The following is a 57671-nucleotide window of genomic DNA, read 5'->3' as shown; positions in this document are numbered from 1 at the left end:
GGGAAATCTGGATATCCTGGTTAATAATGCAGGAATTCATACCTCCAAAAGCAGCCTTGAAAAAATCTCTGATGAGCAGATTCAGGAAACTTTTAATACCAATATCATCTCCATGATTTCCTTTACGAGAAACTTTTTACCTTTAATTGGTGAAGGAGGCCGTATTATCTGTACCACATCGGTTACAGCATACAGGGGAAGTGACCACCTGATTGATTATGCGGCTACTAAAGGAGCTATTTTATCCTTTATCCGCTCCTTATCAGCCAATCTTGCCGAAAATAAAATTTTAGTCAACGGAATTGCTCCCGGGCCGATATGGACACCTTTAGTGAAAGAAGCCTTTAATGATCTGTCAACATTTGGAAAGGATACACCGCTGAAACGGGCGGGACAGCCATCAGAAGTTGCACCGGCTTATGTTTTCCTTGCTTCTAAAGATGCAGATTATATTACAGGAGAAGTGATTCATATCAATGGGGGAGATTTTGTAGGAGGCTAATTGAAGTAAAAACCAGAAATTAGAAGATAGATAATGAGACTAAATTTAATAATCTGGAAACTAACCTCTAATTTCTAACCATCTAATATCTAAATAAAAAAGCAATGCATAAATTATTTTTTAAGATTCAAATTGATGCACCCCCTGAAAAAGTATGGGATGTTCTCTGGAGCGATATGACATACAGACAGTGGACAACAGCATTTACAGAAGGTTCCTTTTATATGGGAACTTTTGAAGAAGGAAGTATTATGAAATTTTTTGATCCGGATAACAACGGCATGTACAGCAGCGTTGAGAAAAATATAGCCAATAAAGAAATGAAATTTTTGCATCTCGGGGAAATCTATGATGGTGTAGAAACTGTCCAGGATTGGGGAGAAGCCACAGAGGATTATATTTTAGAAGAAACCCCGACAGGGACAATACTGAAGGTTGAAATTCAGACACCCGAAGAATTTAAAAGCTTTTTTGAAGAAAAATTTCCAACCGCTTTGGGAATAGTGAAAAATCTTTCAGAAAATCAATTGTAAAAACTAACCACAAAATATAAAAATATGGAAACCTTATCTTACGAAATTATAATCAATGCCCCATTACAGAAAGTCTGGGACGTTCTTTGGAATCCTGATACCTATACCGAATGGACACAATTTTTCGGTTCAGGATCTAAAATGAAATCCGACTGGAAAGTGGGTGGAAAAACATATTTCGTGAATGCGGAAGGTGAAGGAATGGTATCAACCATTGATAGCCTGGATGAGCCTAACCAGATTATTTTTAAACACTTGGGAATGGTAGATAAAGAAGGAAATGAAGATACCCAAAGTAAAGAAATAATGGAGTGGAGCGGATGTTTCGAAAAATATATCCTTATTGATCTCGAGGGGAAAACAAAGCTTCATGTTGAAGTGCAGGTCGAAAAAGAATGGGAAGAGCACATGGATACAGGATTTAAACAAGGACTGGAAGTGGTCAAAAATCTGGCCGAAAAAGCGTAACAAAGTAAATTCCTTTAAAAAAACAAGACCCTTACAGTTTCCAAACCTGTAAGGGTTATTTGTACAAAATTTATACTATCTTTCTATTAACGATAAATACTACAAAACATGAAATTACTAACGATCCTTTTCGGTACATTTATTTTGGCTCTGTTGGGAACCTGGGCTTTTCAGGGAAAGCCGGATTTTTTATTTTCAGGGAATTTGGGAATGGCTGTGTTCATTATCTTTACAGGATTTTCCCATTTTAAACTCCAGAAAGGGATGACTATGATGATCCCTGATTTTGTTCCCGGTAAAATGTTCTGGGTCCATTTTACAGGAATCCTGGAAATTGCTGCGGGAATTGGGCTGCTGATTCCTTCAATAAGAGAAATAACAGCTATACTGCTGATTATTTTTTTTATTTTGGTTTTTATCGCTAACATTAATTCTTCCAGAAAAAATATCAATATTTTCAAAGCAGACTATAGCGGACCGGGTATGAAATATCTTTACACCCAAAGAATCCCAATGCAGCTTATCCTGATTGGGTGGACGTGGTATTTCGGAATTTATTTAAATTATTCGATATAAGCTTCAACGAAGGGATAAATAAGACTTTCATAAAATTTCATAATGTATGTAACATTTTGAGGGTTAGATAGTCATATTGTATAAAGATTTTTAAGTACTTTTAAAATAAGTGATAGACAATTTAACCATCCAAAATATGAATTATGAATATTAATACTAAAATTTTTGGTGCGGCTCAAGTCGTACTGTCAGCAATTATGATTAATGCACAGACATCAACGGCAAAACTGCCGGGCGATCCTACGCTTCCATCCACTAAAGCAAATCTTGAGAAACTGATTTCTTATGATAAAGGAAACTTCAAATACAAAGTAGAAGATTACTTTGCAAGACCCAATGCTTCACAGTTTAAAATATCTCCGGATGGGCAGTATCTCTCTTACAAAGAAAAAGACAAGGACAAGAAGAATCATGTCTATGTAAAAGAATTGAAAACAGGCAAAATCACCAAAGCCATTGTTGAAAAAGATGATCTTATTAAGAGCTATGGCTGGCTTGACAAAAAACGCCTTTTCTTTACCCAGGACAAAGGAGGGAATGAAAATATCCATCTTTACGCAGCGGATATTGACGGGAAAAACCTTAAAGACCTGACTCCTTTCGAAGGGATTACACTGGGATCCGTAAGACTGATAAAAGATACGGAATTTGTTGTGGTGACCATGAACAAAAACAACAAGCAGATCTTTGAGCCTTATAAGATCAATTTCAACACGGGACAAATGACCCAGCTGTATGAAAATAAAGATGTCAACAGCCCTATTGATGATTATATTTTTGATAAAGACGGGAATCTTAGAGGATATACCGTCCTCGAAAATGGGCTGACGACCAAGACTTATTATAAAGACCTGCAGACAGGAAAATTTAATCTGCTTAAATCCACAGACTGGAAAGACACTTTCAGCATCATAGGACTTAATGATAATTCCAAAAATAAGGATGAAGCTTATGTTGTGACCAATCTGGATAGTGACAAGTCCAGGATCGTACTGTATGATCTTAAAAAGAATGCAGTGATCAGAGAAGTATATTCCAATCCTGTTTTTGATGTAAGCTCTATCAGTGTTGCCGGTAAAAACAGGAATTATGAGCTTGATTACGTAAGCTATGACGGGATAAAAAGTGAAACCGTTCCGGTAAGTCAGTTTTATAAAGAAATTGATGCTCAACTGAAATCTGAATTTAAAGACAAGCAGTTTTCTATTGTTTCTTCCGATGATAATAATGATAAACTTTTGGTGTATGTGGGAAGCGACAAATTTTATGGAGCTTATTACGAATATGATACAAAAAGTAAAAAAATAAATCTTCTTTACAACCTGATGCCTCAGCTGAAAGAAGAAGATATGGCAGAAATGAGACCTATCGAATTCAAAAGCAGGGATGGGTTAACGATCCGGGGATACATTACTCTTCCAAAAGCTGCTCTTGAAGGTAAAAAAGTACCGTTAATTGTGAATCCTCACGGCGGTCCGCAGGGAATCCGTGATGAATGGGGATTCAACCCGGAAACACAGCTTTTTGCCAGCAGAGGATATGCAACGCTTCAGGTAAACTTTAGAATTTCCGGAGGCTATGGAAAAGAATTCCAGAAATCAGGATACAAGCAGATCGGAAGAAAAGCAATGGATGATGTGGAAGATGGTGTAAAATATGCCATAGAGCAGGGTTGGATAGATAAGGATAAAATTGCAATTTATGGTGGAAGCCATGGTGGTTATGCTACTCTGATGGGTCTTATTAAGACTCCTGATCTGTATGCCTGCGGTGTAGATTATGTAGGAGTATCCAATATTTTCACCTTCTTCGATTCCTTCCCGGAATACTGGAAGCCTTACAAAGAAATGGTAAAAGAGATCTGGTATGATCTTGATAACCCTGAGGAAGCAAAAATTGCCAAAGAAGTTTCCCCGGTTTTCCAGATAGATAAAATCAAGAAACCTTTATTTGTAGTACAGGGAGCTAATGATCCGAGAGTCAACATCAATGAATCTGACCAGATTGTAAAAGCAATGCGTGCAAAAGGTTTTGAAGTTCCATACCTGGTAAAATATGATGAAGGACACGGATTCGGAAAAGAACCAAACAGACTGGAGCTGTATAAATATATGCTGGGCTTCTTTGCAGAGAATTTCAACAAAAAATAAAATTTCATTTTTATAATGATAGAGACGGAGAGTGTAATGCTTTCCGTTTTTTATTTTAAACTCAAATGGTACTAATGATTTTCACAAATGATACAATGAAATATTTGTGACACTAGTATTAACATTCGTCTTTAAACTCAATGATTACAAAATAAAAATAATTAAAACCACGGCTAACAAAAGAAAATCCGAATTTCCGGAAAAATATTTTAAATTTATTAAAGTAAAACAAAAATATCAATCGTCATAGCAATATGGAGGTTGTCGAAGAAATAACAATGCCACAGGAGGAGAAAGCAAGCATCATCTCACAAACCGTTTCAAAGTACGGAGGAAAACTGATGTCTTATATTCGTCCGAAAGTGAAAAACACAGAAGATGCGGAAGATATTCTGCAGGAAGTGTGGTTTCAGTTCAGCAGTCTGACCAATCTTTCCGAGATTGTGAATGTAGGCGGCTGGCTGTATAGGGTGACTGCTAATAAAATCACCGACCGTTACCGCAAAAAGAAAACCGAAAATCTTGAAGACTTCGTCTATGAAGATGAAGACGGAAGTTTTTCTATCAAAGATATCTTATTGCTGGACGAGAGTGCAGGCCCTGAAGTTAAGATGTTCCAGGACGAAATCTGGAAAAAGCTTTTCGAAGCATTGGACGAACTTCCCGAGAAACAAAGACTAGTCTATGTTGAAAATGAACTGAATGACAAAACTCTACAGCAGATCGCTGATGAACAGGGCGAAAACATCAAGACCATTATCAGCAGAAAAAACTATGCTGTGAAGCATTTAAGAAACAGACTGAGAAAATTATACGAAGATTTAAATAGTTAGTAAAGAAGAAAAATTATGAATCATAAACACAAAAAAGGCTGGATTTTTTTACTCTTATGTCCGCCATTGATCTTAATTACCATTACATTTATTGTGATGTGGCTTTGGAACTGTCTGCTTCCTGAGATTCTGGGTGTAAAATCCATTACATTCTGGCAGGCAATGGGGATTCTTATCTTAAGTAAGATTCTTTTTGGAGGATTTCATTTCGGAAAAGGAGTGAGAGACTTTAAAGAAAGGAAAATGAGAGAGAAAATGGCCGGACTATCTCCTGAAGAACGGGAAAAATTTAAAGAAGTATGGAAAAACAGATGTTCAGGAGGATTCTTCAACAGAAATAACGGATAATTTAAAAATTTTAAGAAGTAGTAAAGTAAAATTGAAATTCATCCGTCTCTATAAAAAACAAGAAGTAGTAAAATTTAAAATTTTGAAAAAATGAAAAATTCAGCATTAAAAGGAGCTCTGGGAGTATTAGCCGTTGTAGGAGTGGCATTAGTTGCCAAAAAAGCAATACAAAGAAAAAGATTTATAAAAGGTATTTTCAGCGAATACGGAATCAAAGAAAAATCGCCTTTCGGTTTGGCTGATAAGATCAGAGAAATGAACGAAGAGCAGTATCAGGAACTGAAAGGGAAATTCAAAAAAGAATTTGCTTCCAGATGCTGCAGAACGGTAAATAAGAGTCATACAACAGAAGCATAATCAGTAAACTGAAATTGTTAATTCCGGCGCGGGAAGCAGAGCTTCCCGCGCCGGAATTTTTTTACAATCAAGGGGCATTGCGAGCGAAGCGAAGCAATCTCCGAATGGTTTCGAGAGCTTCAGCCACCCAGCGTAATAAGGTCGGTTTTGATTTTTTGCTGAGTGAAACACCCTTGCTAACCTTATAAGTAGTTTAGTAGTTAAAAACCTTTGCGATCCTTGCGTTAAAAAAGAGATTGCCACGCTACGCTCGCAATGACAGAGTTGTGTTGATTATTAAAACATTTGTGTTATTGATGTTCAAGAAATGATATACGAGGTAAGCTATATCATTTGCATACAAACCTTTGAATTTTTAGCATAGCAGAACATTATATTTTATCCTCCGGAAGCCATACGAAAAAAAATAAATTCCTATTTTTGTATAGCTCAATGAAAGACTACTACTATTTTCTCGGTATTTCTCCGGATGCTTCAGAAGAAGACATCAAAAAGGCTTATAGAAAATTATCTCTAAAATACCATCCCGACAAGAATGATAACGACGATTTCTTTGCCGGGCGTTTCCGTGAAATTCAGGAAGCGTATGAAATATTGAGTGATTCAGGAAAGAGGCGTACCTATGATCAGAATTTAGAGAGTCATCAGAAGAGTTTCAGATACAATACTCCGCCTTCTATCAAAACTTTTACGTCCAATAAAATTCATGCAAAAAAAGGGGAGGAGATTATCATTAACTGGCAGACGAATAATGCAGATGTGGTAAAAATACTGCCTTTCGGCCTGGAAAAACCTTTTGGAGAACGGATTTTTAAGATTACAGAATTTAAAGACGGGAAATTCCAGCTTTTGCTTCATGCTACAAATTCTCTGCTTCACAAAACTGCGGTACAGGGAATTACGATTACTGAAGTCTTTGAAAATGATGCTGCTCAGTTTAAAAACAGCGTTGAAGAAATGTTTAAGCCTCAGCCCAGAACACCAATCAACAGGACAGGCCAGCCAAAGATCATGATGCTGATCTGGGGAATTCTTATTTTGGCGGCAGCAATATATTTCCTGTTTAGAAATTTTGGCTAGTTTATGCCATCTTCTTTCTTCCCGGGCACTTTTTGCATCTTTTTCCTTTTTTGAATTTCTTACAACATGATTTCTTTTCACAAAACATGTCTTCATTATTGAATGCGTATACTGGTGATAAAGGCGGTACTTTAAATGGGACAATCATATTCATGCTGCAAATATATTAATTTAGAATAAATATAATTAATAAAATTTCATAAATCTTATAACACTTGTATATCAGTATGTTTAAAGCGAATTCACTGCCAGTTTTTTGAACTGAGAATGCAGATTTTATGATAACTTGACATCCCTGAAATGTATATATCCTGAACAGGAAGTTGAAAATTTAGACCGAATAAATTTAAAACAAGCAAGGGTTTCCCTCTATCATTTTGGCAATTTAGGACCCTTGTACAATCGCTTAAAAAATTGTAATTTTACGAATCTTTTTTACGAACAAAATCTAATAAATAAAAATGAATACAGAACAGTTTGTGAGCCGTCACATTTCCCTTAATGAAGCCGATAAACAGGCAATGTTGGAAAGATTGGGCGTTTCAAGTATTGAAGAACTAATTTCTCAGACCATTCCTTCTTCTATCCGTTTAGAGAAAGATCTTGAGATCTCTGAACCGCTTTCTGAATACGAAATGCTGAACCATTCCAAAGAGCTGGCATCGAAAAATACTGATTATACAAGTTATATCGGTTTTGGATACCACAATACACTATTGCCTTCAGCTATTCAGAGAAATATCTTCGAAAATCCCAGCTGGTATACTGCGTATACTCCTTATCAGGCTGAAATTGCACAGGGAAGACTGGAAGCTCTTCTGAATTTCCAGACGGTAGTGTGCGATCTTACAGGCTTTGAACTGGCGAATGCTTCTCTTTTAGATGAATCTACAGCTGCGGCCGAGGCAATGCACATGTTCTTTAACAACAGAACGAAGGATCAGAAGAAAGCGAATGCCAATAAGTTCTTCGTTTCCGATCTTGTTTTACCTCAGACAGTTTCTGTTTTAAAAACAAAAGCAGAAGGTTTAGCCATCGAAATCGTAGAAGGTGACCACAAAACTCACCAGCTTGACGAAACGTATTACGGTGTTTTATTACAATATCCGGGTAAGAACGGGATCGTTTTAGATTACACAGAAGATATTGTAAACTATAAAAAAATAGATTTGCAGGTGGTTGTAGCTTGTGATCCAATGGCTTTGGTTAAATTAAAATCACCGGCTTCTATGGGAGCTGACTGTGCTGTTGGAACTTCACAGAGATTTGGTATTCCATTGGGCTACGGAGGACCTCACGCAGCATTTTTCTCTTGCAGAGAAGATTATAAAAGAGACATTCCGGGAAGAATTATCGGGGTTTCTCAGGATATGTACGGGAGACGTGCATTGAGAATGGCGCTTCAGACCAGAGAGCAGCACATCAAAAGAGAAAGAGCAACTTCCAATATCTGTACAGCACAGGTACTTCTTGCGGTAATGGCAGGGATGTATGCGGTTTATCACGGTCCTAAAGGATTAAACTATATCGCTGATCAGATCCACTTTAAAGCAAATGCCTTGAAGAATGGTCTTAAAGCATTAGGATACCAGACTGTTGAAGAGCCAATCTTCGATACTGTGAAAATCACAATGAGCGAGGATGAAAAAGGAAGATTAATGAGAATGATGCTTGATCACAGACTTAATCTGAACTATTTCACAGAAGGAGTGGTAAGTATTGCGATTAACGAAAGTACAACATTGGAAAAATTAAATTATCTGATGGCTTCTTTCGCTCAGTTTAAAGACAAGCAGACTTTCAAATTAGAAATTAAAGAAGGATACAGCATTCCTGAAGAATTACTGAGAAAAGACGAAATTCTTACAGAGCAGGTATTCAACAAATACCATACGGAAACAGAATTGATGCGTTACATCAAACGTCTTGAAAGAAAAGACCTTTCATTAACACACTCAATGATTTCTCTTGGATCTTGTACCATGAAGCTGAATGCAGCAACTCAGATGCTCCCGCTTTCCTGGGCGGATTGGGGAAGCGTTCACCCGTTTGTACCGGTAGATCAGGCCGGAGGGTACCAGGAAATGATCAAAGAACTTGAAAAAGATCTTGCTGAAATTACTGGTTTCGCAGGAACTTCATTACAGCCGAACTCCGGAGCTCAGGGAGAGTATGCAGGATTAATGGTAATCAGAGAATACCATATTTCAAGAGGTGAAGGCCACAGAAATGTAGTATTGATCCCTCAGTCTGCACACGGAACCAACCCGGCTTCTGCAGCAATGGCAGGAATGAAAATTGTTGTGGTTAAAAATCTTGAAAGCGGAGAAATCGATTTTGAAGATTTAAAAGCTAAAACAGAGCAGAATTCTGAAAATTTATCTTGTGTAATGATCACTTATCCGTCCACTTACGGATTCTTTGATGACAATATTAAAGAAATTACAAGCCTGATCCACGAACATGGCGGGCAGGTATATATGGACGGTGCCAATATGAATGCTCAGGTAGGATTCACAAGTCCCGGAAACATCGGAGCAGATGTATGCCACCTGAACTTACACAAAACTTTCGCGATTCCTCACGGAGGTGGAGGTCCCGGAGTAGGCCCGATCTGTGTGGCTAAGCACCTGGTTCCTTTCCTTCCTTCTAATGCGAATATCAGAATCGGTTCTAAGGAAGCGATCGAAGGGATTTCTGCAGCACCTTACGGTTCAGGTCTGATTCTTAATATTTCTTATTCTTACATTAAGATGTTAGGAACGGATGGACTGAAAAAAGCAACCGGACATGCGATCCTGAATGCTAATTACCTTAAAGAAATATTGGCAGAGCATTTCCCGATCCTGTACTCAAACAGAAGTGGAAGAGTGGCTCACGAGTGTATTGTAGACTTCCGTCAGTTTAAATCTTTAGGAATTGAAGTAGCTGATGTAGCGAAGAGACTGATGGACTATGGATTCCATGCACCTACCGTTTCTTTCCCTGTGGCAGGAACACTGATGATAGAGCCTACAGAATCTGAAAGCAAATCTGAAATCGACCGTTTTGCAGAGGCGTTAATTTCGATCAAAAAAGAGATTGATGAAATTGCCAACGGAGAAGCAGATCAGGCCAACAATGTGCTTAAAAACGCTCCTCACACCGAGCAGCTGGTGATCTCAGATTCATGGGATAAACCATACAGTAGAGAAAAGGCAGCTTATCCGCTGGAGTGGGTAAGAGATCATAAATTCTTTGCTTCCGTATCCAGAGTGGATGAAGCATATGGAGACAGAAACCTGGTTTGTACTTGTGAGCCGATTGAAGCTTATATGTAATTAATCATTATAGTAAAGATAAAAACACCCGTTTGGATTTCCAAACGGGTGTTTTTTTATTATTTTTATCCTGTTACCTTCTTCGGGAGCTGTATGCTACAAGAAGTGCTATAGCCATGGTACCAAAAGTTACCATTGAAACTGTTTTAATTGATACTTCACTATTCTTTGTTTGTGAGGTATTATGATCCTTATCACACGAAGACAAGAATACTGCTGTTATGAATAGACAGCTCAAGAGTAATTTTTTAATCATATAGATGTATTTGTTTGGTTTTAAATATTTTACAATCAAAAAAAATACCAACTAACCTATATGAATAATAATTCTGTATGTGATAAATAGGAATATTAAATTTAAACTGGGTTCGGGATAATGATTAAACTAACGCAAGGATAGACAAAGCCTTAAAAAACATTCATTTGATTTTTAATATAAACATAGCCGTTTCACTTATTGGTAAGTAATAGAGGGATATATATTGTTTTCAGGTATTTCTTATCCCGAACCCAGGTTAAATTAATTTGTATGAATATAACATGGAAGAAATTAAGGCGGTTGTGTTATCGATCTTTTAACCTGTAATTTTCAATGACTCGATAAGTCCTTCGCTTAGTTCGAAATCATATTTCAAAATAAGTGGACTTCCTGGAAATGTGCCTGAAATTTCGGCTGATAAAATATGGTCTTTTTCGCTGTAGTCTAAAGGTTTCATGACGATCTTATACTCTTTGTTGGCAGTGTTAATCCAGTTTTGTATTTCTGTTTTTCCGGTGTGGGTTTTACCTTCGTCCAATACAACAGCAGTGTCGGTAAAACAATCGGCATAGGCATGGCTGTCGAATTCGGTTTGTGCTTTCAGCAATTTTGAAATGATGTTGGGTAAATTCATTTTATTTTGTTTTAAATTATCAATTATCAATTATCAATTATCAATTATCAAATGGTTGGTATTGTTCCTCCGTCGATCACAAATTCGGTTCCGGTGAGGTAACGGGCCCTTGGCGATACCAGGAAACCTACCAGTTCAGCTATTTCAACGGGTTGTGCGGGCCTTCCGTAAGGAATTCCTCCCAGTGCATCCATTACGCTTTTTGTGGCCTGTTCTACCGTGCTGTTACTGCTTTCGGCAATTCGTTCCATCATTCTTGCAGATGATCCGGTCATAATCCAGCCGGGCGAAACGGTTAACACCCTGATTCCTTTTGAGGCGACTTCATTGGATAAGCTTTTGCTGTAATTCAGTAAGCCTGCCTTTGCAGCGGCATAGGGTAGCGTACTGTCATATAATGGTAATCTGGCCTGAATGGAAGCAATATGAATAATGACACCAGTTTTCCTTTCAATCATTTGTGGTAAAAAACCTCTGTCCAGGCGTACCGGTGATAGAAGGTTGGTCTGCAGCGATTGTACCCAGTCTTCGTCGGTCAAAACGGCAAAACCGCCTCCTTTGGTCTCTGAGCCTCCAAGATTGTTGACTAAAATATCCAGTTTCCCGAATTTCTGTAGAACTTCTTCCACCACTTTATGGGTTCCCTCAGAGGTGCTGAGATCTGCTGAAATAAAATACAGGTCCGGATTTTCCTCTTCGGGTGGGTTTCTTGCAACTATAATTACGGTAGCTCCTGCATTTAATAATCTTTCTGCAATGGCTTTTCCGGCTCCTTTAGTACCACCTGTGACCAGGGCTGTTTTGCCTTCCAGTTCGTTATTGAAATTAGATTGTTCTTTCATATGCTGAATTCTTTGGTACAAATTTCCGAAGTATCTTCATTTCCGGCAATAAGGGAAAATCGAATTGCATAGGGATTAATTTTTCCCCTATTGTACATTTTAGAACATTGGGCTAATTTTACAGTATGTATGAAAGAAAAATTCCTTTGAACTTAAATTGCGGTCTTGACCTGATCGGTGAAGTGCTGTACGGAAAATGGAAGATCCGTCTGCTGTGGTTTATTAATGAAGGCCATCAACGCCCAAGTGAACTGCAGCGCAAAATTCCCGATGCTTCAAGGCGGGTGCTGAATATTCAGCTGAAAGAACTGGAAGAACACGAACTGGTTTCAAAAATCATTTACGCCCAGCTTCCACCCAAAGTAGAGTATTATCTTACGGATTTTGGTAAAACACTGATTCCTGTTATTTCCGCATTGGGGAATTGGGGAGATCAGCATGAAGAGCGGCTGCGGAAGGTTATTTTGAAGAGATAGGAACAGGTATGGTTTTGGATAGTAAGGATTTGAATTTCTATTACGACTTAGGAAGTTTGAACTAAGGTTGATTTTATATTGGTTAAAACTTATTTCCTATTTCCCCTCATCCCAATAAAAACTATCCGGATACACCCTCGCTCCAAACACAGCCGTTCCCACTCTCACAATCGTAGCGCCTTCTTCAATTGCCGTTTCCAGGTCACCGCTCATGCCCATGGAAAGTTCCTTCATTTGTACGTTGGGAATATTCTGGCTGATGATTTCCTGCTGTAGTTTCTTCAGAATTTTAAAACAGCTTCTTACTTTCTCTGTTTCGGCGCTGAAAAGACCAATGGTCATTAGTCCCTTAATTTTTAATGTACTGAATTCAGCAACTTTTCGGGTCAGCTCGACAGCTTTATCGGGATGAACACCAAATTTACTTTCCTCTTCAGAAGTATTCACCTGGATGAGTATCTCTATTGTTTTTCCTTCCGATACAAGCCTTTGATGAAGCTTTCCTGCTAGATCCAGACGATCCATAGATTGTATACAAACTACATTATACTTTAAAATATCCTTGATTTTATTGGTCTGAAGATGCCCGATAAAATGACTTTCATGCGGAGTATCTTTCAGATCATCATACTTATCTTTCAGCTCCTGAACCTTATTCTCTGCAATTAAGGTCTGCCCGTTTTGTAAAGCTGTTTTAATACGCTCAGCAGAGACTGTTTTTGTTGCCAGCAGTAATTTGACTTCATCAGGATTTCTGCCCGCTTTTTCACAGGCTTTTTTTATTCTCTCATTGATGATCCCAAGATTGTGGAGGATGTCCTCTTTCATGGCTGTGTGATTTCTCTGGCTTCCAGTTTTTTAATTAAAGCTGATTTTACCGATGTCAAAGCATGATCTTTAGCTTCAGCAAAAGAAATATTGTAATTACGGTCTATGTTTTTCAGGTCTTCCGGGAATTTTAACAGGAGATCATCATAAAAAGTATCCAGAAATTCATCAGAAGGCATTTCATAGCTAATCTTCAACTGGAAACGTCTCAGTAGGGCAGTATCAATGATCTCTGCGTGATTTGTGGCACAGATTAAAAGAGCATTTTCAGGATAATAATCAATCAGCTGGATCAAAGTATTCACCAGTCTTCTCATTTCACCGACATCTTTATCGTCGCTTCCTCTCGCTTTCCCGATCTGGTCCAGTTCATCCAGAAAAAGAACAGATCTTTCCCTCGCTGCTTTGTCAAAGATCATTTTAATATTTTGAGAAGTTTCCCCGATTCGGGAAGAAACGATATTGCTCAGATTTAAGATCAGGATATTTTTACCCAAAGCATTGGCAACAGCCTTGGCAGTCATCGTTTTTCCACATCCGGAATTTCCCTGCAGAAGGATCTTATTATTCACCGGAAGGCCATATTCCTGCAGTTCCTTTACGTAAGTATGTTCTTTAATGAGCTGCACCAGCTGATCTCTGTTACCGTTACTGAGAAATACATCGTTGAGGGTTACCTCCTCTTTATCCTGAATGATGAGATTATACAGATTCATGCTATAATTTAAAAATAATTCTTATCTGTACAAAGATAAAGCTTTATCGAATGATGAGTGAAGCCTGAATCAGAATTAGCAGGTAGTCCAGATTATGATTGAGTATTCAATAGAAATAGGCTTTAGCCGTTTGCCAGATATTTAACAAGAAAAGCCGAACTTTTTGTTCGGCTTGACTATTGGGATATATAAAATTTGCTATGAAATTCAGTTAAAGGGGTATGTTTTTTAGGCCCTTTTACTCCGCTGAGTAAAAGAGCAGAATCTGAATATTCAGATTAAAAAACATAAACAATACAATTAATATAGATGTTCTATAGGCTTACCTTAGATAGAACTTAGTTTCTTTGTTCTCTTTTTACTGTCATAAAGTAAGAAGCGAATACTACTACACATGTTGCGATACCGATGTAAGTTACCATTTTTTTTATTTTATTTAATTATTTGACTTTATTTTATCAATTTTCTAATTGCAATATTACAGTTTTCAAATCACGTGCCAAAGCAAATAATTATGATGTATATCAGTGTGTTATATATTTATATTGTTAATTTTAACTAAGTTTTTGTTTACAAAAAATTAATATGTTTTTATGAAATTATTACTATATTTATTGTCTTATCTGTAAAAAATTAATAAGTTGATAACTGTTTCAATGCTTCTATGTTGGACTTGATAAAACAAAAAAATAAAAATGCATTGCATAATATTTACTTTTAGTTTTGTTTTGAACGTCAGATTTTGGGTAATGAAAGAATTCTTATGTTAAGAAAATTTATTTTTCGGACTTGAATTTTATCCCTGAATTTTTAAAGCCTGACTAATTTTATGACAGAAGTTTGTAAATTTTGTCACATGTATTGGAAATAGTGACCGATTGAAACAATTACTGTCAGACATGTTTAAAGAGGATAAGTTTTCTTTTTTTTAATTGTTAATAATAAATACTCTGATAGATATTCACCTGCAAGGGATATTAAGAGAAGAATTTTCTTAGAATATTTTTCCTCCGTATTCATTAACCAGGGATTATAATAAAAATGAAATATAAGAAGTTAGACAGCATTAGTAATACGGAACAATAATGTCGATTTTATTGGTTAGTTTTCAACGTAAAGAAATAGCTTTTCCTTATTTTTGTAAAAATAAGCCTGTATGGGACGCAGTTATATATTTCTAGCCTTAGCAATCATATTTGAGATCATAGCGACAACTTTTCTTAAAAAATCTGAAGAGTTTTCAAAGCTTTGGCCTTCTGTAATTACCGTTATAGGATACGCTGCCGCATTTTATTTTCTGAGCCTTACTCTACGGCAGATCCCTGTTGGGATAACTTATGCAATATGGTCCGGAGTGGGGATTGTCTTTATCACACTCATTGGTATTATTGCTTTTAAGCAGGTGCCGGATCTGCCTGCTATCATAGGAATTATACTGATCGTGATGGGTGTGATTGTTATTAATGTATTTTCAAAAATGGGAACGCATTAATTTTTTAATTAAGATTTAAGCATTTAAAAAGTACTTTTATCCCTCCCAACTTATTTACCACTTTTGTTGAAAATGCTGTAAAGCACAGTGTAGATATCAGCAGTAAAGCATCGTATGTGACAATACATATAAGCATTGAAAATAAAATCCTTCATTTTACCTGCACTAATTCAATGTACAGCCATGAACCTGAAAACCATCCACCAGAAAATTTCGTGGGAAACCTTTCTTCGCGTAAGCAAATCTTATGTAGTCAATTTTGATTTTATTGATTCATTTGATAATCATAATATCTAATTGATGAATCTGAGATTCCCTTGGGTGAAGTCTACAGATCCGATTTTTTCACAAAATATGCCGGTGGATTTCTGAATTCTGAGGGATAGATTACCGCTTTCGTCCTGTAAAACGGATTACAGAGCCTGTTCCGTTGTGAAATAAGCCTTCACTGAGTTCTATTTCTTTTTCTTCCAGCTCTATAATATCATAATTGGGAAAATCAGCTTTGATCTCGTCTATTGAAAATAATGACCCAATATCTTTGGGACCGCCAACTTTCTCATTTTTGGTTACATAATCAAGATGACTTTTGCTGAAGGCTTCAAAAATAATAATTCCGCCTTTACGCAGATACCGGCCCAGCATCTGATGGACAGAAGATTTGATTTCAGCCGGAAAGTGTGCATAAATAAGAGCAATGGTATCAAACTGGTCCGTCTGAAAGTTCAGGGCCTCAAGCTCACCAATCTGATAGTCAATCACTACGTTTTGACTTTCAGCAAGCCGTACCGCTTTACTCTTACCTTTGTTGCTGATATCGAAAGCGGAAACCTTCCATCCTTTTGTTGCTGCAAAAACAGCATTCCGGCCTTCGCCTTCTGCAGGAAACAGGATAGAACCTGGTTCCAGTTTCTCTAACTGCTCTTTTAAATAGTTATTGGGCTCTGTTCCGTAAGCGAATTCTTCACTGCTGTACCTGTCATTCCATCTGTCAAGCCATGTATTATCTGTCATTTGTAAGAATATAAGTGTTATTTGGTTATTTGTTGCTCATCAGTCACTGATGAATCATAGTTTTCATTGAAGACCCAAATATAAGATGTTTCCAGCCGTTTCCTTGAATGGAAAAAGCTCTGGTGAAAATAGATTTTGTAAATAGGTTTTTTGAAATGAAGGCTACAGTAAATTTTTTAATAGAGCTTCTGATCCTTTTCGCAGTAGAAGCTTCGCCTTTTTCCCAGTCCCGTCTGTTTCTTCACGAGTTTATGCCCGCATTTCGGACATGTTGTTTTGGTATGGACGAGCCAGTGTTTCTTTAAAACGAATTCCCGCTTCCATTCCAGGAATTCAAAACTGTAATTTCGGGCTTCAGCAATAAGGTCCTTGAGTTTTTTTGCAGGCAGATTCTCTATTCTACTTTCCGGCTGAACGCCAATTCTGAACAGAACCTCGTTTTTGATAATATTTCCCACACCTGAAAAAATATCCTGATCCATCAGAGCATCACAGACCATCATTTCCGGTTTGGATTTCAGTTTCTTTGCTGCTTTTTCAGGGTTCCAGATATCACTCATGACGTCGGCTTCCCAGTCTATCCAGGATAAGAATTCTAACTCTACAGACTTGACGGAGCAGGTGTAGAAATACATGCTTCCGGTTTTTAAATGAATTGAAAGGCGCAGGCTTTTATCCGGTTTGGTCTGTTCATCAATACTGTATGATCCGAACATCAGCAAATGAATTCGAATGGCTGTATTGTCTAAGACAAGATATGTCTGTTTTCCGAATGTGCGGATTTCGCGAAGTGTTTGGCCAATCAGTGGTTCTTTCTCGAATTTGGCATTGCCTGAAGCTTCCGTTACCTGATGTCCGGTAAGCGGCTGCAGGCTTTCTTTCATTAAAATAATGGATGGTCCCTCAGGCATGGCTTTACTTTTCAACAAAAGTTCAAATACTATTCCGTAAAAATAAAATTTGGAGTAATTTTGAAAAATGATGAATTTAAACCAGATTTTCACGAATCAGCGTACAGGGAACAATCCGCATACTAAAGCTTCAAGAACTGATTTTCAGAGAGATTTTGATAGAATTATCTTTTCTTCTGCTTTCAGAAGGCTTCAGAATAAGACCCAGGTATTTCCTCTTCCCGGAAGTGTTTTTGTGCACAACAGGCTGACACATTCGCTGGAAGTTTCGTCGGTAGGCAGAAGTTTGGGAAGTATTATCGGGGAATTTATCTTTGAAACCTATAAAAATGACCTTACGGAAGATTCTAAAAATTTTTATCTTCATAACTTAGGAAACGTAATTGCAGCGGCATGTTTGTGCCATGATGTAGGAAATCCCGCTTTTGGACATTCGGGGGAAGATGCGATTGCGAGTTATTTTGAGAGAAACGAAAGAGACCTGAAGCTTAAATTTAATGAAAAAGAATGGGCAGATCTTGTTAATTTTGAAGGAAATGCAAATGCTATAAGAGTGCTGGCCCAACGTCAGCAGGGAAAAGATGATGGAGGAATCCAACTTACTTTTTCTACTTTAGCGAGCATTGCAAAATATCCATGTGAAGCTGTTGCCAGAAAAAAAGGGATCATTCACAGAAAGAAATTCGGATTTTTCCAGAATGAGAAAGATATTTTCCTGGAAATAGCAAAAGCAACAAATCTAATCTTAGAAAATGAAGAACCTTATATATTCAAAAGACATCCTTTCGTATGGCTTGTAGAGTCGGCAGATGATATTTGTTACAATATTATAGATATGGAGGATGCTCATCGATTGGGCATTGTATCCACTACAGATTGTGAAAACCTGTTTTTTGAACTCATAAAATCTGAAAGCAATGATACGGAAAGAGTAAAAAATAAGCTGGCTTCCATTTCCAATGAAAATGAAAAGATCTCTTACCTTAGAGCAAAAGCGATTAATGCTTTGATCAATAAATCCCTTGAAATTTATAAACATAATTTCGGAAATATCCTTCAGGGAAATCTGGATAATGGGCTTCTTGATATTTATAAATCTGAAAACAGAGCTCTGCAGGACATTGAGGCGTTTTCTATTGAAAAGATCTACAATCATAAAGCTGTGGTAGAAATTGAAAATGCCGGTTACAATGTAATGTATGAGCTTCTTGACCATTTTATTCCCTCTATTCTGAAACCTGAGGATGAAAGAAAATCTTACGATAAAAAAGCATTGAAACTGCTTCCGAGACAATTCGTTTACGAAGAAGGAACAGATTATCAGAAAGTGCTTGGAGTAATAGATTTTGTTTCAGGAATGACCGATAATTTTGCAACCGATCTCTACAGAAAAATCAAAGGTATTGATATAGGAATGACAATGTAGTTGTATCAATGAACACTTTAATATCAAACATCACTTCTCATATACACAAAAACTTCATCCTAAAATTTTAATACGGTGCTAAATTCACGGTAAAGAAGAATCTATGTATAAGATTATTGCTTATTGCTGGCAATTAGGGCAGATTCCTGATACTGTAAGGTTAATTTTGTGTACCTTATAGGTTATCGGTAATTTAATCTTTGGTTCAATATCCTCAACACAAGTCACTGTTTTACATTGTTCACAGCTGAAATGAAGGTGGTCATGATGATGAATTTCTGTTGTACAGGTGTGGCATTCTGCATACTTTATGGTACCGTCAATATCTACTACTTTATGGATGATCCCTTCATCCATTAATCTGTCAAGCACTCTGTAAGTCGTTACACGGTCGCAGAGTCCATTCAGCAGCACTTGCAGTTCCGCATGTGACAAAGCTATTCCCGATTCGTGGATCAGCTTTGTGATTTCCTTTCTCGCTATTGTATTTCTCGACTGTTTCATCTTTTCTGTAAAATTTCAATATAATTACTGCTATATTGTTGCAGTAACAAATATAATCTTTATTTTTGAAATAATGTTGCATTAATGCAGTGCATTAAGTGTTTAAATAAAAATAGAACAAAGATTATGATCAAGATTGAAAACGCAAGAAAAGCATATAATGGAAAAGAAGCAGTAAAAGGACTTTCTCTATCAGTGAAAAGCGGTGAGATCTATGGCCTGCTTGGTCCGAATGGGGCCGGAAAATCAACAACATTAAATATGCTGCTTGGTTTCTTACAACCAGATGCCGGAATAACGCTTCTCAACAGTTATGATACCAGTACAGATGCAAAAGAAGCAAGAAAAATGATAGGCTATATTTCCGAAAACGTTAACCTGTATCCCTATTTGACGGGGATAGAAAATCTTTATTATTTCTGCAAACTGGCTGGGAAAAATTACAGTAAAGAAGAGCTCTCCGGTATCCTTAGTGTTTGCGGGCTACAAAGAGATTCGCATCATAAAAAAACCGGAGCTTATTCTAAGGGGATGAGACAAAAGGTAGGTATTGCCATAGCATATGCAAAAAAAGCCAAAGTATATTTACTGGATGAACCTGCAAGTGGTCTGGATCCTTTGGCCAGTAACGAGCTTTCATCTTTGCTGAAAAAACTTGCTGGGGAAGGGGCAGCGATACTTATGGCTTCTCATGATATTTTCAGAGTAAGAGAAACATGCAGTCGTATCGGAATTCTTAAAAGCGGAGTTTTGGTCAGAGAAATGTATACATCAGGGGTAACTGCTAATGAGCTGGAGAAAATATATCTGGATTATATACAAAGCTGATTCAAATTACAAAAGAAATACATTTCTACCGCACACTGAATAAATTCAGGCTAAAAAATTGCATAATAATTTATTGCAACAATGTTGCAAAATTGAAATTAATTGTTATTTTTGCTACGTTGTTGCAATAGTGGTTTTTGAAATGCTTCAATCTGATTTCATCATGCAAAAGAATTTTTGCAAAGTTTCATCAGGAAGGATTATCCAAAGTTGAAAGATCAAAAGTAAATTAATGGCTGATTTAAAAATAACATTTTTAGTAGCAAAGCATGAGTTTAGAGTATTTCAGGAAAATGGTCTGAAAATATTTGTCCTGTTTTATATTTCTGAGCATTCGCAAGCAGGCTGAAAGTTCTCTGATCCAGATGTCTTCTTTTCTCTTCAAAGAGATTGGTCCAAAGTACGCTGATCATGCTGGCAACAAGGAATAAAATGAAAAGCTTCCAGTTGTAATAGCATAATAATCCGCCATTAACAAGTAGAATGATTATGGAGAGTCCTGCACTCACACAGTTTTTGGTAAGAAATTCTTCTACACGCTGGTTATCATAGATTCTCTGCAAATTATCACCGCTACTTCTGTATTCAAAGAAAGAAAGCTTCAGTTGCATGAGTTTATCAACAAATTCATAAATAAGTTTTATGCTGATGTTCATTCCTAGTTTAAAAAGAATCCGGCTGCGAAAGAAATCGGTTAAAATTCTGCCGGTAAATAAAATAAGCTGTCCTGCACAAATCAGAGATAATATTCCAATATCCTTTCTGGAAACAGCCCTATCAACCACGGCCTGGGTTAATAATGGAATGGCTAATGTCAAAAGTGAAGCTGCTAAGAGAGCTGAAATAACAAAAAAAACATTTTTGCGGTCATTTATCCTTTCTAATAATGAAAATAAACTGACTGGCGGATCTGGCTGATCTTTTATTTGATTAAAAGTTTCTGTCTGTTCAGTAAAAATAGCGATACCTTTATTTCCACTGTCGGGAGTAGTCCAGTGTTCAATAAAATCATTGATTGTATAGCGCATATTACTTCCTAATGCAGGATTTCCTACATAGGCATGTTTTTCGGTAAGATGCCACAGTACAACAAAATGATTATGATCCCAGTGGAGTATACAGGGTAACGGTGCTTTTTCGAGCAATATCTCAAGGCTCAGTTCTGCAGCCAGTGTTTTGAGTCCTGTTTTTTCTGCTGCATATATTATTCCTGATACTGAAGTTCCCTGACTGTGTACATCACAGAGATCACGTAAATGATTTAATGAAAGTTCTTTTCCATAATACGCAGTAATCATTTTAAGACAGGTAGGTCCGCAGTCCATTGTGTCCAGCTGTCTGAAAAAAGGATAGTATTTTCTTTTAAAGTAGTAGGTGATTTTTTTTATAATTTTATGCTCATGATGGCTCATCCTGCGGTGATTTCTATTTTTATATTAAGTTCAAAATCGCAATATTGTTGCTAATGCAATGTTGTTGCAATTTATAAAAAAAATAATACGCAGTTTGTATTTCTTACATTAATTCTGAAGATCGTGGGGCATTGTGTTTTTAATTAAACAAAAGAACCTGCAAATGATAGGAAGAAGAATATTATAGGAGTAAAGGAAGAAAAGTCCTTGAGAATGTATAAGAATGCAGTACAGTTTTAGTCTAAAAAGTCAAATAAAAACTCCCGGATTTTCCGGGAATTTTTTGTACTATTTTTTGGTTTTGGAAACCTCTTTAATCAGGGTGTATTTTATTGAAGATCCGTCGGCTGGAGGATTAGCGATTTTTTCGGTCTTTACTCTCAAAACGTATTCGTATCCCGGCTCATAAGTAAATCCTTCAATGTTTGTATAGAAATTCGTCCAGCTTTCTGACGTTTTTTCTTTTACCTGCAGGCATTTCATTGGTGCTACTCCTGTACAGTCTGCAGTTTCAGGTCCTACGATGAAGGTTTTTTCATCGGCCCCGGCAGTGTTGGCCGTTGTGGTACATTGTGTCATTGCGAATAGTACTACTGCAGGAACAGCGCCTTTTAGAATGGTTGCGATAATTTTCATAAAACTTTATTTTACATCTTGGTTTCAATTACTGTGCCGAAGTTTTGACGCAGTTCTTCTATTGTTTTTTATTTTTTAATTATTTAATTTGAGCGCTTCTAAAAATTAAACCAAAGAACACAATTACCAGAATATACTATGAATAATCCGATTCAAATTGAAAATTACAAAATTCAGAAACCCGAAGCATGGGCTGGAAAAATAGAAGATTATGAACTGATTGATAAAATAAAAGACTCTGAATTTTCCAGAAAACAGATTGATGAAGGAAGAGATTACTGTTATTTTCTTGATAAAAAATATTATACAAGCAATACTGAAAACAGTGAATATGTCTGCATGGCTTATACCCTTAATGAACCGGTAAATCTGGAGCGGGCTTCTGTTTCGGAGGTTATTGTGGAGGAAAATGAAGTCTACAGTATTCACCGGATCAGTGTTTTGAGAGACGGTGTGCTGATCGATAAGATTCCGGATACCAAAATAAAAGTATTGGATAGCGAAAACCAGAGCAGCGGCGGAATTCTAAGCAGTAATAAAAAGATTAATATTACGATTAAGGATCTTAGGCTTTATGATGTACTGATCCTGGAAGATTCGCGGTTTAAAGCATTTACGGAACGTGATTTTCTGAGAAAAGAATTTTCAAAATATGTATGGGTAAGCCCGGATAATTACTGGGCATACGGAAGCTTTAAGTTTACTTTTATCAATGACCGGGAACAGGATATTGCTTATAGAAAAACTTTTTTCAGAGATGAACAGGGGAATGTTTTGGAACCAGAGACCCATCATTTAAAAAAAGGGGAAAGGTTCGTTATAGAAGAGGATAATTACATTAATTTGGCAGATGCAAGCCGTGAAATTTTCCCATTTATAGATTTTGCAACCGAAAACAGCTGGAAAGATCTTTCCAATTATATTGCTCCGATTTACGAAGAAATGTTCAGTACCTATTCCTTAAAGGATTTTGCTCCCCATCTTGCTGAGAAGCTGGATGCGATTGCTAGTCTGGATGAAAAGCTGCAGTTTGCCATAGAATACGTCCAGAATCATATTTATTATATTTTCAATGCCGATGAAATGAATGGGCATAAGCCTCAGGAACCTTCTGTCACGTATGAGAATAAGCAGGGAGACTGTAAGGCAAAATGTGTTTTACTGAAAGTTATTTTAGATTATATCGGAGTTGATTCTTCGGTGGTTCTCGTGAACTTTCATACAGATTACTATATCAAATATTATCTGCCTTCATTGCTTAGCTTTAATCATGTGGTGGTAAAGATTGACTATAAAGGTCAGGAATATTTTGTAGATGCTACGGTACGTGATGAATTCGGACTGATAGAAAACCGTGGCTTTATCTACTTCATGCATTATCTTGAAGTGAAACCGGATCAGGTACTTCAGGAAAGAAAATCATATCAATTTCCGTATTACTGTATTGATGAAAAAGTTGAGTTTAATGCTCAGAATACAACTGGCCGTCTGAAACTGACCACAACGTATAAAGGAAACCGAGCCAATGCGATGAGAAGGTATTTCAAGACTACCAACAAAAGGGAAATCGTAGACAGCTGGAACAGTTTTTTGTTTTATGGGCTTAATTATTCTAATGACAGGAACGGAACGGATATTAGAAATATTTTTAAAGATGCCACCATTGATATTGTAAGCGATGATAAGAAGCTGAATGAATTCAAGATTCAATACTCCTCTACAGTTGATGACCCTTATTATGTAGATCCTCAAAAAAACCGGTTCTTAATGTATTTTGACCGGAATGTTATTAAAGCAAGCGCAAGAGATTTTATACATAAAGATCTTCCTTTCTGGCATAACTTTGACAGTGAAAAGTATGAGATAAGTCTGAATACAGATCAGAAGATTGATACACAGGAAAAATATACTGTTCAGGAAAGTACGATAAGCAATCCTTATTTTGAGTACAAAAGCCGCAAGAAAATTACTAAAAATGGGGCTACGGTTTTTATAGAATACAATCCTCTGGTGAATCTTGAAATTCCCCAGGATCAGTTTGAAAAATTCCGTGAAGATCATCATACAATAGCAGACAGTAATTTTGGATTGGGCATTGATATTATTGAACCTGGTATAATGAATATGATCAAGTTTAACTTTAAGAAAAAGTTTAAATAAATTGATATTTAGTATTTTATATTTTTATACTTAAAGTTTATATTTAAGATTGTTTTTTTATTTTCGGCGGCCGGAGGCCGCCGAAAATAAAAAAATTCTCTCTCAAAATGTTTTAAATAAAAGAATTACAATTATATTTAATAATGAACAGAATATACACAGGAATATTGTTTCTTACAGCCAGTTTCTTTCTCAGTGCCCAGCAATTAAAGAAAGAGGATATCACAGGATTCTGGAAACTGAAAGAATCCGGCTTTTATGAAAATAAGAAAAAAGTAGTTAAAGATTTTGACAATTGTCGTTTGATGAGAAACTATTCCATAAGAGATGACGGTTTTGCTATCTATAATTATATGGAAGGAAGTTCGGGAAACTGTATGCCTTCTGAACCCAGGCTTTCGTTCTGGAAGATAGTGGATGACAGGCTTCAATTTTATGTCGAAGGTCAGATTCTTGAAGAAGTAACTGTTACATTTAATAAAGATAAAACCGTTGTGTTTTCAACGTACAGACCGGAATATACCAAAGTGGACGGAGATGCTTTAGCAGAGAAAATAATGAATACCGTTCATTATGATATTCTGGAAAAACAATATTAATTCACCGCTAAAAACAGGAGATTTTTAAAACTTAAAGGTAATCTAACTCTAAGTATTACACTTAAAGATTCAGGAGGTGACTTTTATTATTAAAAATAAAGAGCCCTACAAATTCCCGGAATCCTCTGTTTCCTTTGGCACCGGAGCTATCCCTCTGAATTTCTGTTTGCCTATTAATAGTTCAAAAAACAATCTGAAATCAGAGATCAATGACCAGAGCGGATATTTGAAAGTAGCCGGCTTATTTTTCTCAATAACTGCGTGGCTGAACCAGGCAAAACCGTAGCCAAAGATTGGAATATACCACAGAAACCTTTCTTTGCCTGAGCTGATGACGTACCAGACGACAACAAATACCAGAAAAGTTCCGATAAAGTGAAAGATCCTTGTTCCCATTTTACTGTGCTCAGTAAGATAGAACTGATAAAATTCTCCGTAGGTTTTTATTCTTTCTGACATGGCAATATTAGTTATAGTTTCTGTTGAGATCTATGCAATAATTCTGCCGATTTCATGAAAAAAAATAAAAGGCAAATTTGCTGATCTGCAAATTTGCCTTTTATTATATGCATTTTATATTGTTTTTTTACGCTGCTTCTTTTCTGAGCTTACTGTTTTTATAACCGTAGCAGAAATAGATCACCAGACCTAAAGCGAACCAGAGTCCAAACCAGAACCAATTCTCATGGCTCATTCCGGTAAGGAGGTATAAACAGGAGCTTAAACCGGTTAACGGAATTAAAGAGAAGTTCTTGATAAAGGTAAAGATACACAGCACCAGGTTGATCAGAATGAAAACGAAGATAGAAGCTTTGAATTCACCTTCTTTAGGATTGCTCCAGTCCATCAGGTTGCTAAAGAATTCCGGTTGCCAGATATAGAAACCTATTAACCCACCGATAAAAATAACAGGGAATATAAATTTACCGTTAATATAAGGAAGGTGGAATCTGCCTTTGATCTTCTGTTTTGCAGGAAGCATTAAAACCCCGGCACACACCAGTACGAAAGCGAAAATCGTTCCGATACTTGTGAAATCGAGGATGAATGTTTTATCTGTAAATAAGATAGGAACTCCTACGGCAATACCTGTAATAATAGTTGCAAATGAAGGCGTTTTGTATTTCGGATGTACAGTCTTGAATTTTTCAGGCATCAGCCCGTCACGGCTCATTGCATACCAGATTCTCGGCTGTCCCATCTGGAACACCAATAATACAGTAGTAATGGCAACAATAGCTACGAAGGAAACCACAAGTTCCATCCAGGCCACATTGGCATTCGATTTTTCGAATATGAATGAAAGCGGATCTCCTATACCATCAAACTTCCTGTAATCAACCATTCCGGTCAATACAAGTGTTAAAGCAATATATATTACCGTACAAAGCACAAGAGAAACAATCATCCCCTTAGGAAGGGTCTTCTGAGGGTCTTTAGTCTCTTCGGAAAGAACACTTAATGCATCAAAACCGATGTAAGCAAAGAAAACCCCTGAAACTGCACTCATTACTCCCGCAAAACCGTTTGGCATGAAGGAAGCTACTTGTGTTTCCGGATTTACCGGCGTCCAGTTATCCGTATTGATATAAGCAAAGCCTACCAGGATCACTAAAACAATAACCGCCAGTTTTAAAATAACTAAAGAATTATTGAAATTTCTACTTTCTTTCACCCCTACGTAGCAAAGCCACGTAATGAGACCGTTGATCACTAATGCAGGAACATCAACGATGAATTTTAAACTGCCGATCAATGGGGCAGATTTCCATGCGTTTAAAAGTTCCTTATTCTCAGAACCATTCTGAAAAGCTTTTCTTGCTTCCGTATAGCTGCAGGTAAGATAATCAGGAATATGCATTCCCAGACGTTCCAGGAAGCTGGTGAAATAGTCGGACCATGAAAAGGCTACATAAATATTTCCGAAAGAATACTCCATGATCAGGGCCCATCCGATCACCCATGCAATAAGTTCCCCGAAACTTGCATAGGCATACGTATAGGCAGAACCTGCTGTAGGAATTCTGCTGGCAAATTCAGCGTAGCATAGTGCGGTAAACCCGCAGGCAAACCCGCAAATCAAATACAGTAGAATCACTCCGGGGCCGCCTCTGAAAACAGCTTCACCTAAACTGCTGAAACTTCCTGCTCCAATAATAGCCGCAATACCAAAAAAAACAATATCCCAAACACCTAAAACCCTTAAAAGGCTGGTAGAAGTATCTGTTTCTGAATAGTTTTTCCTTCTAAAAAGTTGATTCATTCAATATGTATTTGAGTTTGAAAAAAAGCAAATGTAATGATTTTTTATTTTGGTACTCGCTGTAATCATAATATTTCGTTAAAAAGGCTGAGACTATAAGCGTTAAAGGCTTTTATTCTTGATAAATAGGTATTTCGACATAGCTGTCGCTGTACCATTTTATTTCCAACGGTTCACCGGAATCCTTGATTGTTTCATCGCTTACATTTTTTCCTGTTCCGTAATTGATCTGCCAGCTTGGACTCTTATTGACACCCACCAACAGAACAAGCCTGCTTCCTTTTTCTATTTTTTTACTGATGAATATTGAGTTTTTTATAGGGATCTGTTCTATTTTACCGGGTTCAAGAAGCTGACGGACAGCATTGTCTTTTGCATAGCTCGCTCTTACAATATGGGTTGATAACAGGAAAGCTTTGCCATCCGGTTGTATCTGGTATAGATATGTATCCGTATCAAAGTCTTTTTTGTTAATGGCAACATTGAAGAACCCGGCCGGGTTTCCACTGATAATAAGGTCTTTGTCTAACACTTCACTTTCAAAATATATCGAATTTGTGATTTTTATACTGTCTGTCTTACTTACAGCATGATAAGTATCCTTTTGATCACGGTTTTTAAGATCAACGGTCTGTTTAATAAAGCTTTTCTCTGCAGGCGGATTAAAAACGGATGAATTGCCTTTACGATTCTGAAGGTAAAACTTAAGCGTTGAAGTGTGCATTTTTTCAAGAGTAGAAGCATGTTTCCATGTATTGGTATTCATTACCTGAAAGTTGATTCTGTCTTTTAAAAGAGCCGGTTTTTTACCGTTTTTCAGAATATAATCAAACCAGGAAAAAGCTAAATCATCAATGCTTATTCTGGCCACGGGATCTATGGGCCTGCCGTTCACAAAGGTAAAGCCAAAGCTTTGCGCACCGCCATGATCATATGGGCCCATTACCAGGTAATGATTGGCATTTTTATTATATTGATGATGAGCCTTAAAGTAGGAAAGTGCGCCAATTTGATCATCATCATAATACCCGGTAGTCGTCAAAATAGGAATATTGATATTCGCAAAATCTTCCTTATAAGGAACCATTTTCTGCCAATATTGATCGTAACCCGGATGATCCAGCCATCTTTGAAATATCCTGTTAGGCTTACCGCTGATGGTATCCAAGGCTCTGAATGATCTTCCGCTTTTGTACCATGCCGTATTAATAGAATCCCATTTTGTGAAATTATTAAAATCCGCTTCGTCAGTAAGCTTATTGTTGGTCACATAATTAATCCACTGCAGCATATAGCTCATGAATATATTGTTTTGGGCAGGGTAGTCTATTCCAATTCCTACAGCGACCTGTGGGACAATTGTTTTTAAGGCAGGGTGCAATTTCTTCACCGCTGCCCACTGGCTGAACCCTAAATAACTTCCGCCGATCATTCCGACTTTACCATTGCTCCAGAGCTGTTTGCTTACCCAATCTATAACTTCATAAATGTCCTGTGATTCATGCTCGAAGGGATTGTTTTCATCATTGCTGTTTCTTTTGCCACGGGTATTCACAACAGCTCCTACATAATTGTAAACGGCAGCTCTTTTTCCAAAATATGAATCAAAAGGTCCGGCATAGATATTATTGGTAAGAATAACAGGAAGTGGAGCCGGGTTTTCCTTTTTTCTGACAATAGTGATCGTCAGGGTATTTCCGTTTTTGGTTCTCAGATCCTTTGTTTCGGTAATGAATTTTTCCTGGTCTTTTAACTTCACTAACTGTACAATCTGAGGCTTAGTACTGGAAAAAGTTTTATAGTTTAAATAGCTTTTGCATAACGCCAGAGCCGAGGCATAATCTATGCTATCCTTATCTTTCTGTTTGTTCAACGCTTCTTTTAATAATTTTCTGGAAACAGGAACATCTCCATCAACAGCAATACCCACTTTAGTGATCAGTTGATCAGAAAGGCTTTCATACTTTTTATTGAATGCTTTTTGAAGTGCATTAGGAAAACTTATTTTTTCCTTTTCCTCAATAATTTTTGCCAGGCTATACAATTCATAGGCAATAAATTTATTTCCTGCCATATTATGATCTGCAAATTCCTTGCGGTAATCTGCTAAAGCGGCGTTGGATCTTTTATAGTCTTTAGCAACGAGCTCTAAACGCATTAGGTTATCCAAATAGGCAAGTTTATTGGTTTTTTTAAGCTTAAGCAATGGGGCTTGAGTGATCAGTTTTGATGCCAGCTGGGGCATTTGTTTTTCCAGAACTGTGGAGTCTGTTACTGCTGTTTTTGGGAAGTAAAACTTCTGAGCATGCATCAGGTTTAGAAATATTAATGCTAAAAGTATCTTAATTTTCATAATATGGTATGTTTTTAGCTGCTGTAGAATGAAGATTAAATCAAAATATTTTATGATAATTCTATATTGATATTTATTTAACTTTTATGATACTAAAGTAATCATTTTTTATCATCAAATAGTGAAATGTGTTCAATGGATATTTTGAATTATTAAACCTTTTAAAACTTGCTTAAACAATAAGTTTTTAATATTTTCGTTAACTCATATAGACTAATCTTTTTATTCAGAAAAAGAATGAATTCAAAAAAAATCCTTCTCTCAGCTGCCGTGCTTTATTTCGGAACTTCCGAAGCGCAACAGTCACAGTACTTTACACAGAAAGACAATTACAGATTCAACCTCGCAGAAAATCTTTATCAGACCAAAATATACAATGCTTCCCAGTTCGAATATGCCAGACAATACTTCTATAATCAGAATTTGTCCAAATCGAGAAAGGAAGCAGCGCAGTTTTTTGATAACGTGATCGGGGTGATTTTGCAGAAAAACCATGCGGAGGAAGGGTTAACGGCCTTCATGAAAGAATATCCTAATTCTGCATATTTTGCTCAGGCTAATCTACCGCTGGCCGATTATTATCTGGTTAAAAAAGATTTTGAAAAGGCCTTAGAGACCCTGAAAAAAGTGAATCAGTACCAGCTTTCAAAAGAAGAGAATACACAGTATATTCTGAAGCTGGGCTATGCCAAGTTCATGATGGGCGATACCAAAGGGGCTACAGATGCTCTGGAGGAAGCCTATAAAACAGCTGATGAATCCCAAAAAGGAGATATTGCTTATATGCTGGGGCACTTGTACTATTCAAACAGAGAGAGCGATAAAGCATTCCAATATTTTGATTCAGTAAAGGACCAGCCTAAGTTTTCTAAGCTGGTACGTCCTTATTATGTACAGATGTATTATAATGACAAGAATTATGACCAGGCAATTACTGAGGGAACTGCTCTTCTGAACGAGGATATTTCTGACTCTTACAAAGCAGAAGTTCATAAGATTATCGGAGAAAGTTATTTCATGAAAAATGATTATACTTCAGCGTATCCGCACCTTAAAGATTATTTGAGTGTGCAGCAGAATCCTTCTGAAAATGACCTGTATGAAATGGGTTTTGTAGCCGCTCAGCTTAAAAAATATGATGAAGCGGTTTCTTATTATAACCAGCTTATCAACAGCAATTCTGCGTTGGCACAGAATGCTTACTATCAGTTAGGAAATGCTTATCTGGCCGTTGATAAAAAGCAGGAAGCTCTTTCGGCATTCCGTTCTTCTTACCAGATGGATTACGATGCCAAGGTGAAGAAATTAGCACACGAACAGTATGCAAAATTAAGCTATGATATCGGAAACCCGTTTGAAAGCCCTTCTGCGGTGATTCAAAGCTATATCAATAACAATCAGAATGATGCGAATGCTTCGGAAATGAGATCGCTCCTTGTGAAATCCTATTTATATTCCGGAAACTATAAAGAAACGCTGAATGCAATCGACAGGCTTCAGGATTCTACTCCCGAGATCAATAAAGTGGATCAGGAGGTTTCTTATTTATTAGGAACGGAAGAATTCAATAAAGGAAATTATGATGAAGCTGAAAAGTATTTCCTGAGAAGCTTAGGATTCAATATCAATAAAGAATTTTATAACAGAGCATTATATTGGTTAGGTCAGGTATATTATCAAAAAGGAAATTATCCGTCTGCCATTGTTCGTTATGAGAAGCTTATTAACGAAAATTTCCCTGAAAAACAGCAGCTTCCATATGATTTAGGCTATGCTTATTTCAAAGCTAAAAAATTCGATCAGGCTCAGGCTTACTTCAAGCAGTATCTGAGCAATCCGAAGCCTGAATTTAAAAATGATGCGGAACTCCGCCTGGCAGATATTCATTACGCGAATAATGACCTGAACGAAGCGATTGCCATTTACGATAAAAATGAAGATGCCACCGACTATACCTTATACCAGAAAGCGATGGCTTTAGGGTTTAAAGGGGACACACAGGCAAAAATTACCAATCTAAAGAATCTTTTATCCAAATATCCGTCTTCTGAATATTATGATGATGCTCAGTATGAAATGGGAACGGCTTACGCTGCCCAGGATGATTTTGCCAACTCCAATGATGCTTTTGCTAAAGTGATCAAAACATCTTCGGATAAAGACCTTATTGCGAACGCCTCTATTTACAGAGCGCAGAACTATATTGACCAGAACCAAAACGATAAAGCGCTTTCTGAGCTTAAATCTTTAGGAGAGCAGTATAAAAATACAGCGTATGCTGAGAAGATCGTTCAGGCAGCAAAGCCTGTTTTCACGAAAAATGGAGACGTTTCAGGATATGAAAGCTTTGCAAAAAGTATCGGGGTGAATGTAGATGCTTCTGAGATCGATGAAATTAATTTGTCTACCGGAAAGCAGTATTTCACTAAGAAGGACTACAAAAACGCTATTTCTTACTACGAAAAATATTTAACGCAGAATCCTACCGGAGAAGGTCTTTACCAGGCTAAATACGAGCTGGGAGAAAGCTACTATCAAACCAATAATGCTACGAAAGCGCTTCTTGTTCTTCAGGAAGTGGCCTCCGTTCAGAATGATTACCAGGATGATGCACAGACTCGTCTGGCACAGATCTCCATTGCTCAGGGGAATATGGCAGAGGCCAAAAAATACCTTGAAAATCTCAAAAACTCTTCAGATATCAGCATTAAAAACTATGCAAATGTGGAGCTGATGAAAATGTACGCGGATGAGAAAAACTTCTCTCAGGCTGAAAAACTGGCAGATGCAGTGATTGCCAATACGAAAAACTCTGCCGCAGTCATTGAAACTGCGAAAGTGATCAAAGCGAGAAGCTTAATGAATTCAGGAAAAGATAAAGATGCGCAGGCAGCTTATACTACTCTTGAAAAATCATCCAATACATCGGTGGCAGCTGAAGCATTGTATGCAAAAGCTTACTATCAGAATAAAGGAAAAGCATTCAAATCTTCAAACGAGACCATCTTTAAGCTGGCCAATAATTATGCATCCGAAGACTATTGGGGGGCAAAAGCTTTGGTACTGATGGCTAAGAACTACGTTGGGCTGAAAGATAATTATCAGGCGAGCTATACATGCGATCAGATCATCGGGAACTATAAAGACTTTCCGGAGATCGTGGCAGAAGCAAAAGAGGTTAAAAAGCAGATTAAAAAGTAAAGTGTATAAAGTATAATGTAAAAATGTACAAAGTCCAGTAAATACATTATACATCCGACATTATACATTAATACAAATATTGAACAATGAACAGAAAAATTCAATTATTATCCATATTATTTTTAGGGTTTTCGCAGTTTGCGTTTTCCCAGATCAAGGAGGAAAAACTGATTCTTAATAAGAAGAGGGAGCCGGAGGTGAAGAAAATCGAGAAGAAGAAAACTTCTGTGGAAACGATCAAGAATTATCCGCCGGAAGAGAAATCCCAGAATCCTGTAAAATATACCATTACGGATGTACCTGCGGTTTCAGATTTCAAAACTTCTACCATTCAGGGACAGGATGTGACTCCAAAATTCGAAGGAACGGCTCAGAATAATTATGTACAGTTCGGAATGGGTAATTTCGGGAAAATCCTGGCAGATGCCAATATGTCAAAGACGCTTGATAATAAGCTGGAAGTAGGTGCGGATTTTCATTTCCTTTCTACCTTGGGTCTGAAAAAAGAATATGCCTGGGATTCCAAGCAAAGTTCTACGGCAATTGGAGCTTACCTGAATTCATATGGCGAAAAAGGAAAATTCAACCTGAATGCTCAATATGGATTGGATAATAACAGATATTATGGAATCTATGCGCTGGAACCTGCTGCTGATGTTGATTTGAAGCAGAGAGTAAGCCAGTTCAAAGTGAACGGTTATTACGATTTTTACTCCAACGAGATTTTAAATGATGTAAGGGTAAAATCCTCTTTCCTAAAGGATCATTTTGATGCACAGGAAAATCAGGTGTCTATTTTGGCGAATCTTTCCAAGCATGCTGTTGAGATCGGAAAATCAGGAATCAATTTAAATGCGGACTTAGGAGTAGGATTGGAGGCTGTGAAGACGGAATTTGCAATGGTAGACAAAAACTCATCCAACTTTTTTAATACGACTTTAGACCCTAAAGTGACTTTCAGAAAAGGAGATTCTTACTTAATGCTGGGATCTACGTTTTCTTTCCTGAATGCTAAGAATTCAAATGATGTGCTTGGCGGTGAGGTCAAAAATAATAAAACGTACTGGTTTCCACAGGCTGAGTTTCAGTTTGCTGCTGCTAAAGAATTTAAATTCTACGGTGGGGTAGACGGTGGTTTAAAGCTTAATACTTTTGGAGATCTGCTACAGGCAAATCCATTTGTTGTTTCTGACCAGTTTTTAAAGCCAACAGAGACGAAATACCATTTTTATATAGGACTGAGAGGGGATATTGATGAAACATTCAAATACGACTTCTCTGCAGGTTACGGAAAGATGAAAGACATTATGTTCTTCCAGGGAAACAGCCTTTTCGACAATGTTTATACTTTGAACCGTTCTGCCTATAATTTTGCCAATACATTTTCTGCGGTTTATGATGACGGAAATGTAAGTGATATTAAAGGAAGTGCACAGTATTTTCCTCTTGAAAACCTGATTTTAGACGGAGAAATAAGATTTACTAAGTACGACCTGAAGAATTACGAAGATATTTACAACGTTCCTTTAGTTAATGCCAGCATCGGGGCGAAATATACTATGTTGGATAAAAAGTTACTGTTAGGATTCAAAGGAATCTTTGCCAGTGACAGAACAACCAATTCTTTTGCTCTTGAGGGAGTGGCCAATCCGGATATGGTTTACCAGTCTACGGAAAACAGAGATGATAAAGTAGGAGGCTATGCAGATTTGAATCTTTCCGCGGAGTACAAATTCCATAAAAACTTCAGCGTTTTTGCCATCGGAAACAATCTTTTAAACTCCAATTACCAGACCTACAAAGGCTATAAAGTCTTAGGTGCACAGATTCTGGGAGGAGTGAAGATTACCTTTTAAGCCTAAAGAAATATTCCAGACAATAAAACCCCTTACATTCCTACAAATGTAAGGGGTTATTTTTATAGCTGTAATGCCTTATTTCTTCTCTGTGGCTGTTGAAAGTTCAAAACAAAAAAAGAGAAAATGTAATTATTTAATTTTCAATAATATACAAATTCTCTTTTATTAAGAAGTGACCGCAGAAGGATTCGAACCCTCACTGTCGGAGCCGAAATCCGAAGTTCTATCCATTAAACTATGCAGCCCTGTTCATCATCAGTGAATAACTTCAAAAGACTTATCACTTATGATTTCCGACTGCGAAAATACTGATTTTTTTACAATTTATAAAGCCTGAAAAAGGTAAATTCCAAAATCGTTGTAAGATAACATTATCTTTTGACAGCAGGTAACAATTAATGTAGAGACAAATGATTAAAAATCAGTTGTTTAAAATAGGGCTCAATTTAAAATCACAAAATAAAAACCGCTGAAGCAATATTTCACTTCAACGGATAGCCCGGTTAAATCAGTATGTATTGTCCAAACTAATACGTAAATGGACAGTAAGGAGACCTGCGATAAAAAAGTTATCTAATTTATCTGCCAGGACGTGCACTGTCTGATACTGCTGCATTAATGGTTCCGGTAGTGTTACCCGTATTGTTGTTGCTTGTTTTTCTACCGCCTATATGAGTCTTTGTATTTATACTGTCCCGGCTTGCTGTACTGTCTTCAGGATTCTGTGGCGATGAGGCTGCCGTATCAGGATAAATGCTTTGTGTGTTGACTGTGTCAGCAGAAGTTGTATTTTTTTCTTCGTTATTTTTTTTACAAGCTAAAACAGTGAAGCTTATAGCCATGATTGATAAGAATAAATTTTTCATAAGTGATATAATGATGGTTAGTATTCTATTGAATGCTTTAATTATCAAAATTAGATATTTACTCATCAATACGTCTATGAGTGAGATCATATTACATTAACGGAGAGAATTGCGTGAAGGTATAAATGGAACAAAGTAATAAGGATTTTACAATGATCAGCTTAAAATGAAAATAGGAAATTTTGAAATATAAACTGAAATTTTGTCAGTTTTTCTGCAAAAAAAAAGACATTTTTCATCATGGTATTTTTTTTGATGTTTTTCATATACAGCTGGCCAGCTGATTTGTGTATAAAATGATTGTTTAACTTAATTTAAAAGGATTATTATGAGTCTTATTAAAAGAAACCCGAATGGCTATTTAGCTCTTCCAGGTCTTTTCGATGATTTTTTTAATCGTGAACTTTTTAACTGGGGAAACAACAATTATTCATCGACCAGTACAACAGTTCCTTCGGTTAATATCAGGGAAAATGAAGATGCTTATGAAGTGCAGATTGCTGCGCCGGGCATGGATAAAAAAGATTTCGAGGTGAAACTCGATGGAAACCTGTTGACTATTTCATCCTCTAAACAGGATACCAGCGAAAAACAGCAGGATAACTTTACCCGCAGGGAGTTCAGTTATCAGTCTTTCCAAAGAAGTTTGGAGCTTCCAAAAGATGTTGTCGATCAGGATAATATCAATGCAAAATATGAGAATGGACTGCTTTTACTGACCATTCCAAAGAAAGAGGATGCCAAACAGAAACCACCGAGATTGATCGAAATATCTTAAGGTAATTTCAATTGTCATGAAACTAAAGAAGACCTGTTTTAGGTCTTCTTTTTTATTGATATGCCTTGGTCATAACAGTAATATGTCATCTGTAATTAAAATAAGCATTTAGGAATTTTGTTTTTTTTAACATTATCATATTTTAACATTTTAGTTTGAAATTTGAAAAATACTGTGTTGCAGTAAGATATGATTACTGTAAATATTACTTTATTAAAATAGGATATAATTTCATTATATAATATGTTAAATTAATATATATGGCTAAATAATATATCAATAATTAATTATATTTGTTTAAAATTAAAAACCACTTAATGTTGAATTAAATAAAAAAATATAAATATTTTTAGGTTTATCTGTAGTATGGGGAATGTTTTTAAAATCAAAGAGTTAAGGTATGTACCTAGGTGGTTAGTTTTTTTTATTGATATTTCAATAGTTTCCTTTTCTGTCCTAACGATCTATCTGTTATTAAAAAAACTGTACGTAAAAATTTATTTTATTGAATATCTCAATGAAAAAATTTTAACAATTATTGGAGTAAACATTCTATTTATGCTCCTTTTCAAAACGTATGCAGGAATAATAAGGTACTCCACTTTTTTTGATTTTTTTAAAATTCTGTGGTCTTCGGGCAGTACCTTTATAGTATTGTTAGGGCTAAATTTTGTATCAGATATGGCATTGGGCAGGCCGCTCTATTTGTATCCGGCTCTTTTTTTATTTTTTTTCATTTCCACTCTCCTGATGTTTTTTTTCAGGATGCTTACCAAACAGATTTTTAGTATGGTTATGGATCTCAATTATAAGAACGTTCCATCCAAAATAAGAGTTGCTGTTGTAGGAGTAGGGGGCGAATCTGTCTCATTGGCCAATGCAATTATTCATAATCCGGGGCACGCTTACCAGCTGGAAGGTTTCTTTAGCGCCAGATCAGATTCTAAAAAGGCTATGTTACTAGGATATAAAATTTATAATAAAAAAGAACTTCTTAAAAGTCATAGTCTGGCCAATCAATTTGATGCGGTTCTAATCCGGGGAATGATGGAGAAAGAAGAAATGGAAGAGTGGATGACGCTTGCACTGGATAGAGGGTTGAAAGTATTGAAAGCGCCGTGCCTCAGCAAAATAAATGAAGATCGTATTGTAGGAGGTATCAGTCCCTTTCAAATTGAAGATTTACTGGACCGCAGTCCAATAAAAATTGAAAGCGAAGAGGTGAGAAGCCGTCATTATAATAAAAGTATTTTGGTAACCGGAGGTGCCGGGTCTATTGGAAGTGAAATTGTGAGGCAGGTTGCTCAGTTGGGTTCATCCCTTATTGTAGTGGTGGATCAGGCTGAATCGCCTTTACATGAACTCAAGCTTGAATTGTTGGAAAGGTTTCCGGACCAAAATTTCAAATTTGTATTGGCGGATATTTCGAATCACTACAGACTAGAAAAATTATTTGAAGATTACCATTTTTCAATAGTATATCATGCGGCAGCCTATAAGCATGTTCCTCTGATAGAGGATAATCCGCATGAAGCTGTTTTTGTAAATATCGGAGGCACCAGAAACTTAGCTTTGCTATCCAGGCAATATAATGTTAGCCGTTTTGTAATGGTATCTACTGATAAGGCCGTGAACCCTACCAATGTAATGGGAGCCTCTAAAAGAGCTGCCGAACTTTTTGTGCAGTCTTTACAGAATTCTCCTGATAATACAACAAAATTTATCACAACCCGTTTTGGAAATGTACTGGGATCTAACGGTTCTGTGATACCGCATTTCAGGAAGCAGATTGAAAAAGGAGGCCCGGTTACCATTACTCATCCCGATATTATCCGCTATTTTATGACCATACCTGAAGCCTGCGAACTGGTGCTTCAGGCAGGAACAATGGGAAATGGAGGCGAAATTTACGTTTTTGATATGGGCAAACCTATTAAAATTCTGGATCTGGCTAAAAGGATGATAAAGCTATCCGGATATACGCCGGATGTTGATATTAAAATTGATTTTATAGGTTTAAGGCCTGGTGAAAAGCTATACGAAGAACTTCTAACGGATAACTCTACTACTATTCCTACCCATCATGAGAAAATCATGATTTCAAGAGATCCGCTGATGGAATTTGAGGATATAGAGCTTTTATGTAAGCAGATTATGCGGTCTGCTATAAAAAAAGAGAGTTTGCAGGTCGTTCAGATTCTGAAAATAATTGTACCGGAATTTATAAGTAATAATTCGGAATTTGAAATTTTAGATAAAATTCAGGAACGTGAAGTCTATCAGTAAGATAGTTTTGATTATACTGTAAATAAGTGAAAAATAAACAAATATTTTTTATGATTAATTTCTAATCGGAATGAAAATTGCTACAGAATGAATTGACTTTAAAAATAAGATTTTTTAATTAAAATCATTTCACATATAGATGGAGTTGTATTTAATGTGAAAAATATACTTAATTCTGTATTTTGTTGCAAATATCTTTAATAAAATTGAGTATTAATTCGAATAGACTTAAATAACATATGAAGAAAACTATTATTACGTATATAATACTGTTGTCGGTTACTTTGCTATCATGTAAACCTAAACAGAATATGGTGTATATGTCAAACCATAATATGGAAGAGGAAGTTAACAGGGCAAAGTTTCAGGGCTTGCATATTCAGGAAGGGGATGTTCTTCTTATTCTTGTTTCTGCTTTGGACGAAATTGCTGTAAAACCATTTAATCTTAATACAACTAATAAGGTAGGAAGCGATACCAAGACCGGAATAAATCAATATGTACAGCCAAGTGAATATTTAGTGAATGAAGAAGGATATATCTCTTTCCCGGTTTTAGGGAGTGTATATGCTAAAGGAATGACCCAGGTACAGCTTAAACAGGATCTGGAGTTACGCTTGAAGAAATATCTTACAGACCCTATGGTATCCATTACTCTGAAAAATTTTAATGTAAGTATTTTGGGGGAAGTAAAAGAACCGGGCCAGAAAGAAAGTGTTTCCCAAAAGATAAATATTTTTCAGGCACTCGGCCTTGCAGGTGATATGACGGATTACGGAGATCGCACGAATGTAAAACTTATCCGTACTGGGGATGATGGGGTTGATCAGGTGGTTAATATCGATCTTTCCAGATCTGATATTGTAAGCTCACCGTACTATTATATGAAGCAAAACGACATATTATATGTACAACCGGATAAAAATAAGCAGGTTCAGGCAAACACAAACCCGAACAGAGCTCTTACATTCCAGATTATTGGTGCATTATTAACGGCAGGGACACTTATTGTTGCTTTAACAAGATAATAAAAATATGCAGCAGACAGAATTTCAGGAAAACGAAGAGAAATTAAACATTAGAAAAAATATTTCTAAATACCTTTATAAATGGCCATGGTTTATTGCCTCTATTTTTATTTTTGTATTGAGTGCCGGTATTTACCTTAGATACAGTGTACCCAAATATCAGTCAAAAACGACTCTTAAATTTGATAAAAAACAAAATGATCTATCTTCAGCTTTGTCTGATCTGGATAATCTTGGTATAGGTTTGGGGAATGCTGATGAGCTGAAAAGTGAGGCTGCAGTGGTAAACTCACGACCCATACTTATGCAGGTAGTGAAAAACCTTAATCTCAATGTAGAATATTTCACTACAGGAGAAATTAAAGATTCACAACTGTTCCTCAATGCTCCTATAACTGCAAAAATATTAACTTATAATAATAAAAAATTCATATCCTCTCAATACATCATAAAAGATGTAAAAAGTGATCAGTTTACACTTCAGAATGATAAACAGGAGAATATTACAGGAAGATTTAATATTCCTTTACAGCTGGATTTCGGAACTGTGGTATTTCACAGAAATTCAGCCTTTCCTGTTAAATCAAACTATAAAGTGATCTTTTCAAGTCCGATTGAGAAGATTAAAAAACTGGAAAAATTAATCCAGGTTAATCTGCCGGATGAGAAGGCTATGCTGATGGAGATCAGTTTAGTAGGATCTATTCCTGAAAAATCTGAAGCTATTCTGAATGAGGTCACCAAACAATATAATCTGGATGGGCAGAAAGATAAGAACCTACAGGCTCAGAATACACAGGAATTTATTGATAAAAGACTGGAAGTAATTACCAAGGATCTTTCCGGGGTAGAAAATCAGAAAGAAGATTTCCAAAACCGTAACCGTATTGTAGATTTGCAGGCACAGGCAGAACTGGCACTGCAGAATACCAGTGAAAATACCAAAGCTCTTCTTCAGCAGCAGGCCCAGCTTGATCTTCTAAATTCACTTTCAGGAGAAGCTTCAAAAGGCAATAACCAGCTTATGCCATCCAATCTTGGGCTGAACACTTCACTGGAACAATCTATTTCTCAGTATAATCAGTTGATTATCACTAGAAATAAAACCCTTAAACAGGCTACTAACGAAAACCCTGCTGTTATAGAAATGAACAAGGAAATTGCTTCTTTAAAGGAAGTGATCCGTGATAATATTCGTGAGCAGAGACAAGCCGTGCAGACAGGTATTTCCCAGCTGCAGAACCAGATCAAGACCAGCAATAACGTGATTGAAAAGGTTCCCGGGCAGTCTAAAGTATACAGGGGAATTGAGCGTCAGCAAAACCTGAAAGAGCAGTTATTTTTATTTCTCCTTCAGAAAAGAGAGGAAAACGCGATCAATCTTTCAGTAGATGTTCCGAAAGCAAAAATTGTAAACCCCGCATTTACAGAAGATATTCCGGTATCGCCTAAAAAAGATATTATTCTTCTGGGTGCTTTTTTCCTTGGGATACTAATTCCTTTTGCTGTTTTCTATTTACTGTTCATTCTGGATGACAAAATTTATAATAGAGACGATATTAAGGAACGTTCCAGATTGGGCGTACTGGTAGACATTCCGTCACTTAAAGATAATGAAAACCATTTGGTGCAGAAAAATGATTTTTCGGAACTGGCAGAAGCATTCAGGGTTCTTGTTTCCAACCTTAAATTTGTTTTACCTGTAAAAAATACCGCCAAAGTAATTATGGTAACTTCTTCAGTAAAAGGTGAAGGAAAAACCCTGGTATCCGTAAATCTTGCCCTTACCGTAGCCAATAAAAACGGAAGAGCTCTCCTGATCGGTTCAGATATACGTAATCCTCAGATCCAGCGTTATGATAATGAACCTACTAAAAGGAAAGGACTTACAGAATTTTTATATGATGATTCAGTAAATGTGGAAGAACTTATCCATACATCAACTACGAATCCTTCATGTGATGTCATTTATGCGGGTTCAATTCCTCCCAATCCTCAGGAGCTGCTTTCTAATGGAAGATACCAGAAGCTTATTGAGCAGATGTCTTCTGAGTATGCTTATATTATTATAGACTCCGCACCGCTGATGTTGGTTTCGGATACATTGAGTATTGTAGATACAGCAGATGCAACATTGTATGTCGTAAGATCCGGAGTATCAAAAAATATATTGATAGATTTTGCCAACGATCTGGTAAGAGACTCTAAACTGACGAATGTATCATTTGTTGTTAACGATGTTTCCAGACGGGCAGGAGGTTATGGATATAACTATAGCTATGGATATGGCTACAGTCAGACCAAGGATAAAAGCAGTTGGTGGAAGAAAATTTTTAAATCATAGAAATGCATAAAATTTTAATTACAGGAGGAGCGGGTTTTATAGGTTCCAACTTAACGGAATATTTTTTAAATAAAGGCTATTATGTTGTTTGCTTAGATAATTTTGCAACAGGACACCGTCACAACATCGAGTCTTTCCTTGAAAATCCAAATTATAAGCTCATTGAAGGTGATATCCGTGATTTGGAAGTTTGCCAAAAAGCAGTAGAGAATGTAGATTATATATTACATCAGGCTGCATTAGGTTCTGTTCCGAGATCAATTAAAGATCCTGCTACAAGTAACGATGTGAATGTTTCAGGGTTTTTAAATATGCTGATTGCTGCGCGCGATGCCAAGGTGAAACGTTTTGTATATGCTGCTTCATCATCTACTTATGGTGATTCTGCTTCATTGCCTAAAGTAGAGGATGTAATCGGGAAACCTTTATCGCCATATGCTATTACCAAATATGTAAATGAATTGTATGCTGATGTGTTTGGAAAAACATACGGAATGCAGTGTATTGGGTTAAGATACTTCAATGTATTCGGACGCAGACAGGACCCGAACGGAGCTTATGCTGCCGTGATTCCTTTATTTGTAAAACAGTTAATCAATCACGAATCTCCTACGATCAACGGAACAGGAGATTATTCGCGTGACTTTACCTATATCGACAACGTTATTCAGATGAATGAGCGTGCCATGCTTACTGAAAACCCTGAAGCGGTGAATACAGTATACAACACCGCTGTAGGAGACCGTACCACATTAAATGATCTGGTAGGATATCTTAAAAAGTATCTGAGTGAATTTGATGGAAAAATTGGAGATGTTGAAGTGATTTATGGACCGAACCGTGTAGGAGATATTCCGCACTCACTGGCCTCCGTTGAAAAAGCAGAAAAACTATTAGGGTACCAGCCCAGCCATACCATAGAAAAAGGATTAAAAGAAGCCATCAGCTGGTACTGGGAAAATTTAAAATAAACAAGTTTAAATCGAATCTTTGTGGAAAAACAGTATAAAATTGCCGTTATCGGATTAGGATATGTAGGCCTTCCTCTGGCACGATTATTTGCAACCCAATATCCGGTTGTAGGTTTTGATATCAATCAGAAAAGAATTGAAGAATTAAATACAGGGGTAGACAGTACTCTGGAAGTGGAAAACGATGTGTTAAAAGCAATTTTAAAAGAAGAAAATCCTTTTAATCAGACTGCTGAAAATGGATTGTACTGCTCTGCTGATATGAAAGATATCCAGGATGCAAACATCTACATCATTACCGTTCCGACTCCTGTCGACAAGCATAACCGTCCGGATCTGACACCTCTATACAAATCTTCGGAAACGGTGGGCAAAGTATTGTCCGAAGGAGACATTGTGATTTACGAATCTACCGTGTATCCTGGAGCTACAGAAGAAGAATGTATCCCTGTTCTGGAAAAGGTTTCAGGATTGAAATTCAATCAGGATTTCTTTGCAGGGTATTCCCCTGAACGTATCAATCCGGGAGATAAAGAACATACTGTAGAAAAGATCCTGAAAGTGACTTCAGGTTCCACACCGGAAATTGGAAAAACAGTGGATGCTTTATATAAATCTGTGATCGTGGCAGGAACCCATTTAGCACCGACAATTAAAGTTGCAGAAGCAGCCAAAGTAATTGAAAACTCACAAAGAGATATTAATATTGCCTTTGTTAATGAACTGGCCAAGATTTTTAATATTCTAAATATTGATACACATGCTGTTTTAAAAGCTGCAGGAACCAAGTGGAACTTTTTGCCCTTCAAACCAGGCCTGGTTGGCGGTCACTGTATTGGAGTCGATCCCTATTATCTGGCACAGAAAGCACAGGAAAATGGATATCATCCAGAAATCATACTGGCAGGACGCCGACTGAATGATTCCATGGGGCAATATGTGGCTTCTCAGCTAGTTAAAACGATGATTAAAAAGAAGCTTACTATAAATGATGCTAAAGTTTTAAATTTAGGAATAACATTTAAAGAAAATTGCCCTGATGTCCGTAATACCAGAGCGGTAGACGTGATTCGCGGGCTTGAAGATTATGCTTTACATGTAACAACTTTTGATCCATGGGCGAATTCTGGTGAAGTTGAGCATGAATATGGCCTTACTGTCGTAAGTGAAATTCCGGAAGAGAAGTTTGATGCGATTATTCTTACAGTTGCGCATAAGCAATTCATCGATCTGAATTTAAAAGATTATTTAAAAGAAAATGGTGTAATTTATGATGTAAAAGGAATCTTAGAAGAGAGTGATTCAAGTTTATAAACAAATATGAACTAAATCAATATTTATTAACAATTAATAATAATGGATAGTAATACTTTAGTAAAAAGTACATTAATATATACAATTGGTAATTTTGGATCTAAGATTTTATCTTTTCTATTAATTCCTATTTATTCCTTTTATCTTTCCAAAAAAGAATTAGGAGAGTATGACTTAATTCTAACAACCGTCAATTTATTGGTTCCTTTTGTGTCTTTACAGATGAATGAGGCCGTTTATCGGTGGTTTCTGGATAAAGAAAATAAAAAAGAAAATCATATAGGTGATACATTTAAACAATGCAGTATTTTATTGTTGACATCTTTTATAAGCTTTGAGTTATTACTTTATCTAGCGGGATTGTTTTATCAAATTCCTTATCAAAAAGAATTATCATTGTTGATCCTAAGCTCGTGTTTATTACCTTTTTTTCAGCAAATATTAAGAGGATTGGGGTTAACGAGGTACTATTCTTTTATAGGGATTATAAATAGTTTTTTTATATTTTCTTTTAGTTTACTTTTCTTACTGACAGATATATTTACAAATAAGGTTCAGGGTATTTTTTATGCACTTTTTGTAAGTAATTTTATTGCAGTTTTATTGATGTTGTTAAAAGTAAATTTTCTATTTAAGAAATATCTTGATATAAAAATTAACTATCAGGTACAAAAACAAATTCTGTTTTATTCTGTTCCATTAATATTGAATTCTATAAGCTGGTGGGTCATTAATGCCTCAGACAGGTATATTATCCTAAATTTTTTAACAATAGAAGATAATGGTATTTATGCAATTTCCGCAAGGTTACCCGCTATTTTAACGATATTTAATACCGTTTTTATGTTGGCTTGGCAAGATATGGCAATTTCTGCAAATGATCCTAATAACCCTTTTTTCTCAAAACTATTCAATAAGTATATATCTGTGAATATTGGTTTATCAATGATTTTGATAGCAGCCACACCATTAATTACCGAGGTCCTTTTTGATTCAAAATTTTATGAATCTTGGAAATACGCAACTCTTTTGTATATAGGTTCTTGTTTTTCATCAATCGCCGGCTTTTTAGGGGCTATTTATTTGAAAACTAAATCAACGAAGGGTATTTTTATTACCAGCGTACTAGGAGCATTAATTAATTTATTTGTTTCACTACTTTTTATTAAGCATATTGGTCTGTATGCACCTGCCTTGGGTACACTCGTAAGCTTCTTTGTTATGTTTATCGTAAGATATAAACAGACTGCAAAAATCTTGAAATTAGATATAGATATTAAGTCTTTAATCATACAGCTATTATTAGTTTTTAGTATAATTATCGTATTGTATTTAAATAGTAATCACCTAGTTTCGATATCATTAACGGTACTGTCTCTTATCTTGTTCAGTTACTTTAATAAAGATATTTTAAAGAATACCTTTAATAAATTAAATTTTCTAAAAAAATAAGTATGAATTCCAATAAAGAAAATATAGAAAAACTAAAAAATATAATATCTACTCAGCTTACTCCACTCATTAATAATGATTTTATTTTGTTGGATATTCCTAATCATAGGAATATTGGAGATTCTTTAATTTGGAAAGGAGAATTAGAGTTTTTTAAAGAATTAGAGTATAAATGTATTGGACAATACAATAGATATACATTCAAGAAAAATGTTGTAAAATCTGAAAAAACCATTATTTTATTACATGGAGGAGGGAATTTTGGAGACATTTATGAATCAAGTCAAAGTTTCAAAAGATATATAATTGAAAACTTTCCTAATAATAGGATTATTGTTTTGCCTCAAACAGTACATTATAATAACGAGGCAAATCTAAAAAGAGATTTTGCTATTTTCAATAGACATAATGATTTGTATGTTTTTGTAAGGGATTTTGTTTCGTATGACATTTTAAAAGTGAATTTTAATGAAGAAAAATTAAAATTGACACCAGATATGGCTTTCTTTTTAAATTTTGATTCTGATATAAAGAGTAATCCTGCTGAAACTAAAAGTTTATATCTGAACAGAACTGATGCAGAAGCAAGTAAAGATTCTTTTCAGGATAGTATTGAAGGTGAATATCATATACAGGATTGGCCAACCTATAATTCAACCTCAAGCAGGATGAATACTTTAACCAATTATGTAGAAGCTTTAGATGGAAAGCTTTCAAAAGTCATAAAGCATGTACCTGTTTTATCTTTAATGATAGATAACGCATATGGACTGAAAAAGAAGAATGGAATGGATCTGCATATTAACCGGGGGAAGGAATTTATTAATGAATATAATAAAGTATATACAACCCGCTTGCATGGTTTAATTCTTAGCATCCTACTGGATAGAGAAGTTGTAATTCTAGATAATGTTTACGGAAAAAGTAAAAATTTTTACGACGCATGGCTGAAAGATTTTAATAATGTAAAACTTTATGTAAAAAATGAGTACTAAAATTTCCGTAATTCTACCAGCTTATAATGCTGAAAAGTATCTTAGAGTTGCTGTTGACAGTATACTCTCACAAAGTTATGGAGATTTTGAATTACTAATTATTAATGATGGGTCTACAGATTCTACAAAAGAAATCATATTAAGTTATAAGGATGAAAGGGTAAAGTATATTGAAAATGAAAAAAATTTAGGATTAATAGAAACCTTAAATAAGGGAATATTATTATCTAAAGGTAAATATATTGCTAGGATGGACGCTGATGATATCTGTCACTTGTCGCGTTTTCAGATGCAGATAGATTTCATGGAAAAGAACCCTGAATATATTATATGCAGTTCATCCAGAAAAGAATTTACACAGAATATTTCCGATTTTCATCTCAGTAAACTTCCTGTTGATGATATCTCAATTAGGATACATTCAATTTTTAGTACCCCTTTTACCCATCCTGCGGTAATGTTCAGGTCAAGTATTATTAAAGAAAATAATCTTTTTTTTGAAAATGATTATAAGTATGCTGAAGACTATCAACTATGGATAAAAATATTACAGTATGGTAAAGGCTATAATTTCAAAATGCCACTATTATATTATAGAAATACACCAAATAGTCAAACCACTATTGGAGCCAGCCAAGTAGAAGAAAGAAAGAAAACGATATCTAATATTCAGCAACTGGCTTTAAAGGAACAAAACATTATTTTGGATCAAAAAGAATTGAATCTTATTTACATTTTATCATTATCAGATAAGATAAGGAATATCAATTTTGAAGATTTTTCAGTGGATTACATTCTTTCTTTTTTTAAGAAATTGTCTTTAGAATTAAAAACAAATTATCCTGACAACAAATTTAATGTTAGTCGTGTTTTAGGGAAAAGATACCTTAAAATTTTATTATTTAATGTAAAAAAAATGCGATTTACAGATTTGTTGAAGTTAGCATTTAGTATGTTTACCCTTTTTGGAATATATGAATTGATAAATGAGAAGATTAGAAGCTAATACAATAATTAGACAGGGAGTGAACATACTGATATATTTCTTTTTTATATATAATGTATCGTTTGTCTTTCTTCCATCTATTCTTAGAACTAGAGTACTTCTTGGTCTTCTTGGTCTTTTCTTTTTTGTTAGTCAGAAAAAAATAGAAATGCCCAAATCACTTGGTCATATATTTCTTTTATGTTTAACTTCTATATTCCTGATAGTACTAACAACAGTTGTAAATAGCTATTTTGATCCGCGTTTTATTGGTAATACCCTGCAAAACATTCTTTATTTATTTGGTGCATATTATTTAGCTATTCGAGTGAATCTAAACAGGCTGTATGCATTGAAATTAATTGTTTTATCAATCTTTCTTCACAACTTTTTAGCATTATTGATGTTTTTAAATCCTAGTTTATTAGAGATAATTACATCTTTACAATCTACCGGAGATAAGTTTGAATATGCCCTGGGAAATGTAGTGAAATTTGGGACAAGATTTATTGGGATCGGGGCTGGAACATTTTTCTCAGGGGGGATTATTTCATCCATTGGTACGATGGTTGCAGCCTATATAATAGACTCTTTAAAAAGGGGTAAATTGTGGTGGATTTTGGTATATATTTTTATTTGTATTACCGGGATCTATATTGCGAGAGTAGCTTTCTTAGGAATTTTCTTATCTTTTGTATATCTGGTTATTAGCTATATTCTCAAAAAGAACTATAGTAGCTTTCCTAAGATTATTATTTATGCTACAGTTTTTGGAGTAATTGCTTTTAGTTATTTAGCCGTAAATTTAGATAGTTTAATGACTTCTAATTCTTTCCGACATTCTTTTGAAGTATTTATAAACCTCTTTTCTTCCGGAGAATTAAAAACAGATTCTACAGAAGGAGTAAAAGCTATGTTAATATTTCCAACCGATCTTAAAAGTGTATTAATAGGAGATGGTCAGTTTTATTATGACAATGGCTCTTTTTATATGCATACGGATATAGGATATTCTAGGCTTGTATATTATTATGGGGTTTTTGGGATAATGATTTATTTTTCAATGCATTTTTATATTTTAAGATATAACATAAAAAGATTTAAAGATGATAAGTGCTTTAAACTTTTACTTTGGTTATTAACGGTTTTGTTATTGATAGGGAATTTTAAAGGCCTTTTAGACATCAATTGGATAGTATTTATTTTTTATTGGCTGGCATTATATAAAATTAAATTAGAAAATGAAAATTTATCATATTATAAATAGTTTAAGATTAGGTGGTGCGGAGCGGTTGGTAGCTGATTTGTGTGCTGAATTATCTGAAACGGAATCAGACGAAATACATTTACTGTTATTAGATGATATTGATACATCACTAAAAAAAGAAGTAGAAGCTAATAAAAGAATAAAACTTGACGTAGTTTCTTCAAAAAGTTTATATGATATCCGATTGCCATTTCTTATGAATAAAGCGCTTGCAAATGCAGATATCATTCATCTACATTTATTTCCTACAATATATTGGGGAGTATTTTATAGGCTTTTATTTTTTTTTAGAAAGCAAAAAATAATATTGACTGAGCATAGTACTGAAAATAATAGAAGGACTAAATGGTATTTAAAAAAAATAGAAAAGTTTATTTATTCTAGACTGGATTTCATTATTTGTATTTCAGAATCCACAAAAAAGAATCTTATCAAACATTTGGGGGTAGATTTTAAGGTAAAAATGGAGGTGATAAATAATGGAATCAATTTAAATAGGTTTTATAATTCTAAGGCCTATTCCAGAATTAAATATAATTTGTCTGAAAAAGATTTCGTCTTGATACAGGTTGCAAGTTTTAGAACTGCAAAAGATCAACCTACTTTAATCAGATCGCTTGCATTATTACCCTCGAATGTAAAAGCAATATTTGTAGGAGATGGACCGGAATTAGAAACGTGCAAAGAGCTTGTAAAAAATAAAGAATTAGAAAGTAGGGTACTTTTTTTAGGTAACCAATTCAATGTAGCAGAGCTAGTTAAAATGAGTGATGTAGTGGTGGTATCGTCTCGTTATGAAGGATTCGGAATTGTTGCTGTAGAAGGGATGGCTTGTAATAAGCCTGTGGTAGCATCTGATGTACCCGGATTATCAGAAGTTGTTGAACATTATGGAGTATTATTTAATAAGGGTAAAGAAGAATATTTGGCTGAATTGATTAATAAATTACATACAAATGATACTTTTTATAAACAAATATCAGATAAATGCTTGATAAGATCAAAAGATTTTTCTATTAAAGAAATAGCAAATCAGTACCGAAAAATATATAGTAAATTATGATAAAAGTAATAAAATCTTTTTTTTGCATAACATTTCTATTGTCAATTAATTTATCTTGTGCGCAGGACAAATTTAAGTATAGGGATGTGCCGGATTCTTTTGTAAAAACAACGGATATTTCCTCATCAATGAATGCTCTCAAAGACAAGGCTTTTAAAGTTATTGATATACTTCCTAAAAATTACAGTAAAGATGCGTCTGAAGATTACACTATATATGTTCAGAAAGCAATAGATGAAAATTCAATAGTATTATTACCAAATTTTCCTCTGCTAATAAATGATAAAGGAATAAAGCTTAATAACAATTCAGTGTTATTATTTGACGATGCTTCTCAATTTAAGTTAAAACCAACAGAGAGGTCAGGGTATGCCATTATAAGTATTAATAATAAAAAAAATGTAAGCATATATAATGCAAAAGTTATAGGTGATAGAAATCAACATTTAGGAACAAAAGGAGAATGGGGAATGGGTATCAGTATCAATCAGGCTGTTGATGTAAAAATATATAATGCTGTTGTTAAAGACTGTTGGGGTGACGGAATTTATATAGGAGGTAAAACTTTTTCAAGTAATATAAGCATAATTGGGGGGCTCATTGATAATAATAGACGGAATGGAATTTCAATTATTGGTGGTGATAATATATTATTACAAAATTTGGTTGTTTCCAATTCTAATGGGGCAAATCCTCAAACAGGTATTGATATGGAACCTAATACACAACAAAATAAAAAATTAAATGTTGCGTTAAAATCGGTAACTACTTTTAATAACAAGTTGAATGGATTGTCTTTTTATTTAGATAATTTAAAAGGCGATCAGGAAGCTAATAATGTCGAAATTTCTATTGACAATTATAAAGATTTATACTCTACAAATGGAATCTCCTATTCTAATCGAAGGTCTAAAACAAAAAAATATTTAAAGGGTAATATTATGCTTAAAAATGTTGATTTGAAATATAATAAGAAACCTTTCAGATACTTATATGATAATGCATCTTTAGATAATATCAATTTGCAGATAAATAATTTCAAATCAGATCATAAAGAGAATAAGAAAATATTAACTGAATTACAAACGTTTTCACAGCAAAAGATAAAATATAATCAATAATTATTTCTGATTTATAATTTGTTTATTTTAAATTATTATCATTCATAATATATTTATTGTATAAATAAAAACATTTTTGTTCAAAAAGTTGATAATGGACGGATTTTTGCTTAAAGAGATATGGAAAGAAAAATACATAAAATGGAAAGAGAGATTAGTGATTTCCATATAAACATAAAATTACTTGTGAGATTTAAAAACTAAAATATTACAGGTATTGTATATCAATAATTATTGGGAACATTATGATTTTACATTCCAAGTAGATATTTATTTCTAGATATAAGCTGGTTGAGTTATATTCTACAACAAAAAATGAAGATACACAAAGACATAATAGAAAATTATGATCTTCCGGAATATTGAAACAGTATTGATTTCAAACTGAATTCCAGGTGAACTAGGTGGGATTTTAAAACTGATTCATAGTATGTGATATAATATCTTAAAAATTCCCAAAATAAGGAATTATAAATGCTGTTATTTCGATATACGATGCTTTGCCATCAAAAATAGAAAGACAATACACAAAAGATATAAAGAGAAATTATTAATTAGTTCCAGATATTAGAAATAGTAAACAAATATTTAAAGAATTTGAAAACTAAATTAATACGCATAACAACCATTCCACTTTCTTTAAAGATCTTATTGAAAGGGCAACATCGATTTATGTCAGAATATTTTGAGGTAATAGGAGTTTCTTCGCCTGGAAAAGAGCTGGAGGAGGTGAAAAGTGATGAGGAAATAGAAGTTATTGCTATTGATATGTCTCGTCAGATGACTCCCGTTAAAGACATGAAATCTTTATGGAGTACGTACAGGCTTTTGAAAAAAGAAAAACCGCAGATCGTTCACACCCATACCCCTAAAGCCGGTATTGTAGGGATGCTCGCGGCAAGAATGGCAGGCATTCCCCATCGCTTACATACGGTGGCCGGCCTTCCTCTTATGGAAGCAACAGGAACTAAACGGAAGATTCTGGAGTTTGTAGAAAAATTAACTTACGCTTCTGCTACGAAAGTCTACCCAAACTCACAGGGATTATTTGATTATATCTTAGAGCATAATTATACAGATAAATATAAGCTAAAAGTAATTGGAAATGGGTCGTCCAATGGAATTGATACTTCATATTTTTCGCCTGACCAGGTTACAGAAGCACAGAAAACGCTTTTAAAAAAAGAATTGAATATAGAAGACGCACATTTTGTGTTTGTCTTTGTAGGACGTTTGGTAGGAGACAAGGGAATTAATGAATTGGTTAAAGCCTTTTCTTATATAAATAAGAAAGAAAATTCACAGAGTCAGTCCAAATTATTACTGGTTGGCCCACTGGAACAGGAGCTGGATCCTCTGCATCCGGATACATTAAGAGAAATTGAAAATAACCCAGATATCATATCTGTAGGTTTTCAGAAAGATGTACGTCCTTATTTTGCTATTTCCGATGTATTGGCCTTTCCAAGCTACCGGGAAGGGTTTCCAAATGTTGTGATGCAGGCAGGGGCAATGGGATTGCCGAGCATCGTTTCCGATATCAACGGATGCAACGAAATTATTATAGAAGACCAGAATGGAGTAATAGTTCCGGTCAAAAACAGTGAAAAGCTTGGTGAAGCAATGGAAAAAATGAAATCGGACACTGATTATTATCAGAAATTAAAAATGAATGCCCGCCCAATGATAGAATCTCGTTACGAGCAATCTGTTATTTGGAACGCCTTACTGAGTGAATACAAAAAACTAATTAAAGAAAGAGATTATCGTGTATAAATTTTTTTTAAAACGGGTTATAGATTTTCTGATTGCTTTAATAGGGCTGATTTTGTTATCACCTGTTTTCATTATTGTCACAGTCTTGCTGTATTTCGCAAATCAGGGCAAACCATTCTTTTTGCAGGCCCGGCCCGGATTAAATGAGAAGATATTTAATATCATCAAGTTTAAAACGATGAATGATAAAAAAGATAGAAAGGGTAATTACCTGCCCGATTCGGAACGCTTAACACGTGTTGGAAGTTTTATACGTCAGACTTCCCTGGATGAGCTTCCACAATTAATTAATGTATTGAAAGGAGACATGGCGATTATAGGACCAAGACCTCTGTTGCCGCAATATCTCTCTTTGTACAGTGAATCTCAAAAACGAAGACACAATATACGCCCCGGCATTACAGGCTGGGCACAGGTAAATGGGAGAAATGCTATTTCCTGGACGATGAAATTTGAATTAGATATTTGGTACATAGATAACGTATCATTTGCAACAGATTGCAAAGTGATGTTCCTTACTTTAAAAAAAGTAATAAAAAAGGAAGGCATAAACCAGGCTGATCAGGCTACGGTAGAGGCTTTTACAGGAAATAATTAATTTAAATTAAATGTAGATAGAATATGTATTTATACGGAGCAAGTGGTCATGGCAAAGTAGTGGCTGAAATCGCCGAAGAATGCGGTTATAATATTGAAGCTTATATAGACGAAAATCCGTTGAAGGAGAGAGTGTTGAATTATACTGTTATTCATGAAGCTCCGCCTTATGATATAGAAGTACTTATTTCTATAGGTAATAACAGGTTGCGGAAAAGAGTAGTTAATCGGGGTGAGCATTTCAATTATGTTACCCTCCTTCATCCTAAGGCAATACTATCTAAGAGATTAAAAATCGAAGAGGGAACTATCGTCATGCCCGGTGTTACTATAAATGCAGCAGTAAGGATAGGGAAGCACTGTATTATTAATACCAATGCTTCTATTGATCACGATTGTATAATCGAAGATTTCGTTCACATATCCCCAAATGTGGCGCTGGCCGGAAACGTATATGTGGGGGAAGGAACCCATATTGGAATTGGGGCCAGCGTGATACAGGGAATAGAAATTGGCAAATGGTGCACTATTGGTGCCGGGACTGTCATTATTAGCGATGTACCGGATGGCGCTACTGTTGTAGGAAATCCGGGTAAAATAATAAAAAGTAGAAGTTTAAATATTTAGTAAAATTTAGAATAGTAAAATATGAAATCAAAAGTGTGGTTGTCCTCTCCCCATTTGGGTGGAAACGAATTAAAATACATTAAAGAAGCATTCGCGGCAAATTGGGTAGCGCCTTTAGGTCCGAATGTTGATGGTTTTGAGCAAGATTTGGAGTTATTCTTAAATGAAGATGTAAAAGTAGCTGCGCTTTCTGCAGGAACTGCTGCCTTACACCTGGCATTAATTGAGTGCGATGTCACTCATGGAGACGAGGTTATCTGTCAGTCTATGACATTTTCCGCCTCTGCTAACCCTATTGTCTATCTGGGAGCTGTTCCCGTTTTTATAGATTCTGAAAAAGATACTTGGAATATGTGTCCGGTGGCTTTAAAAGAAGCTATAGAAGACAGAATTTCAAAAGGCAAAAAGCCTAAAGCAATTATTGTGGTTAACCTTTACGGAATGCCTGCAAAAATGGATGAAATTTTATCAATAGCTGCAGAATATGACATTCCTTTAATTGAGGACGCTGCCGAATCACTGGGCTCCAGATATAAAGGAAAAGCCTGCGGAACTTTTGGGCGGTTCGGTATCTTGTCATTCAACGGAAACAAAATTATTACAACCTCCGGAGGTGGCGCATTAGTATGCCATTCTCAGGAAGACAAAGAGCAGGCTGTATTTCTCTCTACACAGGCCAGAGATGATGCCCCGCATTATCAGCATTCTCAAATTGGGTACAATTACAGAATGAGTAATATCAGCGCAGGAATCGGAAGAGGGCAAATGGAAGTTTTAGATGAAAGAGTAGAAGGCCGTAGAAAAATGCACAGTTTTTATTCTGAAATCTGTAAAAATATAGAAGGCGTAAAGATATTTTCGGAGCCTGATTCAGATTTTTACAGCAATCACTGGCTATCCGTTATTACAATCGACGATACAAAAACCAAATTATCAAAAAACTATGAAGATTTACGTCTGGCATTTTTGAAAGAAGACATCGAGTCCCGCCCTATCTGGAAACCAATGCATCTGCAGCCTATATTTAAAGATGCACCATATTACGGAGGAAAGGTAGCAGAGACTCTGTTCGGTAATAGCTTATGCCTGCCGTCAGGATCTAATCTTTCAGAGGATGAGAGAGCCAGAATTGCAAAAGTAATGCTGGATGTCTTTTCAAATAAGAAAGAATATTCGGTGATGCCGTAAACCGGACCTGAGTGTTTGAGGTGTCCGATAAATAATTAATACCAAATCATTTATATAAAAGTATATTTTCCATTAAGTTGACACCTTCGGCAAGCTTAAGGTAATTAAAAAGTGATCATTTTTAAATGGTCACTTTCTTTATTTTATCTTGTAAGGGGAACAGATTAATCGAATTTTTATTCTGGAACCTTTATTGAAGTAACGTAACCACCGAAACAATGATGCCCGATCCAAAAGATGGAGGAAAAGCATTTACCGAGGCAATGTTACTACATCAATTTGATTATGTAAGCAGCAATAAGGAGCTGCAGAAACTATTATTGTGGCGCTTGTCTGAATCCCGGAAATCTCTTACAAAGCTGACCAATATGCAGGAAGAAAACGGGGAATCCCTTTTTCAAGTTTACTGTTGATCCTCACTTTGGAGAACGTTCACAGGATTTTCGTGCAATAACGGCCATTTTAATTTCAGACTTTTATTATCTGAATATATATATGCTTCCGTAAATGGCAGTGTGTTCTGTGGTATAGATATTAATACTGATGACGGCCGCGATAAAATCAAAAAAGCAGTATCTTTTTTAATAGACCAGACTTATGAGAATCTTTGATATTTATAAGAAAAACGGATTGTATTTGTTCTTTTTTACTTTAAACTGATATCTTCTCGCTTATGGAGCGTGTAAAACTTTATGTGCTACCCGATAGTGTGTCACCGTTATTTCCAAATAAAACCGGTAAATATACCGTCTATAAAAGCTAAAAACTTCAACATATGTTTATTTTTCTGAAAATATTGGAAACTATATTTGCTTTAATATTCACAACAAAATAATAGATGTCATGAGAAGTATAGTATTTAATTTATCCACTCTCTGTATGGGGTTTTTAGCCTTTTCACAAAATACAAATCACCATAAAACAAAAAAAACAAATAATGTGGCCACTGTCGTCCACAAAAACCCAAAAGATCTTTTTGATCCGGCTCCATTTGCTTTTTCTCATGCTACAACGAATGAAGTTGATGGGAAATATATATTCATATCCGGGCAAAGCGGAGGAGAAGGCTTGGAACATCATCTTTCTAAAGATTTTAGAACCCAGGTTAAATTTTCTCTCAAAAATTTGGAGACCGTACTTGCCGATTATCGGTTAGGAGTTAATGATGTTCTTAAAATTACGGTTTTAATGGTTGATCATGATCAGGAGAAACTTAAAATATGGACAGAGGAAATGCATAAAGTATGGAAAAATAACAAATTTCCGGCTAGTACTCTAATTCCAGTTCCCAGACTGGCACTAGATGATATGATGATAGAAGTAGATGCCGTTGCTTTTATTAAAAAGTAAAAATATATATAGATCTGGGGAATAAGCCATTTTTATAATATTTCATTAAAAAATAAAAAAAGCAGAGATCATTTCTCTGCTTGTTCTTTTTTAACGGCCTGGTGCATGACCAGGATAATTCCTAAAAGTATAATAGCAATCGCCAGATAACGCCAGGCAAGGCCATCTTGTTCCGTTACAGTTCCGCTGACCGAAATAATGAAACTTGTGATAGAAGTGATCACATACACCAGCCCACCCATCAGTCCGCCTGCTGTTCCCGCATTTTTAGGGAAATATAGCATGCTGGTAGTGAAAAATGATGTAAACAGGATCCCTGAACAGATATGAATAAAAAACGCAAAAGGAACCATAATAAAAAGGCTTTCCGCATGAAAGCTGGTCACAATCAGCCCGGTAATAAGGATCAGCTGCAAAACGATAGGCTGTAAAATTCTCTCTTTAAAATCAAGTTTAAGTCTTCGCTTTCCTATAAAACCGCCAATCATCCATGAAAATCCTAAGATCAGGGTACAATATCCAATAGCTACCGGAGTAAAGTGGAACGTATTTTCAATAATAAAAGGACCTGTAATGTTAAAAAGCATGACAATAGAGTAGCTCAGCCCTAAAATGAAAATCCCGAGCATAAAGATCCTGTTTTTCAGCATCATCTTATACAGGCTGATGTTTTCGTAAAGATTAAGTTTCTTTTTTTCCGGTAAGCTTTCACCACTGACAAACCATTCAAATAAAAACAGGATTCCCGCGTACAAAGCCAGAAAATGAAAATTGGCATGCCAGTTAAACAGTTTTTCAATATATCCACCCAGGAAAGGAGCCAGGATAGGTCCGCACGACCAGACGATTGTGAAATAACTCAGATAGTGCTTCACTTTTTCAGAATCATAGAGATCCACAAAAATAGCCCGGGTAGCAACAATAAGTACGGAAACGGCAGCTCCCTGAAGAATACGAAGCAGGCAGATCAGTAAAATACTGTTCGTCATCGTAATAAGAATACTGCTGATGATCAACAGCAGCAAAGCAATCAGTTTAAGACGGTAACGACCGATGCTGTCCAGAATTCCCCCGACAAAAAGC

At 35.6% G+C, this 57671-nt stretch carries 50 protein-coding genes and 1 tRNA gene (2 of these 51 cut by a window edge); 36 read left to right on the top strand and 15 right to left on the bottom strand.

Annotated elements, in window-relative coordinates:
- The 10 genes from DRF60_RS02930 to gcvP all read left to right on the top strand — a co-directional run.
- Positions 1-502, top strand: the 3' portion of a protein-coding gene (locus DRF60_RS02930; protein WP_116010636.1) for an SDR family oxidoreductase. It extends 332 nt beyond the left edge of the window; only the last 502 of its 834 coding nucleotides appear in the window; its start codon lies off the left edge, out of view; the stop codon is at positions 500-502.
- Positions 503-606: 104 nt separating this feature from the next.
- On the top strand, positions 607-1035 hold the full coding sequence (locus DRF60_RS02925) for an SRPBCC family protein (protein WP_116010635.1): 429 nt from the start codon (positions 607-609) through the stop codon (positions 1033-1035).
- 24 nt (positions 1036-1059) lie between these two features.
- Positions 1060-1503 carry an SRPBCC family protein gene (locus DRF60_RS02920; protein ID WP_116010634.1) on the top strand — a complete coding sequence of 148 codons (444 nt, stop codon included), beginning with the start codon at positions 1060-1062 and terminating at the stop codon, positions 1501-1503.
- 108 nt (positions 1504-1611) lie between these two features.
- Positions 1612-2079: a DoxX family protein gene (locus DRF60_RS02915; RefSeq protein ID WP_116010633.1), complete on the top strand. Its 468-nt coding sequence runs from the start codon at positions 1612-1614 to the stop codon at positions 2077-2079.
- 143 nt (positions 2080-2222) lie between these two features.
- A complete protein-coding gene (locus DRF60_RS02910; protein ID WP_116010632.1) occupies positions 2223-4229 on the top strand; it encodes a S9 family peptidase in 2007 nt (668 codons plus the stop codon).
- A 254-nt stretch (positions 4230-4483) separates the two neighbouring features.
- Entirely contained in the window at positions 4484-5062 is a 579-nt protein-coding gene (locus DRF60_RS02905) for an RNA polymerase sigma factor (protein ID WP_040994467.1), read from the top strand.
- A 15-nt stretch (positions 5063-5077) separates the two neighbouring features.
- Positions 5078-5410: a hypothetical protein gene (locus tag DRF60_RS02900; protein ID WP_116010631.1), complete on the top strand. Its 333-nt coding sequence runs from the start codon at positions 5078-5080 to the stop codon at positions 5408-5410.
- 90 nt (positions 5411-5500) lie between these two features.
- Positions 5501-5767: a hypothetical protein gene (locus tag DRF60_RS02895; RefSeq protein WP_116010630.1), complete on the top strand. Its 267-nt coding sequence runs from the start codon at positions 5501-5503 to the stop codon at positions 5765-5767.
- A gap of 432 nt (positions 5768-6199) precedes the next feature.
- Positions 6200-6847, top strand: coding sequence for a J domain-containing protein (locus DRF60_RS02890; RefSeq protein WP_111954999.1), 648 nt, complete (start codon positions 6200-6202; stop codon positions 6845-6847).
- Positions 6848-7308: 461 nt separating this feature from the next.
- Positions 7309-10167 (top strand): aminomethyl-transferring glycine dehydrogenase, encoded by a 2859-nt coding sequence (gcvP, locus tag DRF60_RS02885; protein WP_116010629.1) that lies wholly within the window; start codon positions 7309-7311, stop codon positions 10165-10167.
- A 575-nt stretch (positions 10168-10742) separates the two neighbouring features.
- Here the strand turns inward: gcvP and DRF60_RS02880 are convergent.
- Positions 10743-11060: a nuclear transport factor 2 family protein gene (locus tag DRF60_RS02880; RefSeq protein WP_116010628.1), complete on the bottom strand. Its 318-nt coding sequence runs from the start codon at positions 11058-11060 to the stop codon at positions 10743-10745.
- A gap of 47 nt (positions 11061-11107) precedes the next feature.
- The gene (locus DRF60_RS02875) at positions 11108-11902 is read right to left on the bottom strand and encodes an SDR family oxidoreductase (RefSeq protein ID WP_116010627.1); all 795 of its coding nucleotides are present in this window, start codon (positions 11900-11902) and stop codon (positions 11108-11110) included.
- 125 nt (positions 11903-12027) lie between these two features.
- Between DRF60_RS02875 and DRF60_RS02870 the strand changes: the two genes are divergently transcribed.
- On the top strand, positions 12028-12378 hold the full coding sequence (locus DRF60_RS02870) for a winged helix-turn-helix transcriptional regulator (RefSeq protein ID WP_116010626.1): 351 nt from the start codon (positions 12028-12030) through the stop codon (positions 12376-12378).
- A 96-nt stretch (positions 12379-12474) separates the two neighbouring features.
- Here the strand turns inward: DRF60_RS02870 and DRF60_RS02865 are convergent, their stop codons facing one another.
- Together DRF60_RS02865 and DRF60_RS02860 are read right to left on the bottom strand one after the other, a co-directional pair.
- On the bottom strand, positions 12475-13206 hold the full coding sequence (locus tag DRF60_RS02865) for a YggS family pyridoxal phosphate-dependent enzyme (RefSeq protein ID WP_116010625.1): 732 nt from the start codon (positions 13204-13206) through the stop codon (positions 12475-12477).
- Positions 13203-13922, bottom strand: coding sequence for an AAA family ATPase (locus tag DRF60_RS02860; RefSeq protein WP_116010624.1), 720 nt, complete (start codon positions 13920-13922; stop codon positions 13203-13205). Before DRF60_RS02860 ends, DRF60_RS02865 begins: the two co-directional genes overlap by 4 nt.
- 1156 nt (positions 13923-15078) lie before the next feature.
- Between DRF60_RS02860 and DRF60_RS02855 the strand changes: the two genes are divergently transcribed.
- Positions 15079-15414 carry a DMT family transporter gene (locus DRF60_RS02855; protein WP_116010623.1) on the top strand — a complete coding sequence of 112 codons (336 nt, stop codon included), beginning with the start codon at positions 15079-15081 and terminating at the stop codon, positions 15412-15414.
- A gap of 183 nt (positions 15415-15597) precedes the next feature.
- Positions 15598-15711, top strand: a complete 114-nt coding sequence (locus DRF60_RS21505; protein ID WP_238639988.1) for a LytTR family transcriptional regulator DNA-binding domain-containing protein — start codon at positions 15598-15600, stop codon at positions 15709-15711.
- A gap of 90 nt (positions 15712-15801) precedes the next feature.
- Here DRF60_RS21505 and DRF60_RS02840 read toward each other — a convergent pair whose 3' ends face one another.
- Positions 15802-16428, bottom strand: coding sequence for a class I SAM-dependent methyltransferase (locus DRF60_RS02840; RefSeq protein WP_116010622.1), 627 nt, complete (start codon positions 16426-16428; stop codon positions 15802-15804).
- A gap of 176 nt (positions 16429-16604) precedes the next feature.
- The gene (locus DRF60_RS02835; protein WP_116010806.1) at positions 16605-17339 is read right to left on the bottom strand and encodes a DNA-formamidopyrimidine glycosylase family protein; all 735 of its coding nucleotides are present in this window, start codon (positions 17337-17339) and stop codon (positions 16605-16607) included.
- Positions 17340-17409: 70 nt separating this feature from the next.
- Here DRF60_RS02835 and dgt point away from each other — a divergent pair, with 70 nt between their 5' ends.
- Positions 17410-18765, top strand: coding sequence for a dGTP triphosphohydrolase (gene dgt / locus DRF60_RS02830; protein ID WP_116010621.1), 1356 nt, complete (start codon positions 17410-17412; stop codon positions 18763-18765).
- 120 nt (positions 18766-18885) lie between these two features.
- On the opposite strand, the gene DRF60_RS02825 is transcribed toward dgt, so the two are convergent.
- A complete protein-coding gene (locus tag DRF60_RS02825; protein WP_116010620.1) occupies positions 18886-19269 on the bottom strand; it encodes a Fur family transcriptional regulator in 384 nt (127 codons plus the stop codon).
- 126 nt (positions 19270-19395) lie between these two features.
- Between DRF60_RS02825 and DRF60_RS02820 the strand changes: the two genes are divergently transcribed.
- A complete protein-coding gene (locus DRF60_RS02820; protein ID WP_116010619.1) occupies positions 19396-20097 on the top strand; it encodes an ABC transporter ATP-binding protein in 702 nt (233 codons plus the stop codon).
- A 275-nt stretch (positions 20098-20372) separates the two neighbouring features.
- Here the strand turns inward: DRF60_RS02820 and DRF60_RS02815 are convergent, their stop codons facing one another.
- Both DRF60_RS02815 and DRF60_RS02810 read right to left on the bottom strand, forming a co-directional pair.
- Complete coding sequence (locus DRF60_RS02815) at positions 20373-21509, bottom strand: cysteine peptidase family C39 domain-containing protein (RefSeq protein WP_116010618.1); 1137 nt, start codon at positions 21507-21509, stop codon at positions 20373-20375.
- A gap of 288 nt (positions 21510-21797) precedes the next feature.
- Positions 21798-22145 carry a DUF4377 domain-containing protein gene (locus DRF60_RS02810; protein WP_116010617.1) on the bottom strand — a complete coding sequence of 116 codons (348 nt, stop codon included), beginning with the start codon at positions 22143-22145 and terminating at the stop codon, positions 21798-21800.
- Positions 22146-22283: 138 nt separating this feature from the next.
- Here DRF60_RS02810 and DRF60_RS02805 point away from each other — a divergent pair, with 138 nt between their 5' ends.
- Positions 22284-24305 carry a hypothetical protein gene (locus tag DRF60_RS02805; RefSeq protein WP_116010616.1) on the top strand — a complete coding sequence of 674 codons (2022 nt, stop codon included), beginning with the start codon at positions 22284-22286 and terminating at the stop codon, positions 24303-24305.
- Positions 24306-24448: 143 nt separating this feature from the next.
- Complete coding sequence (locus tag DRF60_RS02800; RefSeq protein WP_116010615.1) at positions 24449-24904, top strand: lipocalin-like domain-containing protein; 456 nt, start codon at positions 24449-24451, stop codon at positions 24902-24904.
- A 105-nt stretch (positions 24905-25009) separates the two neighbouring features.
- On the opposite strand, the gene DRF60_RS02795 is transcribed toward DRF60_RS02800, so the two are convergent.
- The 3 genes from DRF60_RS02795 to DRF60_RS02785 all read right to left on the bottom strand — a co-directional run bounded on the left by DRF60_RS02795 (position 25010) and on the right by DRF60_RS02785 (position 29520).
- Positions 25010-25363, bottom strand: coding sequence for a DUF962 domain-containing protein (locus tag DRF60_RS02795; protein ID WP_116010614.1), 354 nt, complete (start codon positions 25361-25363; stop codon positions 25010-25012).
- Between the two features lie 127 nt (positions 25364-25490).
- Entirely contained in the window at positions 25491-27167 is a 1677-nt protein-coding gene (locus tag DRF60_RS02790; RefSeq protein WP_116010613.1) for an APC family permease, read from the bottom strand.
- A gap of 112 nt (positions 27168-27279) precedes the next feature.
- On the bottom strand, positions 27280-29520 hold the full coding sequence (locus DRF60_RS02785; RefSeq protein ID WP_116010612.1) for a CocE/NonD family hydrolase: 2241 nt from the start codon (positions 29518-29520) through the stop codon (positions 27280-27282).
- Between the two features lie 237 nt (positions 29521-29757).
- On the opposite strand from DRF60_RS02785, the gene DRF60_RS02780 reads away from it, so the two are divergent.
- Positions 29758-32721 (top strand): tetratricopeptide repeat protein, encoded by a 2964-nt coding sequence (locus DRF60_RS02780; RefSeq protein WP_116010611.1) that lies wholly within the window; start codon positions 29758-29760, stop codon positions 32719-32721.
- Between the two features lie 86 nt (positions 32722-32807).
- Positions 32808-34577, top strand: a complete 1770-nt coding sequence (locus tag DRF60_RS02775; RefSeq protein ID WP_116010610.1) for a TonB-dependent receptor — start codon at positions 32808-32810, stop codon at positions 34575-34577.
- A gap of 176 nt (positions 34578-34753) precedes the next feature.
- On the opposite strand, the gene DRF60_RS02770 is transcribed toward DRF60_RS02775, so the two are convergent.
- Together DRF60_RS02770 and DRF60_RS02765 are read right to left on the bottom strand one after the other, a co-directional pair.
- Positions 34754-34825 (bottom strand) — tRNA-Arg (locus tag DRF60_RS02770).
- A gap of 333 nt (positions 34826-35158) precedes the next feature.
- On the bottom strand, positions 35159-35446 hold the full coding sequence (locus DRF60_RS02765) for a hypothetical protein (protein ID WP_123902620.1): 288 nt from the start codon (positions 35444-35446) through the stop codon (positions 35159-35161).
- A gap of 328 nt (positions 35447-35774) precedes the next feature.
- On the opposite strand from DRF60_RS02765, the gene DRF60_RS02760 reads away from it, so the two are divergent.
- From DRF60_RS02760 to DRF60_RS02675, 17 genes are all read left to right on the top strand, one after another.
- Complete coding sequence (locus tag DRF60_RS02760; protein ID WP_116010608.1) at positions 35775-36224, top strand: Hsp20/alpha crystallin family protein; 450 nt, start codon at positions 35775-35777, stop codon at positions 36222-36224.
- Between the two features lie 366 nt (positions 36225-36590).
- Entirely contained in the window at positions 36591-38510 is a 1920-nt protein-coding gene (locus DRF60_RS02755) for a polysaccharide biosynthesis protein (protein ID WP_116010607.1), read from the top strand.
- Between the two features lie 320 nt (positions 38511-38830).
- Positions 38831-39538, top strand: coding sequence for a polysaccharide biosynthesis/export family protein (locus tag DRF60_RS02750; RefSeq protein WP_238639982.1), 708 nt, complete (start codon positions 38831-38833; stop codon positions 39536-39538).
- Between the two features lie 7 nt (positions 39539-39545).
- Positions 39546-41882, top strand: a complete 2337-nt coding sequence (locus DRF60_RS02745; protein ID WP_116010605.1) for a GumC family protein — start codon at positions 39546-39548, stop codon at positions 41880-41882.
- A gap of 2 nt (positions 41883-41884) precedes the next feature.
- Positions 41885-42853 (top strand): SDR family oxidoreductase, encoded by a 969-nt coding sequence (locus tag DRF60_RS02740; RefSeq protein WP_116010604.1) that lies wholly within the window; start codon positions 41885-41887, stop codon positions 42851-42853.
- A 21-nt stretch (positions 42854-42874) separates the two neighbouring features.
- A complete protein-coding gene (locus tag DRF60_RS02735; protein WP_317125812.1) occupies positions 42875-44167 on the top strand; it encodes a nucleotide sugar dehydrogenase in 1293 nt (430 codons plus the stop codon).
- 42 nt (positions 44168-44209) lie between these two features.
- On the top strand, positions 44210-45619 hold the full coding sequence (locus DRF60_RS02730) for a lipopolysaccharide biosynthesis protein (RefSeq protein WP_116010602.1): 1410 nt from the start codon (positions 44210-44212) through the stop codon (positions 45617-45619).
- A gap of 2 nt (positions 45620-45621) precedes the next feature.
- Entirely contained in the window at positions 45622-46614 is a 993-nt protein-coding gene (locus DRF60_RS02725) for a polysaccharide pyruvyl transferase family protein (RefSeq protein ID WP_116010601.1), read from the top strand.
- Positions 46604-47620, top strand: a complete 1017-nt coding sequence (locus DRF60_RS02720) for a glycosyltransferase family 2 protein (RefSeq protein ID WP_116010600.1) — start codon at positions 46604-46606, stop codon at positions 47618-47620. The genes DRF60_RS02725 and DRF60_RS02720 overlap by 11 nt, the downstream gene beginning before the upstream one ends.
- Positions 47601-48866 carry a hypothetical protein gene (locus tag DRF60_RS02715; protein WP_116010599.1) on the top strand — a complete coding sequence of 422 codons (1266 nt, stop codon included), beginning with the start codon at positions 47601-47603 and terminating at the stop codon, positions 48864-48866. The genes DRF60_RS02720 and DRF60_RS02715 overlap by 20 nt, the downstream gene beginning before the upstream one ends.
- Entirely contained in the window at positions 48841-49929 is a 1089-nt protein-coding gene (locus tag DRF60_RS02710; protein ID WP_116010598.1) for a glycosyltransferase, read from the top strand. Before DRF60_RS02715 ends, DRF60_RS02710 begins: the two co-directional genes overlap by 26 nt.
- On the top strand, positions 49926-51050 hold the full coding sequence (locus DRF60_RS02705; RefSeq protein WP_116010597.1) for a right-handed parallel beta-helix repeat-containing protein: 1125 nt from the start codon (positions 49926-49928) through the stop codon (positions 51048-51050). The genes DRF60_RS02710 and DRF60_RS02705 overlap by 4 nt, the downstream gene beginning before the upstream one ends.
- A 672-nt stretch (positions 51051-51722) precedes the next feature.
- On the top strand, positions 51723-52826 hold the full coding sequence (locus DRF60_RS02700; RefSeq protein WP_116010596.1) for a glycosyltransferase family 4 protein: 1104 nt from the start codon (positions 51723-51725) through the stop codon (positions 52824-52826).
- Positions 52819-53424: a sugar transferase gene (locus tag DRF60_RS02695; protein WP_116010595.1), complete on the top strand. Its 606-nt coding sequence runs from the start codon at positions 52819-52821 to the stop codon at positions 53422-53424. Before DRF60_RS02700 ends, DRF60_RS02695 begins: the two co-directional genes overlap by 8 nt.
- 23 nt (positions 53425-53447) lie before the next feature.
- Positions 53448-54050, top strand: a complete 603-nt coding sequence (locus DRF60_RS02690) for an acetyltransferase (protein WP_116010594.1) — start codon at positions 53448-53450, stop codon at positions 54048-54050.
- Positions 54051-54071: 21 nt separating this feature from the next.
- Complete coding sequence (locus DRF60_RS02685) at positions 54072-55238, top strand: aminotransferase class I/II-fold pyridoxal phosphate-dependent enzyme (protein ID WP_116010593.1); 1167 nt, start codon at positions 54072-54074, stop codon at positions 55236-55238.
- A gap of 843 nt (positions 55239-56081) precedes the next feature.
- Positions 56082-56588 carry a RidA family protein gene (locus DRF60_RS02675; protein WP_238639980.1) on the top strand — a complete coding sequence of 169 codons (507 nt, stop codon included), beginning with the start codon at positions 56082-56084 and terminating at the stop codon, positions 56586-56588.
- A 68-nt stretch (positions 56589-56656) separates the two neighbouring features.
- On the opposite strand, the gene DRF60_RS02670 is transcribed toward DRF60_RS02675, so the two are convergent.
- Positions 56657-57671 carry the 3' portion of an MFS transporter gene (locus tag DRF60_RS02670; RefSeq protein ID WP_116010805.1) on the bottom strand. 191 nt of this gene lie beyond the right edge of the window, so the window shows 1015 of its 1206 coding nt (coding positions 192-1206); the start codon falls outside the window, past its right edge; it ends in the stop codon at positions 56657-56659.

The sequence above is a fragment of the Chryseobacterium elymi genome, assembly GCF_003385495.1.
Classification (GTDB): Bacteria; Bacteroidota; Bacteroidia; order Flavobacteriales; family Weeksellaceae; genus Chryseobacterium; species Chryseobacterium elymi.
The sequence above is the reverse complement of the archived record's forward strand: the minus strand, read 5'-3'. Positions and strand labels throughout refer to the sequence as shown.

What these genes read in the sequence shown, in the direction of transcription:
- DRF60_RS02925 (WP_116010635.1), top strand. Translation starts at nt 607, where the DNA reads ATGCATAAATTATTTTTTAAGATTCAAATTGATGCACCCCCTGAAAAA.
- DRF60_RS02920 (WP_116010634.1), top strand. Translation starts at nt 1,060, where the DNA reads ATGGAAACCTTATCTTACGAAATTATAATCAATGCCCCATTACAGAAA.
- DRF60_RS02915 (WP_116010633.1), top strand. Translation starts at nt 1,612, where the DNA reads ATGAAATTACTAACGATCCTTTTCGGTACATTTATTTTGGCTCTGTTG.
- DRF60_RS02910 (WP_116010632.1), top strand. Translation starts at nt 2,223, where the DNA reads ATGAATATTAATACTAAAATTTTTGGTGCGGCTCAAGTCGTACTGTCA.
- DRF60_RS02905 (WP_040994467.1), top strand. Translation starts at nt 4,484, where the DNA reads ATGGAGGTTGTCGAAGAAATAACAATGCCACAGGAGGAGAAAGCAAGC.
- DRF60_RS02900 (WP_116010631.1), top strand. Translation starts at nt 5,078, where the DNA reads ATGAATCATAAACACAAAAAAGGCTGGATTTTTTTACTCTTATGTCCG.
- DRF60_RS02895 (WP_116010630.1), top strand. Translation starts at nt 5,501, where the DNA reads ATGAAAAATTCAGCATTAAAAGGAGCTCTGGGAGTATTAGCCGTTGTA.
- DRF60_RS02890 (WP_111954999.1), top strand. Translation starts at nt 6,200, where the DNA reads ATGAAAGACTACTACTATTTTCTCGGTATTTCTCCGGATGCTTCAGAA.
- gcvP (WP_116010629.1), top strand. Translation starts at nt 7,309, where the DNA reads ATGAATACAGAACAGTTTGTGAGCCGTCACATTTCCCTTAATGAAGCC.
- DRF60_RS02880 (WP_116010628.1), bottom strand. Translation starts at nt 11,060, where the DNA reads ATGAATTTACCCAACATCATTTCAAAATTGCTGAAAGCACAAACCGAA.
- DRF60_RS02875 (WP_116010627.1), bottom strand. Translation starts at nt 11,902, where the DNA reads ATGAAAGAACAATCTAATTTCAATAACGAACTGGAAGGCAAAACAGCC.
- DRF60_RS02870 (WP_116010626.1), top strand. Translation starts at nt 12,028, where the DNA reads ATGTATGAAAGAAAAATTCCTTTGAACTTAAATTGCGGTCTTGACCTG.
- DRF60_RS02865 (WP_116010625.1), bottom strand. Translation starts at nt 13,206, where the DNA reads ATGAAAGAGGACATCCTCCACAATCTTGGGATCATCAATGAGAGAATA.
- DRF60_RS02860 (WP_116010624.1), bottom strand. Translation starts at nt 13,922, where the DNA reads ATGAATCTGTATAATCTCATCATTCAGGATAAAGAGGAGGTAACCCTC.
- DRF60_RS02855 (WP_116010623.1), top strand. Translation starts at nt 15,079, where the DNA reads ATGGGACGCAGTTATATATTTCTAGCCTTAGCAATCATATTTGAGATC.
- DRF60_RS21505 (WP_238639988.1), top strand. Translation starts at nt 15,598, where the DNA reads ATGAACCTGAAAACCATCCACCAGAAAATTTCGTGGGAAACCTTTCTT.
- DRF60_RS02840 (WP_116010622.1), bottom strand. Translation starts at nt 16,428, where the DNA reads ATGACAGATAATACATGGCTTGACAGATGGAATGACAGGTACAGCAGT.
- DRF60_RS02835 (WP_116010806.1), bottom strand. Translation starts at nt 17,339, where the DNA reads ATGCCTGAGGGACCATCCATTATTTTAATGAAAGAAAGCCTGCAGCCG.
- dgt (WP_116010621.1), top strand. Translation starts at nt 17,410, where the DNA reads ATGAATTTAAACCAGATTTTCACGAATCAGCGTACAGGGAACAATCCG.
- DRF60_RS02825 (WP_116010620.1), bottom strand. Translation starts at nt 19,269, where the DNA reads ATGAAACAGTCGAGAAATACAATAGCGAGAAAGGAAATCACAAAGCTG.
- DRF60_RS02820 (WP_116010619.1), top strand. Translation starts at nt 19,396, where the DNA reads ATGATCAAGATTGAAAACGCAAGAAAAGCATATAATGGAAAAGAAGCA.
- DRF60_RS02815 (WP_116010618.1), bottom strand. Translation starts at nt 21,509, where the DNA reads ATGAGCCATCATGAGCATAAAATTATAAAAAAAATCACCTACTACTTT.
- DRF60_RS02810 (WP_116010617.1), bottom strand. Translation starts at nt 22,145, where the DNA reads ATGAAAATTATCGCAACCATTCTAAAAGGCGCTGTTCCTGCAGTAGTA.
- DRF60_RS02805 (WP_116010616.1), top strand. Translation starts at nt 22,284, where the DNA reads ATGAATAATCCGATTCAAATTGAAAATTACAAAATTCAGAAACCCGAA.
- DRF60_RS02800 (WP_116010615.1), top strand. Translation starts at nt 24,449, where the DNA reads ATGAACAGAATATACACAGGAATATTGTTTCTTACAGCCAGTTTCTTT.
- DRF60_RS02795 (WP_116010614.1), bottom strand. Translation starts at nt 25,363, where the DNA reads ATGTCAGAAAGAATAAAAACCTACGGAGAATTTTATCAGTTCTATCTT.
- DRF60_RS02790 (WP_116010613.1), bottom strand. Translation starts at nt 27,167, where the DNA reads ATGAATCAACTTTTTAGAAGGAAAAACTATTCAGAAACAGATACTTCT.
- DRF60_RS02785 (WP_116010612.1), bottom strand. Translation starts at nt 29,520, where the DNA reads ATGAAAATTAAGATACTTTTAGCATTAATATTTCTAAACCTGATGCAT.
- DRF60_RS02780 (WP_116010611.1), top strand. Translation starts at nt 29,758, where the DNA reads ATGAATTCAAAAAAAATCCTTCTCTCAGCTGCCGTGCTTTATTTCGGA.
- DRF60_RS02775 (WP_116010610.1), top strand. Translation starts at nt 32,808, where the DNA reads ATGAACAGAAAAATTCAATTATTATCCATATTATTTTTAGGGTTTTCG.
- DRF60_RS02765 (WP_123902620.1), bottom strand. Translation starts at nt 35,446, where the DNA reads ATGAAAAATTTATTCTTATCAATCATGGCTATAAGCTTCACTGTTTTA.
- DRF60_RS02760 (WP_116010608.1), top strand. Translation starts at nt 35,775, where the DNA reads ATGAGTCTTATTAAAAGAAACCCGAATGGCTATTTAGCTCTTCCAGGT.
- DRF60_RS02755 (WP_116010607.1), top strand. Translation starts at nt 36,591, where the DNA reads ATGGGGAATGTTTTTAAAATCAAAGAGTTAAGGTATGTACCTAGGTGG.
- DRF60_RS02750 (WP_238639982.1), top strand. Translation starts at nt 38,831, where the DNA reads ATGTCAAACCATAATATGGAAGAGGAAGTTAACAGGGCAAAGTTTCAG.
- DRF60_RS02745 (WP_116010605.1), top strand. Translation starts at nt 39,546, where the DNA reads ATGCAGCAGACAGAATTTCAGGAAAACGAAGAGAAATTAAACATTAGA.
- DRF60_RS02740 (WP_116010604.1), top strand. Translation starts at nt 41,885, where the DNA reads ATGCATAAAATTTTAATTACAGGAGGAGCGGGTTTTATAGGTTCCAAC.
- DRF60_RS02730 (WP_116010602.1), top strand. Translation starts at nt 44,210, where the DNA reads ATGGATAGTAATACTTTAGTAAAAAGTACATTAATATATACAATTGGT.
- DRF60_RS02725 (WP_116010601.1), top strand. Translation starts at nt 45,622, where the DNA reads ATGAATTCCAATAAAGAAAATATAGAAAAACTAAAAAATATAATATCT.
- DRF60_RS02720 (WP_116010600.1), top strand. Translation starts at nt 46,604, where the DNA reads ATGAGTACTAAAATTTCCGTAATTCTACCAGCTTATAATGCTGAAAAG.
- DRF60_RS02715 (WP_116010599.1), top strand. Translation starts at nt 47,601, where the DNA reads ATGAGAAGATTAGAAGCTAATACAATAATTAGACAGGGAGTGAACATA.
- DRF60_RS02710 (WP_116010598.1), top strand. Translation starts at nt 48,841, where the DNA reads ATGAAAATTTATCATATTATAAATAGTTTAAGATTAGGTGGTGCGGAG.
- DRF60_RS02705 (WP_116010597.1), top strand. Translation starts at nt 49,926, where the DNA reads ATGATAAAAGTAATAAAATCTTTTTTTTGCATAACATTTCTATTGTCA.
- DRF60_RS02700 (WP_116010596.1), top strand. Translation starts at nt 51,723, where the DNA reads ATGTCAGAATATTTTGAGGTAATAGGAGTTTCTTCGCCTGGAAAAGAG.
- DRF60_RS02690 (WP_116010594.1), top strand. Translation starts at nt 53,448, where the DNA reads ATGTATTTATACGGAGCAAGTGGTCATGGCAAAGTAGTGGCTGAAATC.
- DRF60_RS02685 (WP_116010593.1), top strand. Translation starts at nt 54,072, where the DNA reads ATGAAATCAAAAGTGTGGTTGTCCTCTCCCCATTTGGGTGGAAACGAA.
- DRF60_RS02675 (WP_238639980.1), top strand. Translation starts at nt 56,082, where the DNA reads ATGAGAAGTATAGTATTTAATTTATCCACTCTCTGTATGGGGTTTTTA.